Genomic DNA, 47625 nt, shown 5'->3' with positions numbered 1-47625 from the left:
TGTTATTCAAAAAGTGAAGAGATGTTGAGAATAACCATTGCCTTATTTATCGCAAAAAGGAATGGAAATTTATCTATATTTGGTTACTAATTCCAAAAGATTTAGTTTATGTTTTTTTTGAATTTATTGTTACCGTGCATTACCAATACATGGCTTTTGTCAGCAAAATGGATTTGACAAACTAAACTTTCATTATTTGGAAAACTTTATCTATAACTCTCAAAACTTTCAATTTCTTGTCTTTATTTGCGAGTGTATATCAGTAATGGTTTTTCCCATTTCCAAATCAAAAATGCCCAAAAAGGTATAGACAACCCAAAGATAATAAAAGTTGTAGTTGAACTAAATTCAAACAAAGTGTCAATCCAAGCATGAATAGTAACGGGAATAAATAAAGATTTGGTTTTCTCTGTAAGTTTAATAAAAATATAAGAGATGATTGATAATGCTATAATGAAAATAGCTATTCTTACAAAAGTAGAAATGTGAAGACCTACACTCATTCGGGTTGTAAAATGCCAAAATTCCCACATCACGCCTATAATAATAGCTCTCTTTATTGGGCTTATATTTTTGAGTGCATCTTGAAGAAAACCTCGCCACCCTAATTCTTCTCCTAAAATTATAAAAAAACCAGTGAAAGGAAATGTAAAAGCTTCAGTACCATGGAATGTGCTTATTGAGAAAGCTATATCAGGCACTAACCAAAATAAAAGACTTTTTGAAATGGAAGTTCCAAAAAAGGTTACGGTCCTGACGTGTGTTTTTCTGAACAGATAAAAGCATATCATTGCAGCAATCCCCGGTCCCCACATATAAGATGCGGTTTTTACCAATCCGGGTACATTCCATAAATCCCAACTTTCAGTTTCAATGTCTCTCCACCAAAAGAATGGCCATGAAATAAGGCAGGCAATAAAATATAATAGGTAAAAACTGATAGCCAATTGGTAGTTTGTTTAATGTCTTTCTTCTCCATTTATTGCTGTTTTTTTTTAGAAAGTCAACTGCCGGATTGGTCGTAAGAACCTTAAAACCTATAAGGTCTTTCAGACCTTATAGGTTTGTATTTAATTACGTTAGAGATTGCCGCGGCGTGCTTGCTCACGCTCAATAGCCTCAAACAAAGCTTTGAAGTTGCCTTTACCAAACGAAGTAGCTCCTTTGCGTTGAATGATTTCATAGAACAACGTTGGTCGGTCTTCTACCGGTTTGGTAAAGATTTGCAACAAGTAACCTTCCTCATCGCGGTCAACCAAGATGTTTAACTCTTTCAATTTCTCTACATCCTCATCTATGTTGCCCACACGCTCTTTCAGGTCTTCGTAATAGGTTTCGGGCACATAGAGGAACTCCACGCCACGACGGCGCAGCTCGCTGACCGTATGGATGATGTCGTCGGTAGCTACAGCTATGTGTTGCACTCCCGGTCCGTGATAATACTCAAGATACTCTTCAATTTGCGATTTGCGTTTACCTTCTGCCGGCTCATTGATAGGAAACTTGATGTAACCGGTGCCATTGGATACTACTTTCGACATCAGCGCCGAGTATTCGGTAGATATATCTTTGTCGTCGAAGGTTATCAATAGCTTAAAGCCCATCACATCTTGATAGAAACGCACCCACTCATTCATTTTGCCCAGCTCCACGTTGCCCACACAGTGGTCCACGTATTTCAAACCAATAGGTTCTGACTTTACGGGGCTTTCCCATTTCTGATAACCGGGCATAAAAGGACCTCGATAGTTTTTACGCTCTACAAAGGTGTGGATGGTGTCGCCGTAGGTATGGATAGAAGCCACCTTCACTTCACCGTATTCGTCGGTCAGGGTTTGGGGCTCCCCAGCAGAACGTGCCCCACGCTTCATGGTTTCGTAATATGCCATTTCGGCATCATCTACCCACAAAGCCAAGACCTTCACGCCGTCGCCGTGCAGTTTCACGTGCTCGCTGATGTCGGAGTAAGGGTCCAGCGAAGTGGTCAATACAAGACGTATTTTGCCTTGCTCCAGCACATAAGATGCGCGGTCACGTACGCCGGTTTCGGGTCCGGCATAGGCTACCAACTGAAAGCCAAAAGCCACTTGGTAGAAGTAAGCCGCCTGCTTAGCGTTGCCCACATAGAATTCAATATGGTCGGTGCCATTGATAGGAAGGAAATCGTGCTCTTTCATAGTTTTTTCCGTTTTGAATATGGTAATGAAATGCGTTCTTTTTCATACAAATTTACACATACGCCCCGGTAAAACAAAAAAGATTCTTAGCAGAGTGTAATTCTATAAACCTCAGATTGTTCGTATCTTGCAGCATCGTTCAAATCATCAAATAAAAAACACACAAACACCTATGTCTATCGACTATCCGGCTATCAACCAATTATTGATAAAGATCATTGAGCAGCGCCTCAAACTGAGTAAGCTCAACTACGACGACCCGAAATATGACGACTTGGAAGAAGAACTTCATGATATGGAAGATGAGCTTATTGAAGAATATGGCGACTTCCTCGAAGACATCCTGGTAGACATCCACGAAGAGGTGTGCCCCGAAGTAGAAGTTTTCACCCCTATATCGTATGTCCCTCGCGAAGTGCTTGTAGAGAAAAAAGGCAAGGAGCGACATTTCATCAGCCCTTATGGGCAAGGGGTATGGATTGAATGCGACCACGAAGGGCGGGAAGCCTATCTGGTCATATTGCCTAAGCCTTTACGTGTTGAGTTGGTACACTCACCCGACGAGCGACGTACCGTCTGGCAAGAAGAATAAAGCTTTTTCTGTTTGCCAAAAAGCAGCCAAAGCCCGGGAGGTATTTTTTACTCGCCGGGCTTTGAGCTAACTCAGGGCAGTTCAAGCACAGCGCCACAGTTCCGGCATTTGTGCAACTCCTTGTTTTCTTTAAATGCTTTGAATACCTCCGGCAATTGCTTCTCTATGTCTTTCAATTTCAAGTAAACCTCGTGCAGTTTTTCATGGCAGTTGTCGCAATACCAGATGAAGCCATCGGTTTGTTCGGGTCGGCGGCGTTCTTCAATTACCAAGCCTATGCTACCAGCTGGGCGCTGAGGCGAATGGGGGATGCGCCGGTTTAGCATGTAAATCTCGCCTTCACGGATGGTAATGTCGCGAAACTCACCATCTTCCACTACCTTCAACACGATATCGCCTTTTATTTGATAGAAAAACTCCGGTCCTTCATTGAAATGATAGTCTTTACGGGCATTCGGACCCGCTACTACCATTACAATAAAATCACCTTCGGGATAAATCTCCTTGTTCCCTACCGGTGGTTTAAGCACCTCTTGGTGTGCTTCTATCCACCTCATCAAGTTGATTACATTCATCTTTGCCATAGCTCTTGCTTTTTCAATTGAACAAACTCTAACAACTCAATTTACATTTTTTGTAATTTTTTTTCACAAATCCAATATTTTTCCTACATAAACACAACTTTCTCGCAATTAATTTCTACTTTTAATAAGTTTAAAACTTAGCTTGTTATGCGACTTGTATCATTCCTCTTTTTACTCTGCTTTACATTTTTTGCAGAGACGTTTGCACAACAGCGGATAACTGTTCTAAACGAAGAAAACAGCAGTGTAGATGTTAGCTCACATTTTCTCTACTGGATAGACGAAAGTGGCTCTGCCTCTCTTGAGGATGCGATGCAAGCAGCTCAAAAAGGTCAATTTCTCAAATATAAGGAGAGAGTAATCAATTTGGGTTTCTTCCCAAAGCCCATATGGCTTAAATTAGAGCTTAAAAACCAGGCGAAGTACATTAAAGAATGGCTATTAGAATTTAACTATCCGCTATTGGATAGTCTGACCCTTTATCAACAAGATATGAACGGGCAGTGGGTCTCTACCACCATTGGCGACCAAGTGCCTTTTAAACATCGCAAAATACATTTCCGTAACCCCACTTTTCCTGTGAACCTATATGAAGACAATCATGTGTACACTGTCTATGTGCGCGTAAAAACCACCAGTTCTGTGCAGTTGGAGGCAAAGATATATACCCCTAATGCCTTTCAGGAATATAGCATCAAAAGTGATTTGGCATTTGGTTTTTTCTATGGCTGCATGCTGGTCATGCTCTTCTATAACCTGCTACTTTTTGTTGCGCTACGTAACCCTCACTATGCCTACTACTGTGTGTTTGTGCTTGGCTACACCTTGGCACAAGCTGGATTGCAAGGACACGGCTTTCAATACATTTGGTCCAACAACCTGTTTTGGACAAATGTCTCCATCCCTGTGTTGGTTTCCTTAGGGTTGCTAGGTGCCACTCTTTTTACCAACCGCTTTCTCTACACCAAACGCTATGCACCCAAAATGGGGATTGCCCTGTGGGTACTTTTTGGTATCAACGCCTTAGATATCCTGCTGAGCTTTTTCCTTCCCTATGAAATTACCATCAAACCTGTTGCATTGAATATCATCATCGACTCGGTGGTTATCATCATAGCAGGCATTGTGGCATATCGTGCAGGGAACAAAGCTGCCCAGTACTTTATCGTAGCATGGTTGGCTTTCTTGCTTGGTCTTATAGCTACTGCCTCAGAAGCATTCGGCGTCCTGCCTCGTACGTTCATCTTCCATTACGGTCACTTGTTCGGTGCCGTCATTGAAGTAGTCTTCCTTTCACTTGCGTTAGCTGACCGCATCAATGTCATACGTAGACAACGCGAAGAAGCACAAGCCCGTGCGTTGGCAATGGCTCAGGAAAATGAGCGCATCATACGCGAACAAAATATTATTTTGGAGCAGAAAGTGCGCGAGCGTACCATCGAACTGCAGCAAAAGCAGGAGGAAATCCTCACTCAAAACGAGGAATTGCAACAGCAAAGAGAGGAAATTTTGGCACAAAGGGACTTCATCGAACGGCAAAACCAAGAGCTGCAAGCCATCAATGAGCACCTGAACAAAAGTATTCAATATGGCGACCGCATCCAGCGCGCCATGTTGCCGTCCAAAGAAGAGATTTTAGAGCATGTGCGTGACTTCTTTGTTATCTATCTTCCGCGGGATGTCGTATCAGGCGATTTTTATTGGTTTAGCCAGCAGGAAGGGCATCTATTTTTTGCGGCTGTCGATTGCACCGGACACGGCGTACCGGGGGCATTCATGTCTATGATAGGCAGCACCCTGCTCGACGAAATCATCAACGAAAAGCACATATACACCCCCTCCCTCGTGTTGGAGACACTCAATGATGCAGTTTTCAAGGCTTTGCGTCAAGATGAAACCGGTAATGCTGATGGTATGGACGTTGCCCTGTGCCGGATAGATAAAATAGATGATGAAAGTTTTGAGTTGACTTTTGCCGGTGCCCGGCGCCCGGCTTACATCATCAAGGATGGTGCCCTTGTAGAACTGAAAGGCAACCGACGCGGCATTGGGGGTATTATGAGCCAAAAGCTGGAACAGTTCGAAAATCATCGGCTGATGCTTCATGCTGGGGACTGCATTTACATTGGCAGCGATGGCTTCACCGACGCAGCTAATTTCGAACGGGAGAAGTTCGGTATTAAACGACTGAAAACACTCCTTCAATTGTACTATAAAGAGCCCATGGAGCGGCAACGTCGGTACTTGATAGAAGAATTGGAGAACTTCACTAAAGGCACACCCATGCGCGACGATGTGCTGCTGATGGGTATCAGGTTGTAAATTTTTTTGAAAGAAAAATATGCTTAGTATAGACCTTCAAGGCAAAAGGGCACTTATCGGCGGGGCAAGCCGTGGCATTGGGCGTGCCTGCGCCGAAGTGCTGGCTCGTGCAGGTGCACAGCTGGTCTTGCTGTCTCGCAATCAAGAAGAATTACAGGCATTAAAGAAAAGCCTGCCCCGTGCCAATGAACATCATATCTTAGCTACCGACCTCTCGAAGGCAGAAGAAAGCAGCCAAGCACTACAAAACCTCCTCGACAAGCAGGGGCTTGAGTTACATATTTGGGTGAACAACAGCGGCGGACCAGCTCCGGGAGCCGCCCACAGTGCCCCCGTCGAAGCGTACCGGCAAGCCTTTGAGCAGCATCTGGTTGCTTCGCAAATGATACTAAAAGTAGTGCTCCCTTCTATGCGTAGGCAGCAATATGGGCGCATCATCAACATCATCTCCACCTCGGTACGCGAGCCTATTCCCAACTTAGGGGTATCGAATACCATACGGGCAGCCGTTGCCAACTGGGCAAAGACACTTTCCCGCGAGTTAGCCCCTTGGGGCATTACTGTGAACAATATACTGCCGGGCTTCACACAAACCGAGCGCCTGGAACAAATCATACAAAAGCGTGCAGAGCAAGAGGGGTGCCCAACCGAAGAAATAGCTCAACAGATGATAGCGCAAGTACCTGCCGGACGTTTTGCCCGCCCCGAAGAGGTGGCTTATGCCGTAGCATTCTTGGCATCGCCTTTGGCAAGCTACATCAATGGAGTACATTTGGCTGTGGACGGCGGACGTCTGCACTCTGCCTAAAGAGTAGGGCATAAAGAAAATAGCATAAAAGTAAAACCGGCTTGAAAGCGCCACGAGGCTCCAAGCCGGTTTTGTCAAATGCCTATATAGCGGATTTGTATCATGGCAATTTAATAGGCAACTTGTCTTTTACATTCTCTTTCACTTTGTTTTTAAGTTTATCAGCTTCTTCTTTGGCTTTCTCTTCTACTTCTTGTTTCACCTTGTCGGCTTCTTGCTTCACCTGCTGTTCCAACTCTTGCTTTTTCTCTTCTACTACCTGTTGAATGGCTTCTTTTTGCTTTTGTAGTTCTTCCTTAGCCACTTCTTTTACCGTTTCTTTGGTAGAAGTACGTGGCTTTACTTTGATTTTGGGCTTATCATAGGTCCCTCCTATCTCTATATCGAATAACAAGCGGTCGCCACTCAAAGCGTTCGTACCAATTAACTGATTCACAGCACCTTGAACGGCTTGCCCTGCTGCACCTGCCGGCACATCCATGGCTGCAACAAAGTCAAGGCTGCCATCAAAGCCATTGCTTCCGCTGATGGTCATGGTACGGTCGCCATTTTTCACTACAAAAGGCTCATAATGAACCCGCCCTTTGTCTATTTTGATTTTCATGATGACATCTTGCAGGTTCATAGGGGTCAAATCACTCATTTTGGTGAAGGCGCTAATTTGGGATAACACAGGCGTTTCCTGCAAAGCGGCTCGAATGATGGCTATCAAACCGCCACCGCTGAGCGTTTCGAATTTGGGCATCAGGTCGCTACCCAACACACCTGCCAGGCGCAAATCTGATGAAAAAGCCCCTCGCATGGCTGCTGCTAAAGGCGCCATACGCTGCACAGTAACCAAACTTTTGTAGGCTTCACTGATTTGTATTTCTGCAATCTTCATAGAGAAATCGAAAAACGGACGGTAAGGCTCGGAAGTGTCATATACACCAGTCAATAGCAGCTGACCGCCCATGGTGCGACTGCTCACGTTTTCAAATAAAACCTTACCATCTCGCATCACAATTTTTCCGACCAAATCTTGCAGCGTCAAATTGTCATAGACTACTTCCTTTATTTTAGCATCAAACACAAAATCGAGGTTTTTAGGAATGGCAATGGCTGCCAAATCCACCGTATCAGGCTCGGCAGTGGCAGCAGTGGGCGTAGGTTGGGGATTTTCTTCTTCGGTCATCCACTCGTTCACGTCGAAGTGATTCGATTCCATATGCATCTTACCGCGCAAAACGGCATCATGAAAAACATAAGCCATGTAGTTAGCTATGGTACCCACCAATTGGAAATCTGATTTGCCTGCTGTCCCGGTCATCTGCTCCACCATAATTTCTTTGGGTGAAATACGGGCAGCGGCTTGCTGTATGCGCACTTCCGGCATGCCTGAAGTCAAATAACGGAAGTTGCTCAAACGTGCATAACCGGCAAAGTCCAGTTGGTCGTATTTTTCCTGCTTAATCAGCTGCATGTTGCCTTTGGCGCTCAGGTCGGCATCTATGTTACCTGCCAGCTGCATGTCCTCCAAAGGATAAAGCTTGGTGAGCTTGGCGAGGTCTGCCTTACCTTTGGCTTTCACTTCAAAATTCACCTTGTCGAAATCCTGCACGCGAGCACTCATTTCTATGGGTTCTCCATCGAAGAGCATGGTAAATTGCTGCAAGTGGAAAGAAGAACCGGGCAAAGTACCATCACTTTGCAGACTTGCCTGAAGGTTAAGGTTCTCCAAGGGCTTGGGAACTTCGGCAGTTTTCACGTAAGCGTTGCTTAGGCTCATCTGCGCGTCGAGTGTGGGCATTTGCTGCCCGCCATAAGTTCCTTTAGCGGTAGCATCTAATGAAAAGACACCTTTCAGCTGCACGCCCTCCATAGGGAACATACTTGTCAAGTCTGCAAGGTTTAAACGCATCTTGGCAAGCACATCCATGTCTATTGTCGCCAGTCCTTTGGTGCGCAGCCGGATGTCCACAGGGTTCTTACCCAAGTCCATGTGGAATTGCTTCAAGTCGATGAGGGTTTTCTCCAAATCTCCGTCGGGGTTTTCTACTTTCAAGTCCACCTGCACATTGCGCACTGCCGTCGGCAGCTGCGGATACTGAAACTCGCCATCTTTTACTGCCAACAAAAGTGAAAAGCCGGGCATTTGCACAGCATTATAGGTACCTTTTATTGCACCTTCAAACTGCACGCTGCCTGCGGCTTTCAGTCCTTCGAAAGAAGACGAATAGACACCCGGCACCAACGAAAGCAGCTTTTTAAAGTCAGTTTTTGGGGAATTGTAGCGCAAATCCAAAACAATGTTGGTATCGGGCATAGAGATGCTTCCTTCAAAATGTAGCGGGAATTCATTGACTGTTAGCAGATTATCCTTAAAAGTATATTGACTTTTTGCCAAATCTATGCCCATGGTAATGTCGGCGTTCACTTTTTTATCGCTCATATATTCCACCCCGTCATAAGCAACCGAAGTGGCTGCTATTTCGGTCTGCGTTATCATATCAAACACATCTGCCTGCAAATTGCCTGACCCAAGATGGTTTACCCCACTCAAACGCACATACATTGGCAGGCTACGGTCGTCGTAAACGATATAGCCGTTTTCAATGCGCCACTCATCAATAGCCAACGCCAAGGGGGCGGCTTCTTCTTCTGTGAGCGTATCTGCCGGCTGCTCTAAAAAGATATCCCAGTTGGCTTGTCCTTGTGCATTGACCAGTGCATGAATACGCGGCTCGATAAGCTGTATTGAACGGACCTTCATTTCATTGCCAAAAAGCACACTCCACAAATCAAGGCTCAAACGGAACGAACGCACCGCCAACAAGGTATCTCCGGCAAAAGGTGCACGGTTCACCACTCCAAAATCGTCCAAACGGGCATTCAGATGCGGAAAATCGCTAATAAGACTTACCGAAAATTTATCGGCATCAAAGAACACATCGGCAGCTATATATTGAGCTAGCTGCTTACGTACAGCTGCTTTTATGTCATCTTTAAAAATGACAGGAATTAGCAGCACACCCAACAGCAAGACGAGCAACAAGATACCGGCTCCAACTAGGATTTTCTTTTTCATGACTCGCGCGATTTAGAAAGTGATTTCATCAAGCTAAAATAATACATTTTTTTGAGCTTAAACCGATTTGGCTTATATTTAGGTGTCTAAAAAAAGAATTTGCTGTTTCACATTCATGTAAAAAGGAGCTTATGAAAGGAATCATTTTGGCAGGCGGTTCCGGTACTCGTCTTTACCCTATTACACAAGCCATAAGCAAGCAATTGATGCCCATATACGATAAACCTATGATTTACTACCCGCTTTCTACTTTGATGATGGCGGGGATTCGAGAGGTGTTGATTATTTCTACACCACAAGACCTTCCGCGTTTTGAACAACTGCTGGGCGACGGCAGTCGCTTGGGATGCAGCTTTCACTACGCTGTACAGGAACGACCCGAAGGCTTGGCGCAAGCCTTTGTGATTGGTGAGTCATTCATAGGCAAAGACAAAGTGGCGCTCATCTTAGGCGACAACATCTTTTACGGTTCAGGACTGTCGCAAACCCTCAAGTCTTGCAATGACCCAGAGGGGGGCATCATCTTTGCCTACCATGTGCAAGACCCCGAGCGCTACGGCGTAGTAACCTTCGATAAAAACATGCGGGTGCTCTCTATAGAAGAAAAGCCACAGCATCCCAAATCCAACTATGCAGTGCCCGGTATTTACTTCTATGACAACCGAGTGATAGACATAGCCAAGTCGCTGAAACCCTCTGCCCGAGGCGAATATGAAATCACAGATGTGAACAAAGCGTATCTTGCAATGGATGCCCTGACCGTAAAGGTCATGAATCGCGGTACCGCTTGGCTCGATACCGGTACTTTCCAATCCCTGATGCAAGCTTCTTTATTTGTACAGGTTATAGAAGAGCGTCAAGGTCTTAAGATAGGTTGCATAGAAGAAGTAGCCTACCGCAACGGTTTCATCGATGCCGAACAGCTGGAGCGCATTGCTCAACCGCTGCTTAAAAGCGGATACGGGCAGTATCTGCTGCAAATCTTACAGCAAGAGAAAATCCATCAATAAACCTGTCATTCAAGTATTCGTAATAAGTGAGAGGCAAGTTAGAAATCATCAGGCAAAGAGAGACGGACACAAAATCATGAAAAAGACAAAAGAAACACTTTATGCTTGGCTTACGCACCCCTACCGTCTGGTGATGCGCGACGAAGAACGCTTGGCTGATTACAAGTCCTATCCCATCACCCGGGCAAAAATATTAGCCATCACTGTTCCCCTCATATTCTTGATTTTCATCAGTGGCTTTTGGCTTTCCTCTTACCTGCACAAACACGGCAGTTTTGGCAAGCAGGAAACTCAAACGCTCAAGCGAGAGCTCATTCGTCTTTACCAAACTGTTGACTCGCTGGAAATAGCTCTTCAGCACCATGAGCAATATATCCAGACGCTGCATAGAGTCATTCGTGGCGATGTGGAACCATGGAAAGAAGAAAAGAAGAAAGAGAAAGCGAGCAAAGATGGTAAGTTAAAAATGCCCCAAAATGACAGCATAGACTTAGACTACATCTCAGAGGCAGAGCTTGCATTGCGCAGCGAATACGAGCAAAAAGCAGAACAAACCACTGGCAGCACCTACTATCAGGTAGCCAACCAAGCTGGCAGCAGTTCCATAGGAATGCTCTTCCCTCCTTTACAGGGGGTCATCTCTGGGCATTTCAATATGGAAAAGAAGCACTACGGCATAGACATCGTAAGCAAAGCCAATGCCCCCATTCACAGTGTTGCTGATGGTACCGTTGTCTTCGCCGGATGGACCGACGAAACCGGCAATGTGATTGCCATACAGCATGGCAACAATTTAATTTCTGTTTACAAACACAACGCCAGATTGCTCAAGCAAGTGGGCGACGTAGTAAGCTCCGGCGAAGCTATTGCCATCATTGGCAACACAGGCAGGTATAGCACGGGTCCTCACCTTCATTTTGAGTTATGGCTCAAAGGCAACCCTGTGAACCCAGAAAAACTGATTGCATTTTAGTTCCAAGTAAAAACATCTAAAACCAGAAGCGTTATGTTCATGGCTGTATTTAGTAGCACCCCTTCGAAAGGGCAAGAGCCCCAAGACCTTCACACCAATACACACATTGGTATGGGCACCCACTTCACAGGCAATGTGGAGGCATCGGGCAATATACGTGTCGATGGGCAGGTAACCGGCGACGTCATCAGCAAAGCCAAGATAGTTACAGGCAACAAGTCTGTTATACAAGGTAATGTGGTTGCCGAGAACATGGAAGTAGAAGGCGAAATCACAGGTAAAGTAGTAGTTTCTGATACACTTGTACTCAAAAGTACAGCACAGATTATCGGTGATATCTATACGCGTAAGCTCATCATCGAGGCGGGGGCTGTATTCACCGGCACATGCTCTATGGGTGATGAAAAAATCATCAAAGAAGCCCGTAGTGGCATCGTGAAAGATGTCCCCATCTTAGACAAGGGGACTCTGCCCAAAGAACAAGCTAAGGTAGAAGCTAAATAAGTTTTGACTTGCCAGAAAAAAATAAAAAACCTTCATCCAAGCCATTACACGATTATATCCGTTACAGTGGCTTGGGTATCCAGATGCTGGCAACCATAGGCATCTTTCTATGGATAGGTATTCAAATAGACCGGAAACTCTCATGGAAGTTTCCGGTATTTACCATTATTTTTGTGCTGATAGGCGTCGTTGGCTCTATCATCTCTCTGATAAAAAACCTATCCCAAGACTCATGAAGCAACCGTGGATTTCGTATTTAAGCCTAAGCAGCGCCGCTGCTCTTTTCTTTTTCATAGGAGAACATTATCAATGGGTATGGCTCCCTGCCGAGCGGTGGTGGGTTTTAATTTTCATATTGGCTATTTCGTTTATCAGCACGCTTTTGCATCGTTTAGGGGTTAAAGAAAAAGACCCGCATACCCTCCAAAAAGCCTTCTTCACAAGCCTGACGCTACGCCTGTTCCTTTCGCTGGGTTTCGTTGGTATTTTTCTGTGGCAAGGTGTCAGCCACCCCTTCGGCTTCATAACCCTCTTCTTTGTCTTATACTTTCTGTTTGTTGGATTTGAAATTTACCATCTATTAACTAACTTGCCGTCCGATTCTTAAATACACGGATAAACCATGAAATCAATCAAAGCTATACTTCTGATTTTCATTGCTTTGCTGGGCTTTGGATTGTCTGCCTATGCTAATCCACAACCGGAAGAAGAAAAAGAATTCAATGCAGGTGAGACCATCTTCCACCATTTAAGTAATTCGCATGAGTGGCACCTTTTTTCGATTGGTGAAACCCATGTAAGCATTCCGCTACCTGTAATTTTATATACCCCTAATGGTTTAGACGTATTTCTATCCAGCGAATTTCACCATGGGAAAGAGACAGAAGAAGGTATTCTGCTAGAAAGAGGCAAGAACACCTACATTATAGAACATGACCATATCAAATTGGCAGGTAACGAAGAAGCTACTATCTATGATTTTTCTATCACTAAGAACGTAGCCTCCATGTTCTTGAGTGTGGTGTTGCTGTTTCTCATCTTTGGAAAGGTGGCAAAATCTTACCAAACAGACAAGCCACAAGCACCCAAAGGGCTTGCCGGACTTATAGAGCCGCTGATTCTTTTCGTGCGCGATGAGATTGCCATTCCTGCCATCGGCAAAGATAAGTATGAGCGCTTCATGCCTTACCTGCTAACTGTCTTTTTCTATATCTGGATTAACAACCTGCTTGGCTTGTTGCCCGGCGCTGCCAACCTGACTGGCAACATCACCATCACCGCTACTCTTGCCGGCTTTACTTTGGTGATGATTCTTTTCAATGCGAATAAAACCTATTGGGGACACATATTTGCTCCTCCAGTACCTGCTTGGCTCTACCCTATTATGGTTCCTATTGAGATAGTGGGTATTTTCACTAAGCCTTTTGCATTAACTATCCGTCTATTTGCCAACATCACTGCTGGGCACATCGTTATTCTGAGCCTCCTTTCTCTTATTTTCATATTCAAAAGCTTTGCTATAGCACCTATTAGTGTAGGCTTTGCTCTCTTTATCAACGGCTTGGAATTGTTGGTGGCATTTATTCAGGCATTCGTATTCACGCTGCTGAGCGCCCTCTTTATCGGACAAGCCGTAGAAGAGCATCATCATGAAGAAGAGCACGGTGAGCATCAGCCTGCACATACAGAAGCCTCTCATATAGAGAAGCCTACACAGGCTGAATTAAAAGAAGAACTGGCTGTAACGGCTTAATTTCATAAGACTCAAACAAAGGCTTTCATTCACTTAAACAATAAAAACTATGTTAGCAACTCTGATTGTGTTCTTGTTGGAAGGTCTGGTAGGTTTGGGCGCCGGCTTGGGTGCCGGTGTAGTAGCCTTAGGTGCTGGTCTGGGTATCGGTCGCATTGGTGGTCAAGCTATGGACGCCATTGCACGTCAGCCCGAAGCTACTGCTAAGGTACAAACCGCTATGATTATTTCTGCTGCTCTTATCGAGGGTGTTGCCCTCTTTGGTGCAGTAGTGTGCTTGTTGCTGGCACTTTCCTAATCACCCCAATGGCAAAGTTTTCTGCGCTGCGTTTGGCAGGCAGAGGCTTTGCCTCCTCTTTTGCTTAGTTTAGAAAATCATCGATATATACCCTAATTATCACATCATTTTAAAAAAACAAAAGAACTATGCAACTGCTCACACCCGAACTCGGTTTGTTTTTCTGGCAGCTCGTTACTTTCCTCTTGGTGGTATTTCTGCTTAGCAAATATGCATGGAGACCCATTTTACAAGGCATCAAAAAACGCGAAGCAGAAATCAACGATGCATTGGCTGCTGCTGAAAAAGCACGCAGCGAGATGCAGCGTATCTCTGCCGAGAATGAAAAGCTGCTTCAAGAAGCACGTGTAGAAAAAGACCAAATCCTGAAAAAAGCCCAAGAAACTGCTCGTCAGTTGGTAGAGGAAGCAAAAGAAAACGCCAAGAAAGAAGCCAACCGCATGATTGAAGATGCCCGTCGCATCATTGAATCGGAAAAAAATGCGGCATTGAGCGAAATCAAAGAGCAAATAGCTACCCTTTCGGTGCAAGTAGCTGAGCGCATCCTTAAAAATCAGCTCTCAGAAGAAGCCAAGCAAAAGGCTTATATTGAAGAGTTATTGAAAGATGTTAAACTGAACTAAGATGTCTGCACAACGAGTCGCCAAACGCTATGCCAAAGCTCTGTTGGATTTAGCAGTGGAACACAACGCGCTGGAAGCTGTTTATCGTGACATGGAAGCCGTTGAACAGTTCCTCAAGCAAAACAAGCAGGTAGAGGCTATTCTCAACAACCCTATCATCTACAGCTATAAAAAACTGGCTATACTGAAAGCCATCTTTGAGAAACATCTGCACCCGCTTACCATAAAGTTCATAGAGGCACTGTCGAAGCGTAACCGTGAAAATATCCTTTATGAAATTGCGATTGCCTTTGAAAAGCTTTATGAAGAAAAGCAAGGCATTCAGCGAGCCTATGTGCAATCAGCAGTAAGCTTAGACGAAAAGCTCAAAGCAAGCCTCACCAGCTTGGTAGCTAAAGCGTCCAACAGCAAGCAGGTGCGATTGTTCGAGCAACTAAATCCTGAACTCATCGGTGGCTTCGTGTTGCGTATTGAAGAAACCCAACTGGATGCATCGATACGTAGCAAGCTGCGCCGAATAGAGCAGGAGCTCACCCGCGCCTAAATATTGGAAGCTTCGTTTTTTTAATAAATTGCCATATGCAACAGCTCGTTGTGTATGGCTTTTTTGTTTGAAACAACATAAAACCTATTCCCTATGAAAGCACTTCAAGGTGTTGGCGTGGCACTGGTTACCCCCATGCATGCTGACGGCAGTATCGCTTGGGCTGCCTACGAACGTCTTTTAGATTACACGCACCAAATAGGTGTTGACTATTGGGTAGTACAAGGCACTACCGGCGAATCGCCTACCATCACTGCCGAAGAAAAAAAACAACTCTTAGCGTTAGCCAAAGAGCATCCAGCACAAAAACCCATAGTATTTGGCATAGGTGGCAACAACACTCAAGCCGTAGTACGACAACTGAAAGAGATAGACCTTAGTGGCGTCAGCGCCATCTTGTCGGTATGCCCCTATTACAATAAACCCTCACAAGAGGGCTTATATCGCCATTTTATAGAGGTGGCGGAGCATAGCCCCGTGCCCGTGATTCTTTACAACGTACCGGGGCGCACCGGCTGCAATCTGCAGGCTGCCACTACCTTGCGCTTAGCACAGCATCCCAATATAGTAGCCATCAAAGAGGCTTCTGGTGATTTGATGCAGATTATGCAAATAGCCGCAGAACGCCCAGAAGGGTTCTTGCTGCTCTCGGGCGACGACCTTTTGACACCCGCCATGGTTGCCATAGGTGCTGAAGGTGTAATATCGGTGATGGCGAATGCTTTTGCCTCCTTTAATGATATGGTTCATGCTTCTCTTGCAGGAGAAAAAGAGAAAGTAAAACAGCTATTGAAGCAACTGATAGGCATCAATGAGCTACTATACAAAGAAGGCAACCCGGTAGGTATAAAATGTGTGCTTAAACATATGGGCATCTGTGAAGAGCACGTGCGTTTGCCTTTGGCACCTGCTTCTGCTGCCTTATCGAAAGCTATAGAAGACGCCCTGAAAAAGCTAAGCCTTTTGCCGCAATAAAAGCGGCAGTGATGCTACGGCAAGGGGTTTGGTGGCAACTAATCCTTCACCATAATCCACACCTATAAAATGCCCCATCTCCTTGCCTCTTGCTTCTATACGTTCCATAAACCAAGGCGTAGAGATGTAGGTCTCTGGCTCGTTGCTTAGTTTTTCAGAAACTCCGGGCACGTAAAACTGCGAAGCAAAAGCTGCAATAGCTCGTTTTTTTACCTCCCAAAAAGGAGTTACATCCACTACAAAAGTGGGCTCTATAAACTCATCTTGTATCACATGGAATATTTCCTTAGGGCGCCATGCTTCCTGTTCCTGCCCGTCACGGAAAGTAGAGATGCGTCGCAAACCAGCATAAAAACAAGCCTCTTTGACCAGCTGTGCAGCCCTTCCGTGGTCTGGGTGACGGTCGTGCAACGCATTGGTAATTACAATGTCAGGGCGATAGTAACGTATAAGCTCTATGACGCGCAAGGTAGCCATGTAGTCTAAGCGAAAGAAAGCATCTGCTAAGCGCAGATTCTCTCTTGCCACCACCCCCAATATGCGGGCTGCTTCTTCTGCTTCTCGGATACGCAAATCAGCGTTGCCCCTTGAACCCATTTCACCGGCAGTCAAGTCTGCCATAGCCACACGATAACCCTGTGCTACTTGTGATGCGATGATACCAGCACACGACAATTCAGCATCATCGGGATGTGCCATTATGAGCAATATATCTACCTTTTCTACTTGTGTAGTTTTCATAAGCCAACAAGTATTTTAACGAATACGCAGGCGCTGCCCCGGTCGTATCACGCTGCGGGGTCCCAATCCGTTTATTTTCATTAAATAAGAGACAGAAACTCCGTAGCGGCGTGCAATATGGCTAAGTGTATCGCCGGCTCTTACAACATGCCACACTTGCTGTTTGACAGTAACCCCCAAATGCCTGAAATGCTGAGGCAACAAATAAAACCATTCCCCTTTGATGGATTGCATGGGTTCGGTATAAAAGTCAAAAATCTCTTCAGGATTAAAAGGGTTGCCAGCATAACGGAATTCAAAGTGCAAGTGTGGTCCAGTACTTCGACCCGTGGAGCCCCCTAAGCCTATTACCTCACCAGCCTTTACCTCTTGCCCTACTTTGCAGAGGATTTTGCTCATATGTGCATAAACTGTTTCCAATCCATTGTAATGACGTAACACTACATGGTAACCGTATCCCCTATCGTAGCGAGCCATCCGCACTATGCCATCGAAGGTAGCGTAAATAGGGTCTCCTATGTGCAGGGCTAAATCGATGCCATGATGAAACCCGCCCCAGCGATAACCAAACGAGGAGGTTTTCCAATAAGAATCCAAAGGTGGAAACCAATAGCGTTGGAGCGTACTGTCATACAAATGAATGGGAATGGTATCTTTGAACGTAGAAGGGTGTATTTTGTAGGGGTTGATGTATTCCGAACTCCAGATGGAATAGTATTCGGCAGCTTTGACCCATACGCAGTCTATCTTTAAAAACTCTGACACCTGCACCAAAGCAGGCTCCTCATATTTCAGGGAGTTGGTGTCTTCGCTTACTACCGACAAAGCACGCGAGGGTACAAAGAAAGTATCTTTGCGTACGGCACTATTTTCTGCAGTTGTTGCATTTTTTTGAACAGCCGAAGAGTTTTTGTTTTCATCTACAGGCGGCTTGACTATCAGTTTATTTTGCTTTACTGGTTCCTCCTGAGCCCACGTCATCCCTTGCAAGCCTATGCCCAAGCAAAGCAACAAAACGATACGTAACAGCATGCTCTTGCATTTATTTTGAAAAAATCATTGCCTTGCCCTCCCTGCTCATCAAAAAAAGAAAAGGAGAGCATGCAGCTGCAAAGGTAACTAAAAAGAAGCAGTATTGCACCCTCTCCTTTCAACAAGTGTGTGAAAAAAGAGCTGTTTAGTGGCTCTCTGTCATCACTTCTTTTTGTGCCAGATAACGCTCGGCATCCAAGGCTGCCATACAACCCGAACCTGCAGCCGTTACAGCCTGACGGTATATTTTATCCTGCACGTCGCCACAAGCAAAAACCCCCGGTATGTTGGTACGTGTACTTCCTTTTTCAGTAATCAGGTAGCCGGATTCGTCCATATCCAGCTGCCCTACAAATAAATCGGTGTTGGGTTTATGTCCAATGGCTACAAAGAACCCTTGTATTTTCAGCTCTTTGGTTTCGCCTGTTTCTGTATTGCGCAAACGCACGCCTTCTACTTCTTGTTCGCCCAAGATTTCCTCTGTTACATGATTCCAAAGGATTTCTATATTGGGGCTATTCAACACACGCTGCTGCATGATTTTAGACGCCCGCAATTCATTGCGGCGCACAATCATGTACACTTTGTTGCATATCTTAGACAAGTAGCTGGCTTCTTCACAAGCGGTGTCGCCCCCGCCTACTACTGCCACATCCATTCCTCGAAAGAAGAAACCGTCGCAAACAGCGCAGGCAGATACCCCTTTGCCGTTGAGGCGCTCCTCCGATTCAAGTCCCAGCCACTTGGCAGATGCACCTGTGGCTATAATGATGGTATCGGCTTCCCACTCGGTGCCGTCCTCTGCTTTGGCATAGTGTTTTCCTCCTTCTTTATTAAAGCGCACTTCCACAATCATGCCGGTGCGTATGTCAGTATCGAAGCGGGCAGCTTGACGCTCAAAGTCCATCATCATTTGTGGTCCTTGAACGCCATCCGGGTAACCCGGATAGTTCTCTACTTCTGTGGTGATAGTCAGCTGACCGCCAGGCTGTGAACCTTTATACAAGACTGGCTTCATGCCGGCACGCGCTGCGTAAATAGCGGCGGTATAACCGGCAGGTCCCGAACCGATGATAAGACATTTGGTGTGTTCCATAAACTTATTTTTTTGTAAGGTCTAAAAAAGTCTTTCTCATAACACATACAACACAAAAAAAGATAAGAAAGGTCAAGCATAAAAAAACAATGACACTGCAGGTGGCAGTGCCATTGTTTCGCTTTAAAAGGAGGAATTAACCTAAATAAGGTTTCAAGGCTTTACTGCGCGACGCATGACGCAGACGACGAATAGCCTTTTCTTTGATTTGACGTACCCGTTCACGGGTCAGGTTAAAGCGCTCGCCTATTTCTTCAAGAGTCAATGGGTGTTCTCCATTGAGTCCAAAGTAAAGAGTTATCACATCTGCTTCACGCTCAGAGAGCGTAGAGAGTGCACGCTGTATTTCTCGGCGCAGTGATTCATTGACTAAGCCAGTATCGGGCGACTCTTCCGAGTCGTTTTCTAACACGTCGAGCAAGCTGTTTTCTTCACCTTGCACAAAAGGAGCATCTACCGACACATGCCGCCCCGAAATTTTCAGGGTATCTATTACTTCTTCGGGTGATACATCCAGCTCTTCTGCCAACTCTTCGGGTGAAGGTTCACGCTCGTAGCGCTGCTCCAGCTCTGAATAGGTCTTCGATATTTTGTTCAGTGAACCCACACGGTTCAAAGGCAAGCGCACAATACGTGATTGTTCTGCCAAAGCCTGCAAGATAGATTGGCGAATCCACCATACGGCGTAAGAAATAAACTTAAAGCCACGGGTTTCGTCGAAACGTTGTGCGGCTTTGATAAGTCCTAAGTTACCCTCGTTAATCAAATCACCCAGCGAAAGACCTTGGTTTTGGTACTGTTTTGCCACCGACACGACGAAACGCAAGTTCGCCTTGGTGAGTTTTTCCAGTGCCAACTGGTCTCCCTCACGGATTCGTTTAGCAAGCTCTACTTCTTCTTCAGGCGTAAGCAGGTCTACCTTACCAATTTCCTGCAAGTACTTGTCTAACGACTGGCTTTCACGGTTGGTAATTTGCTTGCTAATTTTGAGCTGTCTCATCCGGCTTTTTATTTTAGTTTTTGATGAAGTTTTAATCGCATTAAGGCAAACAAAAACAAGGCTTTATGAGTTCAAAGATGTGAAGCTCCAAAGCCTTGTTGAATAAAATGTTCGCTTATTTGATTAAATGCATGGGTTTTGCTATTCTCGCTACTGTAGAACGAAACTCGTTATCAGAAAGTTCTGTTCTTTTGACAGTTTTTTATGAGCGTCGCCCAGAACGCCGATTGTTGTTGTTATTGTTGTTGTTCTTTTTGGGGCGTTCTTGATAGCCTTCGGGTTTGGGCAGTAGAGCCTTCCGCGACAAGCGATATTTGCCGGTGCGTTCGTCCACCTCAATCAATTGCACCATTACTTCTTCGCCCGGTTCAATGACATCTTCAATGTTTTCTATACGCTCCCACTTGATTTCAGAGATGTGCAACAAACCTTGTTTTCCGGGCATAAACTCTACCACTGCTCCAAATGGAAGTACTTCTTTTACTATACCGGTATAGGTTTCTCCTACTTCGGGCACGGCAACGATGTTGCGCACAGCTTTTATGGCGGCTTCCATGGCTTCTTTGTCAGAAGCGAAGATGTTGACAACCCCAAATTCACCTTTGTCTTCGAGTACAACAGTAGCACCTGTATTGCGCTGAATTTCCTGTACTACCTTCCCGCCGGGTCCAATGACGGCTCCTATCATGTCGCGGTCAATGGTGAAGCTTGCCACTCGCGGTGCATGAGGCTTCAACTCGGGGCGTGGCTGGCTGATGACCTCATTCATGATGCTTAGGATGTGCAAACGCCCTTCTTTAGCTTGATGCAGTGCTTTACGCAATACTTCGAAATCAAGGCTTTTTACTTTTATATCCATCTGCACGGCAGTGATACCGGCTGCTGTTCCTGCCACTTTAAAATCCATATCGCCCAAGTGGTCTTCGTCGCCCAGTATGTCAGAGAGTACTACATAACGCCCCGTTTCTTCATCGGAAATCATACCCATGGCAATGCCTGAAACAGCAGCACGCACAGGAACACCGGCATCCATCAAAGCCAAAGAACCTGCGCAAACGGTAGCCATAGAAGAAGAGCCGTTGGATTCCAAGATATCGGACACAACACGCACCACATATGGATATTCCTCTTCATTGGGCATCACTGCTTTTAAGGCACGTTGGGCAAGGTTGCCATGCCCTATTTCACGGCGGCTGGGACCACGATTGGGTTTAATTTCCCCGGTAGAAAAGGCAGGGAAGTTATAATGCAGCATGAACTTATCTACCCCTGTGATGATAACGCCGTCGATGATTTTCTCGTCGAGTTTATTGCCCAGAGTAACAGTGGTCAAAGACTGCGTTTCGCCACGGGTAAACACTGCCGAGCCATGCACTGCGGGCAGATAATCCACTTCACACCAGATAGGGCGAATGTCGGTGGGTCTACGTCCATCTAAGCGTATGCCTTCGTCCAATGCAAGGTTACGGCAAGCCATACGCTGCATTTCGTCAAAGTATCTGCTTGCGAGGTTGACATTTACGGTTGTGTCTTCGGGCAGACTGTTGAGGTACTCTTCTTTGATAGCTTTAAAAGCCTCTTTGCGCTTGTTTTTATTCTGTATGGCACTTTTGGCAACGGCATACATACGTTCATAGTAGGCATCCCATAGTTGCTTACGCAACTCTTCGTCGCTTGCTGGTGGCGTGAAGGGGCGTTTTTCCTCTTTGCCTACCTTCTTGGTCAACTCATTCAAACCAGCACACAGGTTTTTGATTTCTTCGTGAGCAAAAGCCAAGGCTTCGAGCAGTTCTTCTTCGCTCACTTCATTCATTTCGCCTTCTACCATCACAATACTGTCGGCAGAGCCCCCTACGATAATATCTAAGGTGGCTCGTTCTAAGTCAGAAGCCAAAGGATTCACTTGGAATTGACCATCGATTTTAGCAACACGCACCTCGGCAATAGGACCATTGAAGGGGATATCGGAGACAGCCAAAGCAGCTCCTGCCGCCAACCCAGCCAAAGCATCCGGCAGAATTTCAGTGTCTGCCGAAATCAAATAGATATTGATTTGCGTTTCTGCCAAGTAGCCCTCGGGAAACATGGGGCGCAGGGCGCGGTCTACCAAGCGGCTGATGAGTACTTCATAATCCGAAAGACGTCCTTCACGCTTCAAAAAACCACCGGGTATGCGACCGGCAGCTGCGAATTTCTCTTGATAGTCAACCGAAAGAGGGAAAAAATCGGCGTCTTCCTTGACTTCTTTTGCAGAGACTACTGTAGCCAAAAGCATGGTTTTGCCCATGCGCAAGACTACGGCACCGTCGGCTTGACGTGCCAATTTACCGGTTTCAATCGTTATTTCTCGTCCGTCGCGTAGGGTAATCGTATGGACGACAGCTTCATTCATCATAGTTTTTAAATCTTTTTCCTTATTGAAATCACTGCAACAAAGCAGAGGGTATTGAACAGATGCATAAGATATGAAAAATCAAGGGAACTCGCATGGAATTCCCTTGATTAAACACCTGTTTTGCAGCTTTACTTACGGATACCCAATTCAGTGATTAGGCTACGATAGCGCTCCAGGTCTTGCTTTTTCAAGTATTCGAGCAATCGTCTACGCTTACCTACCATACGAAGCAACCCCAAGTGAGTAGAGAAATCTTTCTTGTGGGTTTTCAAGTGCTCAGTCAGATGGTTGATTCGATAAGTCAATAAAGCGATTTGCGCTTCGGGAGAGCCGGTATCGTTCTTCCCTCTGCCGTACTTTTCAAATAGTTCTTGCTTCTTTTCGCTCGTCAAATACATGCTTTTATCAATTTTAATTGATATACCCTCTGTTTTAAACAGAATGCAATATTACGACTTTTTGTTTGAATATCAAATTTATAGCAGCGCTTTTTTGCAAAGAGCCAGCGCCTTCGCAAGCTGCCGAGGAGCTTAAATATCAGACATACAAGCTGCCGCCTTCTATCAGCTTCATAAACTCATCAAAGAGGTAAGTAGCATCATGTGGACCGGGCGATGCCTCGGGGTGGTATTGTACCGAAAAAGCTGGACAATCTTTCCGACGAATGCCTTCTATGCTTCCGTCATTAAGGTTCACATGAGTGATTTCTACTATTTTGCTTTTTTCTACATCTTCACGATTCACCCCGAAGCCGTGATTTTGCGAAGTTACCTCGCAACGTCCGGTAATAAGGTTTTTGACAGGATGGTTAAGCCCCCGATGCCCATTATGCATTTTGTGGGTGCCTATGCCACTGGCTAATGCCAGTAGCTGATGCCCCAAGCAGATACCAAAAAGGGGCTTGCCCGTATCCAGCATTTTTTGCACAGTGGTCACGGCATAAGGCATGGCGGCGGGGTCGCCAGGACCATTGGAGATGAAGTAAGCGTCTGGATGCCATGCTTCTATTTCTTCAAGTGAGGTTTTAGCAGGAAAGACTTTTATGAGGGCGCCCCTTTTTTCCAAATGGCGCAATATGTTTCGCTTTACGCCCAAATCCAGCGCTGCTATTTTAGGTCCGGTATTGCCCTCACCCACCAAATAAGGCTCTTTAGTGCTTACTTTCGACGCCAATTCCAAGCCTTTCATAGAAGGAGTTTCAGCAAGCTGCATTTTTAGTTTGTCTATGTCGAACTCTTCGGAGGATATGATGGCGTTCATGGCACCTTTGTGGCGGATATGAGTAACCAAAGCCCGGGTATCTACGCCTGCAATACCTACTATACCATGTTTTTCGAGGTATTCCTGTAAGCTGCCATCTGCCAATTTACGAGAGTAAAACTCAGAGAACGCATTGCACACCATACCTCTGATTTGAGGGACTGCCGACTCCTCATCTTCGGCAATGACGCCATAATTGCCAATGTGTGCGGTAGTATTGACAATGATTTGCCCATAGTAAGAGGGGTCGGTGTAAATCTCTTGATAACCGGTCATGCCGGTATTGAAGCATATCTCGCCGGTGGTTGTACCTGTTTTACCTATTGCGTAACCATGCCAGAGGGTTCCGTCTTCGAGTAACAGAATAGCCGGGTGCTCAAGGGCTCTGCTTTTCATTGTTGAATGCGAGTTTGAGAAGTTGAAAAGGTCATCAAAAGGATATAAAAAAAGGAATAGCAAATGCTATTCCTTGGCTTAGATGCAATTTCTTGCTTCTATGCTGAGTATGAAAAGGGAAGGCAATTTTATTCTTCTGCGCTTGCCTCATGGTTGCCGGCGGCTTCTTCTTTTGTGTCTTTTACTTCCACTTCGGAAGCTGCCTCGCTCGCCTTTTTAGATTTCCGACGCGTGCGTTTTTTCTTGGCGTTGCTGTCTTGCAAGAGGGTTTCATTAAAGTCAACCAGCTCAATCAAACACATTTCGGCGGCGTCGCCATAGCGTTGCCCCAGCCTGATGATGCGGGTGTATCCTCCCGGACGGTCGCCTACTTTTTCCGCTACGGTGCCGAAGAGTTCTTTCACTCCTTCTTTGTTGCGCAGATAAGAGAATACCACGCGGCGGTTGTGCGTTGCTTGTTCAATGGTGGTATTGTTGGCGGCTTTAGCGCGGGTAATCAGCGGTTCCACATACTTTTTCAGTGCTTTCGCTTTGGCTACGGTGGTTTTTATGCGCTTATGCAAGATGAGCGACGTAGCCATGTTTGCCAACATCGCCTTGCGATGCGAAGCGGTCCGCCCCAAATGATTTACTTTTTTTCCGTGTCTCATTGCTTTTCGGTTTAAAGTATTGCCTCACGGCAAATTAGTCTTCGTCTAATCGATATTTAGATACATCCATACCAAAGGTAAGTCCCTTTGAAGAAATGAGCTCCTCTATTTCGGTGAGCGATTTCTTACCGAAGTTGCGGAATTTCATCATGTCGGAGATTTCCAAACGTACCAAGTCTCCTAAGGTCTTGATGTTTGCCGAGCGGAGACAGTTGTAAGCCCGCACCGAAAGGTCCAGCTCAGAGAGTGGAGTTTTAAGGAGCTTACGCATGCGCAACACTTCCTCGTCCACTACAGCAGTTTCTTCTTCTTGCACTGCCTCGAAAGTCATGGTTTGGTCTGAGAAGAGCATAAAGTGCTGAATCAAGATATGAGCGGCGCCCTTCAAAGCCTCTTCGGGATGGATAGACCCATCGGTTTCTACTTCCAGCAAGAGCTTTTCGTAGTCGGTTTTTTGTTCTACACGGGTGTTTTCTACCTGATACTTTACATTGCGTATAGGGGTGAAGATAGAATCTACGGCAATGTAATCAAGTGAGCGCTCGCCCAAGTCATGCTCTTCGGCAGGCACATAACCACGCCCTTTGGTGATGATGAGGTCTACGGTTAACTCTTTAGCCGGGTCAAGCTCACAAATCACCAGGTCGGGGTTCAATACTTGAAAGTTAGCAGATACCTCGGTAATATCTCCGGCTTTAAAGACTTCTTTACCTTTGATTTTGATGGTTAGGTGCTCTTCTGTTTCTTCACCGATGCGCTTAAAGCGTACTTTTTTGAGGTTCAACACAATGGCTACCATGTCTTGGACAACCCCCTCAATAGGCGAAAACTCATGAAGCACGCCCGGGATGCGCACCGCTTTAATGGCATAGCCCTCTAATGAAGAAAGGAGCACACGACGCAGTGCATTCCCAATCGTTACTCCATACCCGGGTTCGAGTGGTTTGAATTCGAAAAGACCGACAAAGTCGTCGGATTTTTCAACCACTACTTTTTCGGGCATTTGAAAGCTTAAAATAGACATAACGTATGTGTTTTATTAGGGTTTACGCTGCCAAATAAACAGGTGCCCTTTCATCAAGGGCTTGGTCTTTTGCCACAAAGACAAAAGCGCAGTGTTGACGATGCAAATATACAATATTTTGTGCTGCAAACCCATAAGCCGAAGCCTACGGGTTCTACAGCACAAAGAAAGGGTTTTATTATTTAGAGTACAATTCTACGATGAGCTGTTCTTGTATGTTCTCGGGGATTTCATCACGAGCCGGCAGATTCATGAATTTACCGGTCATAGAAGCTTTGTCCCACTCGAGCCAGCTGTAACGCGATACGCTTGACTTAGCCAAGCTGTCGGTAATCAATTCCAGCGATTTCGATTTTTCACGAACAGCTACTTGATCACCGGGGCGCAGCGTGTAAGAAGGTATGTTGACCACCTCGCCGTTCACCAGGATGTGCTTATGCAATACCAGCTGACGGGCGGCACGGCGTGAGGGGGCAATGCCCAAGCGATACACCACGTTGTCTAAACGGGCTTCGAGCAATTGCAAAAGGATTTCACCGGTTACCCCTTGCCTGCGTGATGCTTTTTCGAACAGGTTACGGAACTGCCGCTCGGTCAAACCGTAGATATATTTCGCCTTTTGCTTGGCAGCCAACTGCATGGCATATTCCGACTGCTTGCGGCGACGATTACGCCCGTGTTGCCCGGGAGGATAGTTTTTCTTTTGTACGTACTTGGCTGCGCCTAAGATACTCTCGCCGAACTTTCTTCCGATTTTAGCTCTGGGTCCTCTATATCTTGCCATAGTTCTTTATCAGTTTTAGACTCTTCTACGTTTGGGGGGACGACAACCGTTGTGAGGAAGCGGAGTTACGTCTTTGATAGCGGTAATTTCAATACCGGAATTATAGATAGTACGGATAGCCGCCTCACGACCAGCCCCCGGTCCCTTCACAAGCACTTCTGCTTTGCGCATGCCAAGGTCGTACGCTTTTTTAGCACAGTCTGCAGCAGCCACTTGTGCGGCGTATGGGGTGTTCTTTTTCGAGCCTTTGAATCCCATTTTTCCTGCAGACGCCCAGGTAATCACTTCCCCATTTTTATTGGTGATGGTGATGATGATGTTGTTGAAGGTGGCTTTGATGTGCACTTGCCCTTCAGCATCTACATGTACTTTCTTCTTTGTATCTTTCTTAGCCATGGTTCGTCGATTTAATAGCTACTATGCGTCAGTAAGTCTTATTTAGTAGCTTTTTTCTTGTTTGCTACGGTCTTACGTTTCCCTTTACGAGTACGAGCGTTGGTACGGGTTCTTTGTCCACGCACAGGCAAGCCTTTGCGATGGCGCAGCCCACGATAGCAGCCGATGTCCATCAAGCGTTTGATGTTGAGCTGCACTTCTGACTTCAGCTCACCTTCTACTTTGTAGTTGCTCGTAATCTCGTTACGAATGGCTACAGACTCTTCGTCTGTCCAATCTTTCACCTTTTTGGTGGGGTCCACGCCCACTTTTTCTAAGATTTTGAGGGCAGATGAGCGCCCAATCCCGTAGATATAAGTGAGCGCAATACGTCCTTGTTTGTTGTCGGGGATGTCAACACCTAAAATCCTTGCCATAGGTTATCCTTGTCTTTGTTTGTACTTTGGATTCTTTTTGTTGATTACATATACGCGCCCTTTACGGCGAACGATTTTGCAATCAGCACTGCGTTTTTTTACCGAAGCTCTTACTTTCATGACTCATTTCGTTTAAGACCTTATGATTTGTAACGATACACAATTCTACCTTTGGTCAGGTCATAAGGCGACATTTCGAGCTTGACCTTATCGCCGGGTAGAATTTTAATATAGTTCATGCGCATTTTGCCGGAGATATGAGCAATCACCTCGTGCCCGTTTTCCAACTGTACACGAAACATGGCATTGGAAAGGGCTTCGGTAACTACTCCGTCTAATTCAATGGATGGTTGTTTCGCCATGGTTTTGATTTATGATTTGTTCTATGTATTCAAAGGTAGTCAATGGCTCTGCTTTTCCTTTTCTGACGACCACTGTATGCTCATAATGAGCCGAGAACAGGCGGTCAGCTGTGCGGATGGTCCAGCCATCACCTTCTTCCACGATGTGGTGTTTGCCCATATTGACCATGGGCTCGATAGCCAAGACCATGCCTTCTTTCAGCTTGATACCTTTGCCTCTCTTACCATAGTTGGGTACTTCGGGTTCTTCATGCAAGGAACGTCCGATGCCATGTCCTACCAACTGACGCACTACAGAAAAGCCATGGGCTTGAACGTAGTGCTGAATGGCAAAGCCTATATCTCCCATGCGATTCCCCTCTACGGCTTGCTCTATGCCTTTGTAAAGGGCTTCTTTGGTTACTTGTAACAAGCGCTTGACTTCCTGACTCACCTCACCTACGGCGTAGGTATAAGCGCTGTCGCTATGGAAGCCATTTTTAAACACCCCACAATCAATAGAAACGATGTCTCCATCTTTTAGGGTGTAATTTCCAGGGATGCCATGTACCACTTGCTCGTTTACCGAAATGCAAAGTGATGCAGGGAATCCACTATAGTTTTTAAACGAGGGAATAGCACCATGATCACGGATGAAGGCTTCGGCGATGGCGTCGAGTTGAGCTGTAGTAACCCCTGCCTTCACATGCTTGGCTACTTCGGCATGTGCTTTTGCCAGGATTTGCGCACTCTGACGCATCAGCTCAATTTCTTCTTCTGTTTTTAAGTAAATCATAGTGCTATGCCACATCTATTGTACCGCCAACGGGCGAGCTTATTTGTCCGCTTTTCATCAACGATTCATAACGTTTTTGAATCAAATAAGCATCTACCTGTTGCACGGTATCGGCTACTACACCCACCATAATCAAAAGTGAGGTACCGCCATAGAACTGTGCAAAATCACTCGATACACCAAAATACTGCACAATGGCAGGAATGATGGCTACAATAGCCAGGAAGATAGAGCCTGGCAAAGTGATTTTTGATAAGATGCTATCGATATAATGAGCCGTGGGCTCACCAGGCTTTATGCCGGGAATAAAACCGCCGCTCCTTTTCAGGTCGTCTGCTATCTGACGCGGGTCAATGGTGATGGCTGTATAGAAGAAAGTGAATAGAATGATGAGAATGCCAAACACCAGGTTGTATTGCCAGGTGAAAGGATTCGAGAACATGCCTATAGTAACAGCCAAATCGCTATCAGGGCTTGCAAACAAGCCGGCAAGCATAGCAGGCAGAAACATCAAGGACTGTGCGAAGATGATAGGCATCACCCCTGCGGCATTGAGGCGCAAAGGCAGCATTTGGCGACGCCCGCCCCACACTTTGTTGCCCACCACTTGTTTGGCATACTGCACCGGCACATTACGCACGGCTTGTGTAAGCATAACGATACCCATCACAACCAAAATCAGCACCACTGCTTCCAAGACTAATTTCAGCTCGCCACCAACCCCTACCAATGCGGTTTCTACCTCTTGGTAGATAGCTTTGGGAAAGCGCGAGATGATACCAATCATAATAAGCAGAGATATACCGTTGCCAATCCCCCGCTCTGTGATGCGTTCACCCAGCCACATACAAAAGATGGTGCCGGTAGTCAGCAAGATAACAGAAGAGAAGGTAAAGAAAGAACGGCTTACCACCAGTGCGTCGCTATTGATAGTAGCCAAGAAAGCAAAAGACTGCACAAGGGTGATGGCGATGGTCAGCAGGCGTGTGATGCGAGTTAATTTTTTGCGTCCTGCTTCCCCTTCTTTGCGCTGCATCTTTTGGAATTCGGGCAGTGCCACAGTAAGCAACTGCACCACAATAGAGGCAGAAATATAAGGCATGATGCCCAGGGCAAAGATAGAGGCACGCCCAAAAGCCCCACCCAAGAAAGTATCGAGCAGCCCTCGGATGTCTTGAAAAGAAGACTGGAGCTTGGTTGGGTCTATCCCGGGTAATACCACATAAGAACCTAAACGGAACACCATCAACAACAAGATGGTGTTGATGATGCGCCGCTTAAGTTCGGGGATAGAGAATATATCCTTAAATGTATTGATAAGCTTCTTCATGATTATGACTCAATAAGCGTAGCTGTTCCACCTAAGTTTTCGATAGCGGCTTTTGCCGAAGCAGAGAAAGCATGGGCTGCTACATTCAGCTTGGTTTTCAGCTCGCCACGTCCCAAGATTTTCACCAAGTCTTTCTTAGAAGCCAAGCCATGCTCTCTGAGCGTATGGATATCGATGGAGTCGAGCTTGTAGGTTTCAGCCAAAGATTGTAGAGTGTCCAAATTGATGGGCTTGTATTCTACACGGAAGGGGTTTTTAAAGCCAAACTTGGGCACACGGCGTTGAAGGGGCATTTGCCCACCTTCAAAACCCAGTTTTTGAGAATAGCCTGAGCGGGACTTATGTCCTTTGTGTCCACGGGTAGAGGTTCCCCCGCGCCCCGAGCCGGGTCCACGCCCGATGCGCTTTCTTTTTTTGGTAGCGCCCTTTGCAGGTTTTAGAGTGTGTAATTTCATATTGTTTTCTAATTTAACTCGCTTTCGCTGAACGCTAAAAACGATATTAAGACAAATATTCTACTTCGATAAGATGAGCCACTTTACGAATCATCCCTTCAATGGCAGGGTTCAATTCGTGCTCAACAGTTTTGTTGATTTTACCTAACCCCAGGGCTTCGATGGTTTGACGCTGTTTTTTGGGGCGGTTAATCAAGCTTTTTACTTGTTTGATTTTGACTCTTGCCATTTGTTTTATCCGTTAAATACTTTGTCCAAAGTTACGCCACGGTGCATAGCTACCACATGGGGTGCACGCAGCTTCATCAAGGCATCAAAGGTAGCCTTGATGGCGTTGTGCGGGTTGGTAGAACCCAACGCTTTAGCCAATACGTTGTGAATACCGGCACTTTCAAGCACGGCACGCATGGCACCACCGGCAATAACTCCGGTACCATCAGAGGCAGGGCGCAGCATCACGCGGCTACCGTCATATTTGCCATACACATCATGCGGGATGGTACCTTTAATTACAGGTACTTCGATGAGGTTTTTCTTGGCATCTTCTATGCCTTTAGTGATGGCATCGGTTACTTCGGCGGCTTTACCCAAGCCGTAACCCACAATGCCGTTTTCGTTACCTACTACTACGATAGCAGCAAAGCTGAAACGACGACCCCCCTTTACCACCTTCGCAACGCGTTTGATAGCTACCACGCGATGCTTAAGGTCATCGTTGCTTACACGTATAGTTTTTTTAGCCATTGTTCTTTCTATCTGTTTTAGGTTAGAATTCCAAACCTCCTTCACGAGCACCTTCTGCCAAAGCTTTCACACGCCCGTGATACAGGTAGCCGTTTCGGTCAAAAACTACTTTTTTAATGCCATTGGCTACGGCACGCTCTGCTATCAGCTTACCTACTTGCTTAGCTACCTCTACGTTTAAGGAGTCGGTTTTGAGGTCATAAGAAGAGGCAGCTGCCAAGGTAACACCTAGCTCATCGTTGATGATTTGTGCGTAAATACGTCTATTGGAACGGAAGACGCATAAGCGCGGGCGCTCGGCAGTTCCACGAATGCGTTTGCGCAAGCCTTTTTTGATGCGTGCTCGACGCTCTATTTTTTTAAGTTGCTCTTTTGTAGCCATAATGATTATTTTTTAGCTGCAGCTTTACCTGCTTTTCTTCTAACTTGTTCACCCACAAAACGAATACCCTTTCCTTTGTAAGGCTCAGGCTTACGGAAGGAGCGTATTTTGGCAGCCACATGCCCCAATAATTGCTTGTCGATGCTTTCCAAAATAATCGTAGGGTTTTTCCCTTTTTCGGCTGTTGCCGTTGCTTTTACTTCGGGAGGCAGAACAAAGAAAATGGGGTGCGAATAACCCAAAGCAAATTCAATAACGTTGCCATTTACAGTCGCGCGATAACCTACCCCTACCAGTTCCATTTCTTTCTTGTATCCCTCGGTTACTCCTATCACCATATTGTTCAGGAGTGCGCGATACAAGCCATGATAGGCGCGCATTTGTTTGCTTTCGTCGGGGCGCTTGAGCACAATGGCTTTATCCACCACTTCTACGGTGATGGCAGGGTTTACCTGCTGCGACAACTCCCCTTTGGGTCCCTTAATGGTGACTACGTTTTCAGGCGAAACGCTAACGGTCACCTTGTCAGGTATTACGATTGGTTTTTTGCCTATTCTTGACATTTTCTTTACGTTTGAAATTAGTACACGTAGCAAAGCACTTCGCCACCTACATTCAGCTTGCGTGCTTCTTTGTCAGACATGACACCTTTCGAAGTAGAAAGGATAGCAATTCCTAAGCCGTTCAATACACGCGGCAGCTCCGATGCCTTGGCATACTTGCGCAAACCGGGTTTACTGATGCGTTTGATATCAACGATAGCCGGTTCCTTGGTTATCGGATGATATTTCAAGGCTATTTTGATGGTGCCTTGCGGGGTGCTATCGTCGAATTTATAATTCAAGATGTAGCCTTTATCGAAGAGCACCTTAGTGATTTCCTTCTTCAGGTTCGAAGCAGGTACTTCCACGATGCGGTGCCCTGCACGTACCGCGTTACGAATGCGCGTTAGGTAATCGGCAATTGGATCAGTATGCATATTGCTTGCGTTTTTCTCTTTTTTCAAAATTGGCTTGCAAATATATGAAACGCCATTGAAAAATCCAATAAATCATTGGATTACCAACTGGCTTTGACTACTCCCGGTATTTTACCTTCTGAAGCCAGTTTGCGGAACATGTTACGGCAAAGCCCGAATTTACGCATATATCCGCGGGGGCGCCCGGTAATAGAGCAACGGTTGCGAAGGCGTACTGGAGAGGAGTTGCGCGGCAGTTTGTCAAGCGCTTCCCAGTTGCCTTCTTCTTTCAGGCGCTTGCGTTTTTCGGCATAGAGCGCCACCATTTTTTGTCTTTTTCGTTCTCTGGCTTTTATGGATTCTTTTGCCATAGTCTATTTTATTTTTTGTGAGCGTTTGCAAAAGGCATTCCTAATTCTTTAAGGAGTTCGTAAGCTTCTTCGTCGGTTTCGGCAGTAGTCACAAAGGTGACATCCATACCTGAAATTTTGCTTACTTTATCAATACTAATCTCAGGGAAGATGATTTGCTCTTTTATCCCTAAGGTATAGTTACCACGTCCATCGAAACCGCGGTCACTTACCCCCTCAAAGTCGCGCACACGAGGCAGCGCCACCATAATCAAACGCTCGAGGAACTCATACATGCGGTCGCCACGCAAGGTAACTTTAGCACCAATAGGCATGCCTTCACGTAGCTTAAAGTTCGATACCGATTTTTTGGCAATAGTGGGCACTGCGCGCTGTCCAGTGATGGCGGTCAACTCTTCTATTCCTTGATCTACAAGTTTTTTGTCGGCTACAGCCGCTCCTATCCCCTTGTTGATGACAATTTTCACCAAACGGGGCGCTTGCATCACTGACTTGTAATTGAATTTCTTCATCAGCGCGGGCACTACTTGTTCTCTGTAGTGCTTCTTTAAGTTGGGCGTGTAATTTGCAACTTTATTTCCCATCTTAGTCTATGAATTCGTTAGTTTTCTTTGAATATCTTCTCAACTTACCGTTTTCGTCACGACGACGACCTACACGGGTAGGTTCCCCCGTTTTGGGGTCAATCAGCATCACATTGCTGATGTGGATGGGGGCTTCCATTTCAATGATACCGCCTTGTGGGTTTTGTGCCGACGGTTTCACATGTTTTTTGACTATGTTGAGCCCTTCCACAATCACACGATGCTCTTTGCGGAGCACCTTTTTTACTACACCTGTTTTACCGCGCTCATCACCAGCAATCACTTTTACTTGGTCGCCAGTCTTGATGTTGAGCTTAGGTTGCTTATTATATTTCCTTTCCATAATTACAATACTTCTGGAGCCAATGAAACGATTTTCATGAATTGTTTTTCACGCAATTCGCGTGCTACGGGACCGAAGATACGAGTACCACGCATTTCTCCTTGGTTGTTGAGCAGCACTACGGCGTTGTCTTCGAAGCGAATATAAGACCCGTCTCTGCGGCGCACTTCTTTTTTAGTGCGTACAATCACCGCTCTGGACACCATGCCTTTTTTGGCAGTACCGTTGGGGGTGGCTGATTTTACGCTGACCACGATTTGGTCGCCTACGGTAGCATATTTTTTACCGCTACCACCCAATACACGAATGCACAGTACCTCTTTGGCACCGGTATTATCGGCTACTTTGAGTCTTGACTCTTGTCTTATCATGATTATTTAGCCTTTTCAATGATTTCAACTAATCTCCAGCGTTTTCTTTTGCTCAAGGGGCGGCACTCCATAATGCGGACGATATCGCCGATGCCGCACTCGTTTTTCTCGTCGTGTGCCATAAATTTGGTAGTCTTGAGCATGAACTTACCGTACATAGGGTGTTTTACTTTACGCTCAACAGCTACCACAATCGACTTATCCATTTTGTTGGATACGACTTTGCCCACACGTTCTTTGCGTCTATTTCTTACGACTTTTGTTGCTTCCATAGGTCTTATTCAGCTTTTGAAGGTGCGATGCCCAATTCGCGTGCACGCAGTTCGGTCAGGATGCGCGCGATGAGCTTTTTGGTTTCACGAATTCTCATAGGGTTCTCTATGGGTGAAATAGCGTTGGCAAAGCGCAGTTTTTGAAGGTTGCGCTTTTCCTCTTTCAGCTTAGCTTGCAGCTCTGCTGTGCTCAACGCCCGTATTTCTTGCATTTTCATAATACTTGCTCTTTTAGAATTAACCTACATAATCATGGCGCACAACAAACTTGGTACGGATAGGCAGCTTCTGAGCTGCTAAGCGCAGGGCTTCTTGTGCTAGTTCGGGTCTTACGCCATCGATTTCAAACAAGATGGTTCCGGCTTTCACAGGCGCTACCCAATATTCAGGGTTCCCTTTCCCTTTACCCATACGCACCTCTGCGGGTTTTTTGGTGATGGGTTTGTCGGGGAAGATGCGAATCCAAACGCGCCCTTCACGCTTCATGGCACGGGTCATGGCAATACGAGCCGCTTCTATTTGGCGGGCGGTAATCCATCCGGGCTCAAGAGCCTTGATGGCAAAATCACCAAAGGCAATGCTGAAGCCGCGCGTAGCGACCCCTTCGGTGCGCCCTTTTTGCTGCTTTCTATATATGGTTCTTTTAGGCTGTAACATGATTCTTTCGTTTTAATTCGAGTAATCTGTCGCTTAGTTGTTGCGCTTTCTTCTACGAGCACGACGCGCACGCCCTTCAGTAGCTCCTCCACCTCTTTTACGCTGCTTCTTTTCTTCGCCCAAGTTGTAGAAGTCGGGTTTTTCGTACACCTCGCCTTTGAATATCCACACTTTCACCCCAATGAGACCATAGGTGGTCAAAGCTTCGGCAAGGGCATAGTCGATATCGGCACGGAGGGTATGCAGCGGCACACGCCCCTCTTTGTATTCTTCGCTACGCGCCATTTCGGCACCCCCCAAACGACCAGACAAGCGGATTTTGATACCTTCGGCACCTACCCGCATGGCTGCCTCGATGGCTTGCTTCATAGCACGGCGATAAGAGACACGTGCACGCAGTTGTTGTGCTATGGATTCAGCCACCAAGCGAGCATCTAACTCGGGGCGTTTGATTTCGAAGATGTTGAGTTGAACGTCTTTGCCGGTGAGTTTTTTCAGCTCTTCACGCAGCTTGTCTACTTCGGCTCCTCCTTTACCGATAATCACACCGGGGCGGGCAGTGTGAATAGTAATGGTCACCCGCTTGAGCGTGCGCTCGATAGCGATTTTAGAGATGCTCCCTTTAGGTACACGCGCTTCAATATATTGACGAATCTGGTAATCCTCGTATAATTTGTCTTTGAAGTCGCGTTTATCGGCATACCAGTTGGACTCCCAACCTTTTATAATACCCAGTCGTAAGCCTATTGGATTAACCTTTTGTCCCATGTTTTATGCTTCGGTTTCGTTGTTTACTTCTTCTGCGGGGCTGTATTGAGCTTGTTCGCGTGCAGCCACTACAATGGTTACATGATTTGAACGCTTACGGATACGGTAAGCACGTCCTTGTGGAGCCGGTCTGAGACGCTTCAACATGCGCCCGCCATCTACACGGATTTCTTTTACATACAATCCGGCTTCTTCGATATCAGCCTCAGGATATTTTTGTTCCCAGTTGGCGATGGCTGACAACAAGAGTTTTTCCAGTCGGCGTGCGGCATGCTTGGGGCTGTATTTGAGCACCGCCAAGGCATGAGTTACCTCCATTCCTCTGATAAGGTCAGCCACCAAACGCATTTTGCGAGGCGAGGAGGGTTCGTTTCTCAGTTTTGCAATTGCTTCCATAGTCAATTCTTTTCCGAGTAATAGATGATGCTACTCGTTCGTTTTAACTTTTCTTTTTGTCTTTCTTATCAGCGTGCCCTCTGAAGTTGCGGGTAGGGGCAAATTCACCCAGTTTATGTCCTACCATTTGCTCAGTGACATACACAGGGATGTGTTTGTTTCCGTTGTGTACGGCGAAGGTATGTCCAATGAACTCGGGGGAGATAGTAGAACGACGCGACCAAGTTTTGATAACGGTTTTCTTCCCCGAAGCATTTATTTTTTCAATCTTTTTCAAAAGACGAAAATCAACGTATGGTCCTTTTTTTAGAGAACGTGCCATAGGTACTTAGCTTATTTTTTTCTTCTACTGATGATTAGGCGGCTTGAAGCTTTCTTCGGATTGCGGGTTTTCTTACCTTTTGCATACAAGCCGGTACGAGAACGCGGATGCCCACCAGAGGCACGACCTTCACCACCACCCATGGGGTGATCGATGGGGTTCATTGCTACACCACGAGTGCGCGGACGGCGTCCCAGCCAACGAGAACGCCCGGCTTTACCAATGGTAACGTTCATGTGGTCGGGGTTAGATACAGCCCCCACGGTTGCCATACAGTTCCCCAAAACCATACGCATTTCGCCAGAAGGCAGCTTAAGCGTAACATACTTATCTTCTTTTGCTACCAGCTGTGCATAAGTACCGGCACTGCGTGCCATGACCCCACCTTTGCCGGGCTTCAGCTCGATGTTGTGCACGATGGTACCCAACGGTATGTTTTTGAGGGGTAAGGCATTGCCTACCTCGGGAGCCACGTTTTCACCTGCTACGATGGTTTGCCCTACTTGCAAGCCCTGCGGAGCAATGATATAGCGCTTTTCACCATCTTTATACACCACCAAGGCAATACGTGCACTGCGGTTGGGGTCATATTCGATGGTTTTTACAGTGGCGGGGATATCCCACTTGTCGCGCTTGAAGTCGATGATACGATACATGCGCTTGTGTCCACCACCGATATAGCGGGCACTGCGACGCCCTTGGTTGTTGCGCCCTCCGGTTTTTTTCAAGGGCTTAAGCAAGCTCTTTTCGGGGGTGTCGGTGGTGATGTCGTCGAAGACAGGCGCTATACGGTGGCGCTGTCCGGGAGTTATGGGTTTTAATTTTTTTACTGCCATTGTTTCTTCTTTATCAGTGAAGCACTATAGGTTTTCTACAGGCTTAGGTTATACTTCGTAGATGTCGATAAAATCACCCTCGGCTACTTGCACCAGTGCTTTCTTGAAAGCAGGCGTGCGCCCGGTCAATACTTGCGACTTGGTATAGCGGGTTTTCACTTTTCCTTGATAGCGCAGGGTGCGCACCGATTTTACAGTTACGCCGTACATAGCTTCGACGGCTTTTTTGATTTCCACCTTGTTGGCTTTATCGTTGACGATGAAGGTGTAAACACCTTTTTCGTGCAACGCTGTAGCCTTTTCCGAGAGGTGGGGTCTTATGATGATATCCGTTAGCTCTTTCATGACTCGTCTTAGGCATTTAAGGTGTTTTCGATTTTTTCGATAGCGCCTTCGCAAATCACCAATTTCTCTGCATTCAAGATGGCATAGGTATTGATTTGCTCAGCGGGCAACACTTGTGCTTTGGGCAGGTTGCGAGCAGAGAGGTAAACTATCTTGTCCAAACCTGGTAATACAAACAGGGTTTTGGTGCTGTCCAAGCCCAGTTTTTGCAAGATAGCCAAGAATTGCTTGGTTTTGGGCTGCTCAAAGCTGAAGTTTTCCAACACTAGGATGTTGTTTTCTTTTGCTTTGTAAGCCAAAGCTGACTTACGCGCCAAGCGAGTTTCTTTCTTATTCAGCTTGAAGCTGTAGTCGCGTGGTTTGGGTCCAAAGATGCGTCCACCTCCGCGCAATAAAGGCGATTTGATATCACCGATACGGGCAAAGCCGGTACCTTTTTGCCTTCTGAGTTTGCGGGTAGAGCCGGAGATTTCGCTACGTTCTTTGGTTTTGTGGGTACCTTGGCGTTGATTTGCCAAGTAACGTTTTACATCCAAATAGATGAGGTGGTCGTTGGGCGTAATGCCGAAGACCTCATCAGACAGGGTCACTTTGCGCCCTGTGTCTTCCCCATTGATATTGTATACTGCTAACTCCATGATGTTACTTCTCTAATATGACAAATGAATTTTTAGCACCGGGTACAGACCCACTCACCAGAATGAGGTTTTTCTCAGGGTAGATTTTCAAAACACGCAAGTTTTGGATGGTCACGCGGTCATTGCCTGTGCGACCAGCCATGCGCTTCCCTTTGAATACACGAGAAGGGAACGAAGAAGCACCAATAGAACCGGGCGCACGTTCACGGTTGTGCTGACCGTGGGTGCTTTCGCCTACACCAGCAAAACCATGGCGTTTTACAACCCCTTGGAAGCCTTTACCCTTAGAAGTACCTACGACGTCTACGTACTCACCTTCCTCGAAGACGTCTTCGATACGTACTACATCACCCAAATTGAACTCTTTTTCGAAGTCCTTGAACTCAACGAGTTTCATTTTGGGGGTAGTGCCTGCTTTTTGGAAATGACCCAACAGAGGCTTGGGGGTGTTTTTCTCTTTACGCTCCCCAAAACCCAGCTGAACGGCTTTATAGCCGTCCTTCTCGATCGTCTTCACTTGCGTTACCACGCAAGGACCAGCTTCTATCACTGTGCATGGGATAAGCTCCCCATTGGCACCGTAGATGCTAGTCATGCCGATTTTTTTTCCAATAATTCCTGGCATTTGTTTGGTTTTTATACAACATAGTTAAGGCTTGCACGCACTTCGTGCAAACGAGGTGCAAATTTAGATATTTTTTTCATCTTTGCAAACCTTTTTTACAGCTTATTGCCTTTTTTTCAGGAGGCTAAGCAAGCGGGAAGAGTACATGTCGTAGAAGCTGCAAACAGGGGATTTTAGAAAAGTGCGTCATGCGGGCACACATGCGCATAGGCAGGTGTATCTGCCGAGGGACGTAAACGGGTGGATTCATGTGGGCGAACAGGCAATTTCGGCGCTTTCTCCCACTCTTCTTCTTCTTTTTTCATTTGCTCCAGCTCTTCGGGAGTAAACTCAAAATGAAGCAGCTCGCGCAGGTCGGGCTGCCCAGCATCGACCCAACAAGTAAACCAGAAATCTGCCACCATCTTGATGGATGCCCGCAAACGACGCTCCACTTGTCCGGCAAGCAAACGATGAAACAAATCACAGAAATCATAGGAGTAGGTGCGCACGGTGATGCCATTGCGCTCGACAAAAGAATATTTTTTGTCGGGAGGGAGCATTTCTGTGGCTTTGCGCTCAAAAACAAAAACCGAGTCCAAGGCTTCGTGTGCCAAAACTACGCCTTGCCATATGTATAGTTGGGGCTTTTGAATATATTCAGCTTTGCCCACCCATAGGTCGTAATCATCGAAGAAAAGCTCGGGTAGGCGGCTTTCCCACAAGCCGTGAATGCCCCTTTGCCCGGTCAGCTGCCCGTTATAGTTTTCGGTTGTGTGCAAAGGCACATTGGCATCGGCAATGTAGTGCCCTATATCTGCCGAAAGGCGCAATATTTCACGCGCGTCTTTTCTTCGAAAAGCTTCTGTCAAACGATAACGCATGCGCTCTACGTGCCAAGGGACGATGCCGTATGCCTGCAGGGTGTCTTCACCAAACATAGCTACGGCTTCGTTCCAGAAGCGGGGCATTTTATATACAGCGCTGTCGTTGAAGTATTTGTCATACACGTCTATATCTATGTAATGACGTGGAGCTTCGCCTTCCACGGCATAGCGCCGCCTGTCGGGGTTCACTGCATTCTCGGTGATGTAAACAATATGTTTTTTAAAAAAAACAATCATTTCGGGTGGCAGCGAAAAAACAGCCTGCCGGTTGATGTGTCGGTGCGCAAAAAATCCCCACGAGTATGCAGCTGTCACAGAAAGGGCGAACAAAAAAAGCGCTAAGGGGTACCTCATAACTTTAAGAGTTACTCAACTTTAAAGATACAAGAAATGTGGCAAATAAATGCAATTGTTCAGGCAGGCGACAAGCGCAAACGGATAAATACCTGCTTTCATGAATGGTTGTATGATTCACACAAGCAGCTCTTGGACTTTAGCCACAGTCTAAGGGGTGAGCAAGGAGGTTGTTGTCCACGAGCGGGACATATCCCTCAATTTGTGTTTTTTCCAGATTGTCTTTTCTATCACAAGAATAAAAAGGCTCAGGCGCAAGGTCAGTGGTTTAACTTGTTTTAAGTCGATACCATGTTCTCAATCCTCTTCATAAAGTAAGCAAAAAAGAAAAAGTGCTCTATAACAGGGCACTTTTTCAGTGAGGCGCTATGTGCATACGGCTTCTCTCAATTGGTATATAAGGATACCAGTAGTGCGAGTTCTTCCATAGAAGAGGCTATCTCACGAATGTAGTCATAAAAACGGTCTTCAGCGCGCACGTAATGTACTTCTTTGCCGTGGGTATTATGCCAAAGATGTATTACCTTTTCGTGTAAATCAGGCTTTTTGAGAGGCATATTTTTAAAAGCAGCAGCTATTTTTTCTTTCATTTCCACAGACAAAGAGGTGCGTACTGCCACCGGACCGTTTACTATTGGCTCCGATTTCCACAAGATTTTCAGCCGAGAGGCATCGAGCTTGCCGGCTGCTATCATGGCTTCCAAGTCGGTGTAAGAGCAGGCTCCCACTTGAAACTCACCTTCGGCTATCAAACGGGCAGTGGTTTTATGGTCACCGCCAAAGGCGATGTCCTGAAAGACCAACTCGGGCTCTAATCCCAAGCGCTTCAGTTGAAGGCGAGGAATGAGATGCCCCGAAGTGGAGCCCGGATTCACAAACAAGAAAACATGGCGACTGCCTTGCTCCATCAGCTCATCTACCGATTCTATGCCACTTTGGGCATTTGCCAAAAGGCAGCTGCGATAAGCTATAGGCTTGCCGTCGGGTGTAGCTACCACCAGCAGCGGTTCTATGTCCATTTGATATTTTGCAAGTACATAACCTAAGGTGTTCACTAAAGCGATGTCTATTTGTTGTGCACGGCATATCTCCACAAAGGCACCCGCCCCTTTGGTCATCACCGGATAGAGGGGCACGTGCAGCTCTTCGGTAAGGTAAGCACACAAAGCCGAAACCAAGGCTTTGTTTTGTTCCGACTGGTCGATGTTAGACCCAAAGGCGAGGTAAAGCGTGTCTTGGGCTTGCGCAAACAAAGTAAAAAAGGTAAGCAAAAGCCAGAGCAAAAGAAGTGCAATAGGTTTCATAGTTACAGATGTTGAGGGTTTGTTGTGTGGATGCCTTAAAAGTAGCACCCGTATGTTGCCACTTCCTTATGGCAAGATTAATTTTTATGTACTACAACAGGCATATTTTTTCCTGCAGAAAAAACAAAAGGGCTTCACCGCAGCGAAGCCCTTTATAGAATAGAATTATTGCACAGAATCAAAGTGCTTATGCCTCTTCCAAAGCTCTAGCCCCACTCACAATCTCTATAATTTCTTTGGTAATCACCGCCTGACGCGTGCGATTGTAGGTAAGACGGAGTGTACGCAACAGCTCGCCGGCATTTTCTGTGGCTTTATCCATTGCCATCATACGGGCACCCTGCTCGGCAGCGTTTGATTCAAGCAGTGCCTTGAAGAATTGTACTTTGATGATTTGGGGAATCAAGTCGGTAACAATCGCTTCTGCTGAAGGCTCGAGGATGTATTCCATAGAGGTGCCGGCTTGGGCAGTATTGTCTGCCATGTCGGCAGAGGCAGGCAACAACTGCTCTTGTCGTGGAATTTGCGTTGCTACGTTTTTAAACTCATTGTAAAAGACATCGATGCGGTCATAGGTACCCTGCGCATACCAGCTCAACAGTTGCTCAGCTACTGTCAAGACATGGTCGAAGTCCAAACGGGTGAACAGGTCCACGTATTCGGGATGCACCACCGAGTAGCCACGACGCACAAAGTATTCGTAGCCTTTTTTTCCGATACAAAGCAGGTCGAGTTTACCGGCTTGATACTGCGCTTCGTATTGTTGATGAATGGCTTGTTGTGCGACTTTTGCAAGGTTGTTGTTAAAAGCACCACACAAACCACGGTCAGAAGTCAACACAATCAGGAGCACACGCTCCACGGGGCGTTCTTCCAAGTAAGGGCTTTGAATCTGCGAAGCGTCTAAGTTTGCCGAAAGATTTTGCAAGATGCCTTTCAAAGACTGAGCATAAGGGCGCATCCGCAGGATACGGTCTTGGGCACGACGCAACTTAGCTGCCGCTACCATCTTCATGGCTTTGGTGATTTGCTGCGTCGAGATGACCGAACGGATTCTATTTCGTATCTCTTTTAAACTCGCCATATTGTTCTATCTTTCCGGTTTTGGGAAAAGAGAGAGGAGTTTGCCTCTCTCTACATGCGTTTGTGGTTTACAATGCCCTTAGGCTGCAAATTGTTTTGCCAAGCGGCGTGCCAACTCCTCCATTTTTTGGGTGTCGGCGTCTTCGAGTTTGCCGGCTTTCAGATTTTCCAAGATGTCTTTGTGTTCTGCACGCATTAGCTGCAAAAACTCTTTTTCGAAGCTACGCACCTTATGTACCGGCACTTCATCCAAGCAGCCCTTGTTTGCCACGTAGATGATAGCCACTTGCTCTTCTACGGGCACCGGAGAGTATTGAGGCTGCTTCAATATCTCGAGGTTGCGACGACCGCGCTCAATGATAAGTTTGGTAGCGGCATCTAAGTCAGAACCAAATTTGGCGAAGGCTTCAAGTTCGCGGAACTGTGCTTGGTCCAGTTTCAAGGTACCGGCTACCTTCTTCATAGATTTGATTTGGGCAGAACCACCCACGCGCGATACCGAAATACCCACGTTGATAGCAGGACGGATACCAGCGTTGAAGAGGTTCGACTCCAAGAATATCTGACCGTCGGTAATAGAGATTACGTTGGTGGGAATGTAAGCCGATACGTCGCCGGCTTGTGTTTCGATAATGGGAAGTGCGGTCAAAGAGCCCCCTCCTTTCACTTTGCCCTTGAGCGATTCGGGCAAGTCGTTCATTTGAGCAGCGATTTCATCCGATTCGATGATTTTTGCCGCACGCTCCAAAAGGCGGGAGTGCAAATAGAAGATATCACCGGGATAAGCTTCGCGTCCGGGCGGACGACGCAACAAGAGCGATACTTCACGGTAAGCTACTGCTTGCTTCGACAAGTCATCATAAACCACCAAAGCATGGCGTCCGGTATCGCGGAAGTACTCACCGATGGCAGCCCCGGTGAAAGGTGCAAAGAACTGCATAGGTGCCGGGAAAGAAGCAGGGGCAGCTACCACAATGGTGTAAGGCATGGCGCCGTATTTTTCAAGTGTGGCTACCACTTGTGCAATGGTACTTGCTTTCTGCCCACAAGCCACATAGATACAGTAAACGGGCTCGCCACGCTCATAATATTCTTTTTGGTTGATAATGGTGTCGAGGGCTACGGCTGTTTTACCGGTCTGACGGTCGCCAATAATCAACTCACGCTGACCACGACCGATAGGAATCATGGCATCGATAGCCTTGATTCCTGTTTGCAAGGGTTGTTTTACCGGCTGACGGTAGATAACACCAGGGGCTTTGCGCTCCAGCGGCATTTCTACCAGTTCGCCCTGAATAGGACCTTTGCCGTCAATAGGTTCGCCCAAGGTATTCACCACACGCCCAAGCATGCCTTCACCTACTTTTACGCTGGCAATGCGCTTGGTACGTTTCACGGTGTCGCCTTCTTTTACAGTGCCTTCACCCAACAATACAGCCCCCACGTTGTCCTCTTCCAAGTTCAAGGCTAAGGCTTTGATACCATTTTCAAACTCGAGCAATTCACCCGCTTGTACTTTAGTAAGTCCATAAATACGGGCTACACCATCGCCCACTTGAAGGACAGTACCTACCTCTTCGAGTTCGGTCTCTGTTTTCACATTAGAGAGCTGTTCACGCAAAATGGCAGAAATCTCGTCCGGTCTTAATGTTATGCTTGCCATAAGTAATTTATTTACTATGAACGATATACTGTTTTGTGTTTATTACCGGGTGCAAAGGTACTAAGTTTTTTAAAAAATGATTCACTTACACCCAAATAAATTCAAGCACACATGTGAGTGTATGACAACCTTTCGTTTTTAGAATGCTTTTTATTATTTTTAAGCACAAAACTAAGCAGTTATGAAAAAAATCATTGGGGCACTGTTTGTGTTGATTGGATGCGTTGCGATGCAAGCGCAAGCACAGGGCATTTCGTTCCCCCTTACCGGTTATGTAATAGACAAAGAAACAGAAAAGCCCTTAGTAGGGACTACCATCCTTATCCCTTCGGCTAATGTGGGCACTGTAAGCGATATCGACGGGCGTTTTCAAATCAATGTGATGCCGGGGGATACGCTTTATTTTTCTCACATTGGCTATGAACGCTCTTTTTATGTGGTACCACAAGATAAAAGAGCACCCTATACCGTGCGCTTGGCACTGGACGTGGAGGTCTATCAGTTGAAAGCCGTGGAGATTTTTCCCTATAGAACAGAACTGCAGTTCAAGGAGGCTTTTTTGAGCGTAGAGCTTGAAGATGAACGCACTAAGCTACTCAAGGAGAACTTGCGCGCTAGCTTTGTGGCTCGTGCCGCTTATCAAATGGAGCTCGATGGTTCGCTCAACTATCGCAACTACATAAACCAGCAGACCTATCAACTGCACAACCGAACCTTCTTGCCCACACTTTCACTGCTCAACCCTTTTGCGTGGTCCCGTTTCATTAAAGACGTGAAAGAAGGGAAGTACAACAAGGAAAGGATGAAATCTTACGAAGAAGCACCTTAAACCTTACCTTTGCATCTCAGAAAACAACTCCCCTCTACTTAACATGAGTATTGAAAAAGCGATATTGCAAACCAAGAAGTTCAAGACACCTTACCAACGTATGGTGGTCAATCTGCTATACACCAGCTCTTGGATGAATCTCAAGCAAATCCAACTGCTACGCCCCTACCAGCTGAGTGTATCGCAGTACAACGTATTGCGTATTTTGCGAGGCGCCCACCCTAATCCTGTCAGTACGTCTTATATTGCCGAACGCATGATTGACCGCGGCTCCAACGCATCACGAATTGTGGACCGCCTGCTGCGCAAAGGGCTGGTAATCAAAGAAACTTCGCAGCTTGACCGCCGCACCGTCAATATATTGATTACAGAAGAAGGGCTGAATTTGCTGAAAAAAGTAGATACAGAGCAAGACCGTTTTGAAGAAAAATTGCATAGCCTGACAGAAGAAAAAGCCAATCTATTGAGCGATTTGCTAGATCAATTGCGTGCTTGCTTTCAAGAAGAATAAATGCCCATACCTTTCTAAAAAGCCCTGCCTATGTTTCGATGGATTTTTACGCTTATTCTTAATTTTTTAACCTTTGCTCTTGTGTATTCGCTGCACCACCGCCTCAGTGAGGTGCCACTACTCAAAAAGCATATACCGCAAGAGTTGCAAACACTGCCCCCCATAGGCAAATTCTTTGACCCATTCAAGGGGTTCTGGGCAAATGCTGAACCACCTGTGGCTTCCAAAAAAGTGCAGCAATTAAGTTTGCCCGGCTTACACGACGAGGTCAGCATATTGTTTGACGACCGCTTGGTGCCGCACATCTTCGCCAAAAACGACCATGACCTTTATTATGCCCAAGGTTATGTAACTGCCATGCACCGGCTTTGGCAAATGGATTTCCAAACGCGGGCAGCTGCTGGGCGCCTCTCCGAAATCGTAGGTGAACGCGCTTTAGATTTCGACCGCTTTCAACGCCGCATAGGCATGGTGTATGCCGCCGAAAAAGCCCTTGAAGCCCACATGGCAGACTCTGTCTGTCGTATGGTCATGGAAGCCTATACCGAAGGGGTGAATGCCTACATCGCTCAAATCGACGAAGGTTCGCTGCCTTTGGAATACAAGATTTTAGACTACAAGCCGGAAGCATGGTCGCCACTTAAAACAGCCCTCTTGCTCAAATATATGGCTTTTGACCTGAGTGCTAACGGCAGCAGCGACTACTCGCTTTCTTATGCTTTGGCTCAATATGGCAAAGCAACCATCGACAGCGTATTCAGCAACCGCCCCTATCGCGAGGTGCCGGTGATTCCGGAAGATACCCCCCTGGATTTCAAGCCACTGCCAGTGCCTAAACAACCCAAAGACATAGACTCTGTACTTAGCGGCATGGCTCAACTACTGGTCAAAACCGGTACTACCCAAGAGAAGAACTATCCCAAGGGCAGCAACAACTGGGCTATAAGCGGCAAAAAGAGTGTTACCGGGCGCCCGCTTTTAGCCAACGACCCTCACCTGCAACTGCGTTTGCCTTCCATCTGGTATGAGGTGCAATTGCATGCCCCCGGATGCAACGTATATGGTGTTTCATTACCGGGTGCTCCGGGCGTAGTCATTGGCTTCAATGAGCGCATCGCTTGGGGTGTTACCAACAGCTACGCCGATGTATTAGACCTGTACCGCATTGAATTCAAAGACAAAACCTACAAAGAATATCGCTTCAATGGGCAGTGGAAAGCAGTAGAGATGCGTAAAGAGGTCATCCAATTGCGCAATGGCGAAAGCGTGGTAGAGGAAGTGCCTTATACAGTTTGGGGACCGGTAGCCGTTACCAAGCGTCCGTTGCCCAATTTGGGGTTGCAGCTCCCCCCAGCACATGCCATCAAATGGGTAGCGCATGAGCCTTCTGTCGAATTAAAAACTTTTTACCTACTTAACCGGGCTACCAACTACGATGATTTTGTGAAGGCACTAGAGTATTTTGCCTGCCCATCGCAGAATTTCGTATATGCCGACAGCGAAAACAACATAGCCTTGTGGGTCAACGGGCGGCATCCACTTCGCTGGAAAGAGCAAGGAAAATTCATCTTGCCCGGCACCGACAGCAGCTATGCGTGGCAAGGGTATTTGCCGCATGCACACAACCCCCATGTGCTGAACCCTAAACGCGGCTTTGTGAGCTCTGCCAACCAACACAGTGTTTCAGAAAAGCAATACCCCTATTATTTGGGTTGGGATTATGTGTCTGCCGACCGCGGTTTGCGCATCAACGAGGTGCTGTCCGGTTTACGACGCGCTTCATTCGAAGACATGCGCAGCCTGCAAAACGATGAACTGAATGTATTGGCACGGGAAGTGCTTCCCTTCTTGCTGGCACGTCTTCGCGGCAGCAAGCTCAAGGGCAATTATCAGAAAGCATTTGAGTTGCTAGAAAACTGGAACTTCGAAAACAACGCACAATCCATTGCCGCCACCATCTTTGAAGAATGGTGGGACAACTTCACTCGAAGCATATGGTATGACGACTTCCCTGCCCCCATGCGTTATCCCGAACTGGAGATGACTTTGCGGCTGGCAGTC

The 47625-nt window shown here is 46.4% G+C and carries 60 protein-coding genes (1 of these 60 running past the window's edge); 16 read left to right on the top strand and 44 right to left on the bottom strand.

The features are described 5' to 3' along the window. Positions 1-242: 242 nt before the first annotated feature. Positions 243-947 (bottom strand): CPBP family intramembrane glutamic endopeptidase, encoded by a 705-nt coding sequence (locus FHS56_RS10425; protein ID WP_166920548.1) that lies wholly within the window; start codon positions 945-947, stop codon positions 243-245. A 132-nt stretch (positions 948-1079) separates the two neighbouring features. After that, positions 1080-2177, bottom strand: a complete 1098-nt coding sequence (gene hppD, locus FHS56_RS10420; RefSeq protein ID WP_166920546.1) for a 4-hydroxyphenylpyruvate dioxygenase — start codon at positions 2175-2177, stop codon at positions 1080-1082. A gap of 172 nt (positions 2178-2349) precedes the next feature. Between hppD and FHS56_RS10415 the strand changes: the two genes are divergently transcribed. Continuing rightward, positions 2350-2769: a hypothetical protein gene (locus FHS56_RS10415; RefSeq protein WP_166920544.1), complete on the top strand. Its 420-nt coding sequence runs from the start codon at positions 2350-2352 to the stop codon at positions 2767-2769. A 71-nt stretch (positions 2770-2840) separates the two neighbouring features. Here the strand turns inward: FHS56_RS10415 and FHS56_RS10410 are convergent, their stop codons facing one another. Beyond that, a complete protein-coding gene (locus tag FHS56_RS10410) occupies positions 2841-3353 on the bottom strand; it encodes a 3-hydroxyanthranilate 3,4-dioxygenase (RefSeq protein WP_166920542.1) in 513 nt (170 codons plus the stop codon). A 147-nt stretch (positions 3354-3500) separates the two neighbouring features. On the opposite strand from FHS56_RS10410, the gene FHS56_RS10405 reads away from it, so the two are divergent. Further along, a complete protein-coding gene (locus FHS56_RS10405; protein WP_166920540.1) occupies positions 3501-5675 on the top strand; it encodes a 7TM diverse intracellular signaling domain-containing protein in 2175 nt (724 codons plus the stop codon). 19 nt (positions 5676-5694) lie between these two features. Next, a complete protein-coding gene (locus tag FHS56_RS10400; protein ID WP_166920538.1) occupies positions 5695-6483 on the top strand; it encodes an SDR family oxidoreductase in 789 nt (262 codons plus the stop codon). Positions 6484-6583: 100 nt separating this feature from the next. On the opposite strand, the gene FHS56_RS10395 is transcribed toward FHS56_RS10400, so the two are convergent. Next, a complete protein-coding gene (locus FHS56_RS10395; RefSeq protein WP_166920536.1) occupies positions 6584-9550 on the bottom strand; it encodes an AsmA-like C-terminal region-containing protein in 2967 nt (988 codons plus the stop codon). A 131-nt stretch (positions 9551-9681) separates the two neighbouring features. On the opposite strand from FHS56_RS10395, the gene rfbA reads away from it, so the two are divergent. From rfbA to dapA, 10 genes are all read left to right on the top strand, one after another. Next, positions 9682-10560 carry a glucose-1-phosphate thymidylyltransferase RfbA gene (gene rfbA, locus FHS56_RS10390; RefSeq protein ID WP_166920535.1) on the top strand — a complete coding sequence of 293 codons (879 nt, stop codon included), beginning with the start codon at positions 9682-9684 and terminating at the stop codon, positions 10558-10560. Between the two features lie 76 nt (positions 10561-10636). Then, entirely contained in the window at positions 10637-11533 is an 897-nt protein-coding gene (locus FHS56_RS10385; RefSeq protein ID WP_166920533.1) for a M23 family metallopeptidase, read from the top strand. A gap of 39 nt (positions 11534-11572) precedes the next feature. Beyond that, positions 11573-12037, top strand: a complete 465-nt coding sequence (locus FHS56_RS10380) for a bactofilin family protein (RefSeq protein WP_166920531.1) — start codon at positions 11573-11575, stop codon at positions 12035-12037. 8 nt (positions 12038-12045) lie between these two features. Next, positions 12046-12273 carry an AtpZ/AtpI family protein gene (locus tag FHS56_RS10375; RefSeq protein WP_166920529.1) on the top strand — a complete coding sequence of 76 codons (228 nt, stop codon included), beginning with the start codon at positions 12046-12048 and terminating at the stop codon, positions 12271-12273. Next, entirely contained in the window at positions 12270-12644 is a 375-nt protein-coding gene (locus tag FHS56_RS10370) for a hypothetical protein (RefSeq protein WP_166920527.1), read from the top strand. Before FHS56_RS10375 ends, FHS56_RS10370 begins: the two co-directional genes overlap by 4 nt. Before the next feature lie 15 nt (positions 12645-12659). Next, a complete protein-coding gene (gene atpB / locus FHS56_RS10365) occupies positions 12660-13790 on the top strand; it encodes a F0F1 ATP synthase subunit A (RefSeq protein ID WP_166920525.1) in 1131 nt (376 codons plus the stop codon). 49 nt (positions 13791-13839) lie between these two features. After that, on the top strand, positions 13840-14088 hold the full coding sequence (gene atpE, locus FHS56_RS10360; RefSeq protein WP_166920523.1) for an ATP synthase F0 subunit C: 249 nt from the start codon (positions 13840-13842) through the stop codon (positions 14086-14088). A gap of 128 nt (positions 14089-14216) precedes the next feature. After that, positions 14217-14711 carry a F0F1 ATP synthase subunit B gene (locus FHS56_RS10355; protein WP_166920521.1) on the top strand — a complete coding sequence of 165 codons (495 nt, stop codon included), beginning with the start codon at positions 14217-14219 and terminating at the stop codon, positions 14709-14711. A gap of 1 nt (position 14712) precedes the next feature. Then, positions 14713-15255, top strand: coding sequence for an ATP synthase F1 subunit delta (atpH, locus tag FHS56_RS10350; RefSeq protein ID WP_166920519.1), 543 nt, complete (start codon positions 14713-14715; stop codon positions 15253-15255). A gap of 93 nt (positions 15256-15348) precedes the next feature. Next, a complete protein-coding gene (gene dapA, locus FHS56_RS10345; protein ID WP_166920517.1) occupies positions 15349-16230 on the top strand; it encodes a 4-hydroxy-tetrahydrodipicolinate synthase in 882 nt (293 codons plus the stop codon). Here dapA and bshB1 read toward each other — a convergent pair. The 40 genes from bshB1 to atpA all read right to left on the bottom strand — a co-directional run bounded on the left by bshB1 (position 16210) and on the right by atpA (position 44224). After that, entirely contained in the window at positions 16210-16971 is a 762-nt protein-coding gene (gene bshB1, locus FHS56_RS10340; RefSeq protein WP_166920515.1) for a bacillithiol biosynthesis deacetylase BshB1, read from the bottom strand. The genes dapA and bshB1 overlap by 21 nt on opposite strands. Before the next feature lie 15 nt (positions 16972-16986). Continuing rightward, positions 16987-18003 carry a M23 family metallopeptidase gene (locus FHS56_RS10335; protein ID WP_166920512.1) on the bottom strand — a complete coding sequence of 339 codons (1017 nt, stop codon included), beginning with the start codon at positions 18001-18003 and terminating at the stop codon, positions 16987-16989. Between the two features lie 145 nt (positions 18004-18148). Further along, positions 18149-19099 carry a thioredoxin-disulfide reductase gene (gene trxB, locus FHS56_RS10330; protein ID WP_166920510.1) on the bottom strand — a complete coding sequence of 317 codons (951 nt, stop codon included), beginning with the start codon at positions 19097-19099 and terminating at the stop codon, positions 18149-18151. A gap of 136 nt (positions 19100-19235) precedes the next feature. Beyond that, positions 19236-20099, bottom strand: a complete 864-nt coding sequence (locus tag FHS56_RS10325; protein WP_166920508.1) for a sigma-70 family RNA polymerase sigma factor — start codon at positions 20097-20099, stop codon at positions 19236-19238. Positions 20100-20301: 202 nt separating this feature from the next. Then, positions 20302-22494, bottom strand: coding sequence for a polyribonucleotide nucleotidyltransferase (pnp, locus tag FHS56_RS10320; RefSeq protein WP_166920506.1), 2193 nt, complete (start codon positions 22492-22494; stop codon positions 20302-20304). A gap of 128 nt (positions 22495-22622) precedes the next feature. After that, complete coding sequence (gene rpsO / locus FHS56_RS10315) at positions 22623-22892, bottom strand: 30S ribosomal protein S15 (protein ID WP_166920504.1); 270 nt, start codon at positions 22890-22892, stop codon at positions 22623-22625. A 139-nt stretch (positions 22893-23031) separates the two neighbouring features. Beyond that, positions 23032-24150, bottom strand: a complete 1119-nt coding sequence (gene carA / locus FHS56_RS10310) for a glutamine-hydrolyzing carbamoyl-phosphate synthase small subunit (protein ID WP_166920502.1) — start codon at positions 24148-24150, stop codon at positions 23032-23034. Positions 24151-24278: 128 nt separating this feature from the next. Continuing rightward, on the bottom strand, positions 24279-24800 hold the full coding sequence (gene rplQ / locus FHS56_RS10305; protein WP_166920499.1) for a 50S ribosomal protein L17: 522 nt from the start codon (positions 24798-24800) through the stop codon (positions 24279-24281). Positions 24801-24834: 34 nt separating this feature from the next. After that, positions 24835-25824, bottom strand: coding sequence for a DNA-directed RNA polymerase subunit alpha (locus tag FHS56_RS10300; RefSeq protein ID WP_166920497.1), 990 nt, complete (start codon positions 25822-25824; stop codon positions 24835-24837). Positions 25825-26002: 178 nt separating this feature from the next. Next, positions 26003-26608: a 30S ribosomal protein S4 gene (gene rpsD, locus FHS56_RS10295; protein WP_166920495.1), complete on the bottom strand. Its 606-nt coding sequence runs from the start codon at positions 26606-26608 to the stop codon at positions 26003-26005. A gap of 15 nt (positions 26609-26623) precedes the next feature. Further along, positions 26624-27004 carry a 30S ribosomal protein S11 gene (gene rpsK, locus FHS56_RS10290; protein ID WP_166920493.1) on the bottom strand — a complete coding sequence of 127 codons (381 nt, stop codon included), beginning with the start codon at positions 27002-27004 and terminating at the stop codon, positions 26624-26626. A gap of 38 nt (positions 27005-27042) precedes the next feature. Next, positions 27043-27420 carry a 30S ribosomal protein S13 gene (gene rpsM, locus FHS56_RS10285; protein ID WP_038030097.1) on the bottom strand — a complete coding sequence of 126 codons (378 nt, stop codon included), beginning with the start codon at positions 27418-27420 and terminating at the stop codon, positions 27043-27045. 3 nt (positions 27421-27423) lie between these two features. Next, complete coding sequence (gene ykgO, locus FHS56_RS10280; protein WP_038030098.1) at positions 27424-27540, bottom strand: type B 50S ribosomal protein L36; 117 nt, start codon at positions 27538-27540, stop codon at positions 27424-27426. Between the two features lie 20 nt (positions 27541-27560). After that, positions 27561-27782, bottom strand: coding sequence for a translation initiation factor IF-1 (infA, locus tag FHS56_RS10275; RefSeq protein ID WP_038030100.1), 222 nt, complete (start codon positions 27780-27782; stop codon positions 27561-27563). Next, entirely contained in the window at positions 27760-28557 is a 798-nt protein-coding gene (gene map / locus FHS56_RS10270) for a type I methionyl aminopeptidase (RefSeq protein WP_166920491.1), read from the bottom strand. The genes infA and map overlap by 23 nt, the downstream gene beginning before the upstream one ends. Before the next feature lie 4 nt (positions 28558-28561). Then, positions 28562-29887, bottom strand: coding sequence for a preprotein translocase subunit SecY (gene secY / locus FHS56_RS10265; RefSeq protein WP_166920489.1), 1326 nt, complete (start codon positions 29885-29887; stop codon positions 28562-28564). Positions 29888-29889: 2 nt separating this feature from the next. After that, positions 29890-30342, bottom strand: coding sequence for a 50S ribosomal protein L15 (gene rplO, locus FHS56_RS10260; protein WP_166920487.1), 453 nt, complete (start codon positions 30340-30342; stop codon positions 29890-29892). Positions 30343-30388: 46 nt separating this feature from the next. After that, positions 30389-30571, bottom strand: coding sequence for a 50S ribosomal protein L30 (gene rpmD / locus FHS56_RS10255; protein WP_166920485.1), 183 nt, complete (start codon positions 30569-30571; stop codon positions 30389-30391). 5 nt (positions 30572-30576) lie between these two features. Continuing rightward, positions 30577-31086 (bottom strand): 30S ribosomal protein S5, encoded by a 510-nt coding sequence (gene rpsE, locus FHS56_RS10250; RefSeq protein WP_166920483.1) that lies wholly within the window; start codon positions 31084-31086, stop codon positions 30577-30579. 22 nt (positions 31087-31108) lie between these two features. Next, positions 31109-31468 carry a 50S ribosomal protein L18 gene (gene rplR / locus FHS56_RS10245; RefSeq protein ID WP_166920481.1) on the bottom strand — a complete coding sequence of 120 codons (360 nt, stop codon included), beginning with the start codon at positions 31466-31468 and terminating at the stop codon, positions 31109-31111. A gap of 5 nt (positions 31469-31473) precedes the next feature. Next, positions 31474-32031 (bottom strand): 50S ribosomal protein L6, encoded by a 558-nt coding sequence (gene rplF / locus FHS56_RS10240; RefSeq protein ID WP_166920479.1) that lies wholly within the window; start codon positions 32029-32031, stop codon positions 31474-31476. Between the two features lie 17 nt (positions 32032-32048). Next, positions 32049-32447: a 30S ribosomal protein S8 gene (gene rpsH / locus FHS56_RS10235; protein ID WP_166920477.1), complete on the bottom strand. Its 399-nt coding sequence runs from the start codon at positions 32445-32447 to the stop codon at positions 32049-32051. An 80-nt stretch (positions 32448-32527) separates the two neighbouring features. Further along, positions 32528-32797: a 30S ribosomal protein S14 gene (gene rpsN, locus FHS56_RS10230; RefSeq protein ID WP_166920475.1), complete on the bottom strand. Its 270-nt coding sequence runs from the start codon at positions 32795-32797 to the stop codon at positions 32528-32530. Positions 32798-32805: 8 nt separating this feature from the next. Next, entirely contained in the window at positions 32806-33381 is a 576-nt protein-coding gene (gene rplE, locus FHS56_RS10225; protein ID WP_166920473.1) for a 50S ribosomal protein L5, read from the bottom strand. Between the two features lies 1 nt (position 33382). Further along, positions 33383-33724, bottom strand: coding sequence for a 50S ribosomal protein L24 (gene rplX / locus FHS56_RS10220; RefSeq protein ID WP_166920471.1), 342 nt, complete (start codon positions 33722-33724; stop codon positions 33383-33385). A gap of 2 nt (positions 33725-33726) precedes the next feature. Continuing rightward, complete coding sequence (gene rplN, locus FHS56_RS10215) at positions 33727-34095, bottom strand: 50S ribosomal protein L14 (protein WP_166920469.1); 369 nt, start codon at positions 34093-34095, stop codon at positions 33727-33729. Positions 34096-34097: 2 nt separating this feature from the next. Next, entirely contained in the window at positions 34098-34367 is a 270-nt protein-coding gene (gene rpsQ / locus FHS56_RS10210) for a 30S ribosomal protein S17 (RefSeq protein WP_166920467.1), read from the bottom strand. 5 nt (positions 34368-34372) lie between these two features. Beyond that, a complete protein-coding gene (gene rpmC / locus FHS56_RS10205) occupies positions 34373-34585 on the bottom strand; it encodes a 50S ribosomal protein L29 (RefSeq protein WP_166920465.1) in 213 nt (70 codons plus the stop codon). A 19-nt stretch (positions 34586-34604) separates the two neighbouring features. Then, a complete protein-coding gene (gene rplP / locus FHS56_RS10200; RefSeq protein WP_166920463.1) occupies positions 34605-35024 on the bottom strand; it encodes a 50S ribosomal protein L16 in 420 nt (139 codons plus the stop codon). A gap of 33 nt (positions 35025-35057) precedes the next feature. Next, the gene (gene rpsC / locus FHS56_RS10195) at positions 35058-35792 is read right to left on the bottom strand and encodes a 30S ribosomal protein S3 (protein WP_166920461.1); all 735 of its coding nucleotides are present in this window, start codon (positions 35790-35792) and stop codon (positions 35058-35060) included. 3 nt (positions 35793-35795) lie between these two features. Continuing rightward, positions 35796-36188, bottom strand: coding sequence for a 50S ribosomal protein L22 (gene rplV / locus FHS56_RS10190; RefSeq protein WP_166920459.1), 393 nt, complete (start codon positions 36186-36188; stop codon positions 35796-35798). A 43-nt stretch (positions 36189-36231) separates the two neighbouring features. Then, complete coding sequence (gene rpsS, locus FHS56_RS10185; protein WP_166920457.1) at positions 36232-36510, bottom strand: 30S ribosomal protein S19; 279 nt, start codon at positions 36508-36510, stop codon at positions 36232-36234. Positions 36511-36521: 11 nt separating this feature from the next. Further along, on the bottom strand, positions 36522-37346 hold the full coding sequence (rplB, locus tag FHS56_RS10180) for a 50S ribosomal protein L2 (RefSeq protein WP_166920455.1): 825 nt from the start codon (positions 37344-37346) through the stop codon (positions 36522-36524). 48 nt (positions 37347-37394) lie between these two features. After that, positions 37395-37691 (bottom strand): 50S ribosomal protein L23, encoded by a 297-nt coding sequence (rplW, locus tag FHS56_RS10175; protein WP_166920453.1) that lies wholly within the window; start codon positions 37689-37691, stop codon positions 37395-37397. A gap of 8 nt (positions 37692-37699) precedes the next feature. After that, a complete protein-coding gene (gene rplD, locus FHS56_RS10170; RefSeq protein WP_166920451.1) occupies positions 37700-38329 on the bottom strand; it encodes a 50S ribosomal protein L4 in 630 nt (209 codons plus the stop codon). Between the two features lie 4 nt (positions 38330-38333). Then, on the bottom strand, positions 38334-38954 hold the full coding sequence (rplC, locus tag FHS56_RS10165; RefSeq protein ID WP_166920449.1) for a 50S ribosomal protein L3: 621 nt from the start codon (positions 38952-38954) through the stop codon (positions 38334-38336). A 173-nt stretch (positions 38955-39127) separates the two neighbouring features. Then, positions 39128-40174: a zinc dependent phospholipase C family protein gene (locus FHS56_RS10160; protein ID WP_208409675.1), complete on the bottom strand. Its 1047-nt coding sequence runs from the start codon at positions 40172-40174 to the stop codon at positions 39128-39130. Positions 40175-40560: 386 nt separating this feature from the next. Then, complete coding sequence (locus FHS56_RS10155) at positions 40561-41478, bottom strand: phosphate/phosphite/phosphonate ABC transporter substrate-binding protein (protein WP_166920446.1); 918 nt, start codon at positions 41476-41478, stop codon at positions 40561-40563. Positions 41479-41665: 187 nt separating this feature from the next. Then, positions 41666-42562, bottom strand: coding sequence for an ATP synthase F1 subunit gamma (atpG, locus tag FHS56_RS10150; protein ID WP_166920444.1), 897 nt, complete (start codon positions 42560-42562; stop codon positions 41666-41668). A 78-nt stretch (positions 42563-42640) separates the two neighbouring features. Then, positions 42641-44224 (bottom strand): F0F1 ATP synthase subunit alpha, encoded by a 1584-nt coding sequence (gene atpA / locus FHS56_RS10145; protein ID WP_166920442.1) that lies wholly within the window; start codon positions 44222-44224, stop codon positions 42641-42643. A 181-nt stretch (positions 44225-44405) separates the two neighbouring features. Here atpA and FHS56_RS10140 point away from each other — a divergent pair, with 181 nt between their 5' ends. The 3 genes in view from FHS56_RS10140 to FHS56_RS10130 are tightly spaced (at most 43 nt apart) and all read left to right on the top strand, a layout consistent with a single transcriptional unit that may run on beyond the window. Next, a complete protein-coding gene (locus tag FHS56_RS10140) occupies positions 44406-45053 on the top strand; it encodes a carboxypeptidase-like regulatory domain-containing protein (protein ID WP_166920440.1) in 648 nt (215 codons plus the stop codon). Between the two features lie 43 nt (positions 45054-45096). After that, positions 45097-45564 (top strand): MarR family winged helix-turn-helix transcriptional regulator, encoded by a 468-nt coding sequence (locus FHS56_RS10135; protein ID WP_166920438.1) that lies wholly within the window; start codon positions 45097-45099, stop codon positions 45562-45564. A gap of 30 nt (positions 45565-45594) precedes the next feature. Further along, on the top strand, positions 45595-47625 hold the 5' portion of the coding sequence (locus FHS56_RS10130) for a penicillin acylase family protein (protein WP_166920435.1). 471 nt of this gene lie beyond the right edge of the window; the window shows 2031 of its 2502 coding nt (coding positions 1-2031); the start codon lies at positions 45595-45597; its stop codon lies off the right edge, out of view.

The organism is Thermonema lapsum (assembly GCF_011761635.1).
In the GTDB taxonomy this organism is placed as follows: Bacteria; Bacteroidota; Bacteroidia; order Cytophagales; family Thermonemataceae; genus Thermonema; species Thermonema lapsum.
The sequence above is the reverse complement of the archived record's forward strand: the minus strand, read 5'-3'. Positions and strand labels throughout refer to the sequence as shown.

Excerpts from the sequence above, each read along its gene's own strand:
- hppD (WP_166920546.1), bottom strand. The coding sequence starts at position 2,177 with ATGAAAGAGCACGATTTCCTTCCTATCAATGGCACCGACCATATTGAA.
- FHS56_RS10415 (WP_166920544.1), top strand. The coding sequence starts at position 2,350 with ATGTCTATCGACTATCCGGCTATCAACCAATTATTGATAAAGATCATT.
- FHS56_RS10410 (WP_166920542.1), bottom strand. The coding sequence starts at position 3,353 with ATGGCAAAGATGAATGTAATCAACTTGATGAGGTGGATAGAAGCACAC.
- FHS56_RS10405 (WP_166920540.1), top strand. The coding sequence starts at position 3,501 with ATGCGACTTGTATCATTCCTCTTTTTACTCTGCTTTACATTTTTTGCA.
- FHS56_RS10400 (WP_166920538.1), top strand. The coding sequence starts at position 5,695 with ATGCTTAGTATAGACCTTCAAGGCAAAAGGGCACTTATCGGCGGGGCA.
- FHS56_RS10395 (WP_166920536.1), bottom strand. The coding sequence starts at position 9,550 with ATGAAAAAGAAAATCCTAGTTGGAGCCGGTATCTTGTTGCTCGTCTTG.
- rfbA (WP_166920535.1), top strand. The coding sequence starts at position 9,682 with ATGAAAGGAATCATTTTGGCAGGCGGTTCCGGTACTCGTCTTTACCCT.
- FHS56_RS10385 (WP_166920533.1), top strand. The coding sequence starts at position 10,637 with ATGAAAAAGACAAAAGAAACACTTTATGCTTGGCTTACGCACCCCTAC.
- FHS56_RS10380 (WP_166920531.1), top strand. The coding sequence starts at position 11,573 with ATGGCTGTATTTAGTAGCACCCCTTCGAAAGGGCAAGAGCCCCAAGAC.
- FHS56_RS10370 (WP_166920527.1), top strand. The coding sequence starts at position 12,270 with ATGAAGCAACCGTGGATTTCGTATTTAAGCCTAAGCAGCGCCGCTGCT.
- atpB (WP_166920525.1), top strand. The coding sequence starts at position 12,660 with ATGAAATCAATCAAAGCTATACTTCTGATTTTCATTGCTTTGCTGGGC.
- atpE (WP_166920523.1), top strand. The coding sequence starts at position 13,840 with ATGTTAGCAACTCTGATTGTGTTCTTGTTGGAAGGTCTGGTAGGTTTG.
- FHS56_RS10355 (WP_166920521.1), top strand. The coding sequence starts at position 14,217 with ATGCAACTGCTCACACCCGAACTCGGTTTGTTTTTCTGGCAGCTCGTT.
- atpH (WP_166920519.1), top strand. The coding sequence starts at position 14,713 with ATGTCTGCACAACGAGTCGCCAAACGCTATGCCAAAGCTCTGTTGGAT.
- dapA (WP_166920517.1), top strand. The coding sequence starts at position 15,349 with ATGAAAGCACTTCAAGGTGTTGGCGTGGCACTGGTTACCCCCATGCAT.
- bshB1 (WP_166920515.1), bottom strand. The coding sequence starts at position 16,971 with ATGAAAACTACACAAGTAGAAAAGGTAGATATATTGCTCATAATGGCA.
- FHS56_RS10335 (WP_166920512.1), bottom strand. The coding sequence starts at position 18,003 with ATGCTGTTACGTATCGTTTTGTTGCTTTGCTTGGGCATAGGCTTGCAA.
- trxB (WP_166920510.1), bottom strand. The coding sequence starts at position 19,099 with ATGGAACACACCAAATGTCTTATCATCGGTTCGGGACCTGCCGGTTAT.
- FHS56_RS10325 (WP_166920508.1), bottom strand. The coding sequence starts at position 20,099 with ATGAGACAGCTCAAAATTAGCAAGCAAATTACCAACCGTGAAAGCCAG.
- pnp (WP_166920506.1), bottom strand. The coding sequence starts at position 22,494 with ATGATGAATGAAGCTGTCGTCCATACGATTACCCTACGCGACGGACGA.
- rpsO (WP_166920504.1), bottom strand. The coding sequence starts at position 22,892 with ATGTATTTGACGAGCGAAAAGAAGCAAGAACTATTTGAAAAGTACGGC.
- carA (WP_166920502.1), bottom strand. The coding sequence starts at position 24,150 with ATGAAAAGCAGAGCCCTTGAGCACCCGGCTATTCTGTTACTCGAAGAC.
- rplQ (WP_166920499.1), bottom strand. The coding sequence starts at position 24,800 with ATGAGACACGGAAAAAAAGTAAATCATTTGGGGCGGACCGCTTCGCAT.
- FHS56_RS10300 (WP_166920497.1), bottom strand. The coding sequence starts at position 25,824 with ATGTCTATTTTAAGCTTTCAAATGCCCGAAAAAGTAGTGGTTGAAAAA.
- rpsD (WP_166920495.1), bottom strand. The coding sequence starts at position 26,608 with ATGGCAAGATATAGAGGACCCAGAGCTAAAATCGGAAGAAAGTTCGGC.
- rpsK (WP_166920493.1), bottom strand. The coding sequence starts at position 27,004 with ATGGCTAAGAAAGATACAAAGAAGAAAGTACATGTAGATGCTGAAGGG.
- rpsM (WP_038030097.1), bottom strand. The coding sequence starts at position 27,420 with ATGGCAAGGATTTTAGGTGTTGACATCCCCGACAACAAACAAGGACGT.
- ykgO (WP_038030098.1), bottom strand. The coding sequence starts at position 27,540 with ATGAAAGTAAGAGCTTCGGTAAAAAAACGCAGTGCTGATTGCAAAATC.
- infA (WP_038030100.1), bottom strand. The coding sequence starts at position 27,782 with ATGGCGAAACAACCATCCATTGAATTAGACGGAGTAGTTACCGAAGCC.
- map (WP_166920491.1), bottom strand. The coding sequence starts at position 28,557 with ATGATTTACTTAAAAACAGAAGAAGAAATTGAGCTGATGCGTCAGAGT.
- secY (WP_166920489.1), bottom strand. The coding sequence starts at position 29,887 with ATGAAGAAGCTTATCAATACATTTAAGGATATATTCTCTATCCCCGAA.
- rplO (WP_166920487.1), bottom strand. The coding sequence starts at position 30,342 with ATGAAATTACACACTCTAAAACCTGCAAAGGGCGCTACCAAAAAAAGA.
- rpmD (WP_166920485.1), bottom strand. The coding sequence starts at position 30,571 with ATGGCAAGAGTCAAAATCAAACAAGTAAAAAGCTTGATTAACCGCCCC.
- rpsE (WP_166920483.1), bottom strand. The coding sequence starts at position 31,086 with ATGGCTAAAAAAACTATACGTGTAAGCAACGATGACCTTAAGCATCGC.
- rplR (WP_166920481.1), bottom strand. The coding sequence starts at position 31,468 with ATGGCTACAAAAGAGCAACTTAAAAAAATAGAGCGTCGAGCACGCATC.
- rplF (WP_166920479.1), bottom strand. The coding sequence starts at position 32,031 with ATGTCAAGAATAGGCAAAAAACCAATCGTAATACCTGACAAGGTGACC.
- rpsH (WP_166920477.1), bottom strand. The coding sequence starts at position 32,447 with ATGCATACTGATCCAATTGCCGATTACCTAACGCGCATTCGTAACGCG.
- rpsN (WP_166920475.1), bottom strand. The coding sequence starts at position 32,797 with ATGGCAAAAGAATCCATAAAAGCCAGAGAACGAAAAAGACAAAAAATG.
- rplE (WP_166920473.1), bottom strand. The coding sequence starts at position 33,381 with ATGGGAAATAAAGTTGCAAATTACACGCCCAACTTAAAGAAGCACTAC.
- rplX (WP_166920471.1), bottom strand. The coding sequence starts at position 33,724 with ATGGAAAGGAAATATAATAAGCAACCTAAGCTCAACATCAAGACTGGC.
- rplN (WP_166920469.1), bottom strand. The coding sequence starts at position 34,095 with ATGATAAGACAAGAGTCAAGACTCAAAGTAGCCGATAATACCGGTGCC.
- rpsQ (WP_166920467.1), bottom strand. The coding sequence starts at position 34,367 with ATGGAAGCAACAAAAGTCGTAAGAAATAGACGCAAAGAACGTGTGGGC.
- rpmC (WP_166920465.1), bottom strand. The coding sequence starts at position 34,585 with ATGAAAATGCAAGAAATACGGGCGTTGAGCACAGCAGAGCTGCAAGCT.
- rplP (WP_166920463.1), bottom strand. The coding sequence starts at position 35,024 with ATGTTACAGCCTAAAAGAACCATATATAGAAAGCAGCAAAAAGGGCGC.
- rpsC (WP_166920461.1), bottom strand. The coding sequence starts at position 35,792 with ATGGGACAAAAGGTTAATCCAATAGGCTTACGACTGGGTATTATAAAA.
- rplV (WP_166920459.1), bottom strand. The coding sequence starts at position 36,188 with ATGGAAGCAATTGCAAAACTGAGAAACGAACCCTCCTCGCCTCGCAAA.
- rpsS (WP_166920457.1), bottom strand. The coding sequence starts at position 36,510 with ATGGCACGTTCTCTAAAAAAAGGACCATACGTTGATTTTCGTCTTTTG.
- rplB (WP_166920455.1), bottom strand. The coding sequence starts at position 37,346 with ATGGCAGTAAAAAAATTAAAACCCATAACTCCCGGACAGCGCCACCGT.
- rplW (WP_166920453.1), bottom strand. The coding sequence starts at position 37,691 with ATGAAAGAGCTAACGGATATCATCATAAGACCCCACCTCTCGGAAAAG.
- rplD (WP_166920451.1), bottom strand. The coding sequence starts at position 38,329 with ATGGAGTTAGCAGTATACAATATCAATGGGGAAGACACAGGGCGCAAA.
- rplC (WP_166920449.1), bottom strand. The coding sequence starts at position 38,954 with ATGCCAGGAATTATTGGAAAAAAAATCGGCATGACTAGCATCTACGGT.
- FHS56_RS10160 (WP_208409675.1), bottom strand. The coding sequence starts at position 40,174 with ATGAGGTACCCCTTAGCGCTTTTTTTGTTCGCCCTTTCTGTGACAGCT.
- FHS56_RS10155 (WP_166920446.1), bottom strand. The coding sequence starts at position 41,478 with ATGAAACCTATTGCACTTCTTTTGCTCTGGCTTTTGCTTACCTTTTTT.
- atpG (WP_166920444.1), bottom strand. The coding sequence starts at position 42,562 with ATGGCGAGTTTAAAAGAGATACGAAATAGAATCCGTTCGGTCATCTCG.
- atpA (WP_166920442.1), bottom strand. The coding sequence starts at position 44,224 with ATGGCAAGCATAACATTAAGACCGGACGAGATTTCTGCCATTTTGCGT.
- FHS56_RS10140 (WP_166920440.1), top strand. The coding sequence starts at position 44,406 with ATGAAAAAAATCATTGGGGCACTGTTTGTGTTGATTGGATGCGTTGCG.
- FHS56_RS10135 (WP_166920438.1), top strand. The coding sequence starts at position 45,097 with ATGAGTATTGAAAAAGCGATATTGCAAACCAAGAAGTTCAAGACACCT.